Genomic DNA, 57,509 nt, shown 5'->3' on the forward strand with positions numbered 1-57,509 from the left:
TACGCAAATGAGGAGACTATTCAAAAATATATAAATGAACAAGGCCAAGAAAAGACTGCTTATAAGAAGTTTCATAGGGCACAATTACGGTTATTCGAATAACGCGATACCTCGAAGCTCTGCTTCGGGGTCATTCATTTCAAACAATGCCTAAGGGCTTTTTTATTTATACGGATGGCTCATTCTTGAAAAGAATGAAAGGATCATTCAAACAAAATTTAATACTAAAATGAAATTAATCAGATGGGGGAAACCCGGACAGGAAAAAACAGGAGTAATTATCAATGATGTAAAATACGATACCTCGGCATTTGCTGAAGATTACGATGAGGCATTTTTTGAAAACGACGGACTAAATCGTCTGGCTGCATTTTTGAAAGCAAATGAGGGTAAACTGAATACAATTGGTGATGCTGAGCGTTTAGGTTCTCCGGTTGCCCGCCCTTCCAAAATCCTTTGTATTGGTCTGAACTATGTGAAACATGCAGAGGAGTCGGGTATGGCTATTCCTGCTGAACCAATTCTGTTCATGAAGTCAACTACCTCATTGGTAGGGCCTTTTGATGACATTACCATACCTAAGAATTCAGTAAAATCAGACTGGGAAGTGGAACTTGCCTTTGTGATAGGTAAAAAAGCAAGCTACGTTTCTGAAGCAGAAGCCATGGATTATGTAGCCGGATATTGCCTTCATAATGACGTTTCTGAGCGTGAATGGCAGTTAGAGCGTGGTGGTACCTGGGATAAAGGTAAAGGCTGCGATACTTTTGCTCCGGTTGGTCCGTTTTTGGCAACCAAGGATGAGATCCCTGATCCGCATAAATTGAGATTATGGTTAAAACTGAATGGTAAGATCATGCAGGACAGTAATACAGACGATCTGATCTTCAATATTCCTTTCCTGGTATCTTACCTGAGCAATTTCATGACCCTTCTTCCGGGTGATATCATTTCAACAGGAACACCAGCGGGTGTGGGATTAGGTTTTAAGCCGCCAATCTTCCTGAAGGATGGGGATGTAATTGAGTTGGGTATCGACGGACTTGGCGAATCAAGACAGGTTGCTAAAGCCTATGCTAAAGCTTGATTCACATCAGCACTATTGGAAATTTGACCCAATAAGAGATAACTGGATCACAGAGGAAATGGAAGTCATACGTCATGACTTCCTTCCTCCTGATCTTAAACCATTGCTTGACGCCAATGGGATTCAGGGTTGCATCGCGGTGCAGGCCGATCAGTCGGAGGCCGAAACAGATTTTTTGCTTTCTCTGGCAGAAGAACATCATTTTATTAAAGGAGTCGTCGGTTGGGTTGATCTTTGTTCTCCCAACATTCATACCCGGCTTGAACATTATTCCCAATTCTCAAAACTCAAAGGATTCAGGCATATTCTACAGGCCGAACCTATTGAGTTTATGCTCAAAGCCGAATTTCAAAGAGGAATTGCGGCTTTAAATAATTACGGATTTACTTATGACATTCTTATCTACCCTCAGCACCTCAGTGTCACCCCGGACTTGATCCGGGGCGGGGCCATGGGGCTGGGCCACAATAATCAAGCTTTCGTCATCGATCACCTCGCCAAACCCGATATAAAAAATGGCCTTTTCAGCAATTGGGAAGCCGAAATGAAGCAGATTGCTTCATTTGAGAATGTTTACTGCAAACTTTCGGGCATGATCACCGAAGCTGATTTGAAAAACTGGAAAAGGGATGAGATATTTCCATACATGGATAAAGTTTTCGACTTTTTTGGGGCGGAACGGCTAATGTTTGGTAGCGACTGGCCGGTATGTAAACTGGCAGGGGAGTATGATGTGGTTTGCGGATTGGTGGAGGAATATTTAAGTAAATTGAGTATCAGGGAGCAGGGACTGGTTTGGGGGAAGAATGCTGAACAATTCTATAAACTTTAGTACATTCAGGGTGTTAATGGTAGCGCTTTGTCATTGCGATCAGCCTTGGGCTGAGAAGCAATCCCCTAATGTAATGGGATTGCTTCGTCGTGCCTGCCCTTCCGGTCAGGCGGGCCTCCTCGCAATGACATCCCATATTGATGCTAATAAATCAGATTTGATAAATCGAATAAATAATGGATTTAAATTTAAAGGATAAAGTAATTCTGGTTAGTGGCGGTGCCAAGGGCATTGGCGAGGCAATTGTGAAAGTTTTGGCTTCTGAAGGAGCCATTCCGGTGATAATTGGCCGTAATGAGGCCGATAATCTGAAAGTACTTGCGGAAATTGAATCTGCAGGATCTCAGGTTTTTCAGATCAGGGCCGAGTTAACCATGCCCGAAGAATGTGAAAAAGTGATAAAATTGACTCTGGAAAAGTTCGGAAGGATTGATTCATTGGTGAACAATGCCGGGGTAAACGATAGTGTCGGTTTGGAGAACGGTTCTTACGAAGGTTTCGTAGCTAGTCTGCACAAGAATGTGATTCATTATTATTTACTTGCCCATCATGCCTTGCCTGCACTCAAAAAATCTAATGGAGCTGCCATTGTCAATATCAGCTCTAAAACCGCTGAGACCGGACAGGGAAGCACTTCTGCCTATGCTGCAGCAAATGGGGCCCGCAATGCCTTAACCCGCGAGTGGGCAGTTGAATTATTGCCGCACAGCATCCGTGTGAATTCGGTAATTGTTGCAGAATGCTGGACCCCACTGTACGAAAGCTGGATCAAAACCCTTCCAAACCCCGAAGAAAAACTGAAAGACATTGTCAGTAAAATTCCCCTCGAAAACCGCATGACCACCGCGAAGGAAATTGCCGATACAGTTGCCTTTTTACTTTCAGAGCGATCTTCGCATACCACGGGGCAATTGATTCATGTGGATGGAGGCTATGTTCATCTTGACCGGGCCATTGGGTAGAGTTTGAAGCTGAAAGCTTAAAGTTGAAAGGGAAAAGCTAAAGTTCCATTTTGACCGTCATCCAGAATGCAATGAGGGATCTGTTAAAAGGGGGTAATAAATGACTATTTCTCTATTTCCCCTTCCCAGGGCGTTGATTATCTATTTTCAGTTCAAAACTTTATTTAATCAAAGCATTTATTTTTTGCCAAAGCTCATTGTCAAATCCGGAAAGAGCAAAACTTGGATTTGCCGGGTCAGAGGCTTCCCCCATTCTGATAATTACCATATTTTTACTGGGAATGACATAAATGCGTTGATCTTCTGCGCCCATTGCTGCATACATATCGGCAGGAGCATTCGGTACTAAATTACCTGTATATACTTTTTGTCCGCCGGGTACCATATAATTGGATTTGCCATTTAGCCACCATAAATAACCGTAAGATGGATTTATGGTTTGGGAAGTATTAATACTTTCAAGAAAGAAAGATTCGTTCATAATTGTTTCGTTTTTCCATTTCCCCTTGTTCAGAGCCAATAATCCAAAACGAGCCATACTACGTGTATTACTATGATAAATTTTGAATATTAAGCCATTATTCCAGAAACCGTCTATTCCTATTTTGTTTTTTAGTTTAGTGTTAAAATAGGTTTCAAAACTTTGATTACCCGCTTTTGCAACAACATCCATCAGTTTTTGGAAAACATTATGATACGACCATCTTGTACCGGCATCTGCCAGGTAGGTTAAATTCGATTTAATTACGAATTCATTTGCATCATTTATTCCTGAAGCCATGGTAAGCAGATGCCTTGAGGTGATCAGATTTTCTTTTTCTATTGGTTCACTTGTCCAGCCTTCACCTAAATATTGGGACACTTTGTTGTTAATATTGAGCAGTCCTTCCTGTTGGGCAATTCCTGTAGTAAATGCTACCAGGGTTTTGCCGGCACTATTCCATTGCCAGGTGGCAGTTGAGCTATGACCATTAAAATATTCTTCCATTACAATTCTTCCATTAACAAGAATCATAAATGATTTGGTGTTCTTCTGAATAAGATAATCCTTTAAGGCTTGAACAGCACTTGCGTTCCAGCCCAAACTAGAAAGCGTTTTTGCTTCCCAGTTATTATCAGTATTTGAAGGGAAATACATTGATTCAACCAGGTTGGGCTGTTGTACATCTTTACTTACTTTTTTACAAGCTATGAATGGAATTATAAGCAATAAAAGCAATTTTAATTTTTTCATAGATGAGGTAAATAAGTTAATAATTCTCTACAGTCCTAAACTTTAGACAGTACTATTTTAAAAGGGTTTAATATTGATTTTTGAATTCCAGATGAATGTATGTTGCGTCCCTTTCAAAGAGTGCAGCTTATTTACTAAGGGCTTAACCCTTTATTCCCCACCCGATAGCTATGAGGTACCCATTCCCCAAAAAATTACCATTAGCTCTACATTTCAAATGAATTACTAAATTCACCTGACAACAGACAACACATCATAATATGAAAAACATACTCTTAATCCTCTTCTTATCATTTCAAACCAGCACCATCGCAGATCCGGCCAGCTATTTAAACGATCTGAAAGCTGAAATGAAAAAGGAATGGCCTAAAAACAGAACCATCAATTTGGTGTTTCACGGGCATTCTGTTCCAGCAGGATATTTCAAAACCCCGGTGGTGAATACTTTGGAAGCCTATCCATACCAGGTTCTGAGAGCAATGAAAGCAGAATATCCCTTTGCAGTAATTAATATCATCAATACCTCCATTGGTGGTGAAAACTCTGAAAGTGGCGACAAACGATTTGAAACCGAAGTTTTAAATCATAAGCCTGATGTCCTTTTTATAGACTACGCTTTAAACGATCAGGGCATTGGACTTGAAAGAGCTAAAATCGCCTGGGAAAAGATGATCAGTATTGCCCTGAAAAAAGAAATTAAAGTCATTCTGATTAGTCCTTCTCCAGATCAACGAGTGAATATTCTGGAGGTCAAAAATGTGTTGGAGCAACATACAGCCCAAATTAGGAGCATTTCTGAAAAGTACGGCATTGGATTTGTAGATAGTTATAGGATGTTTAAACAAAAGGTGGTTTCGGGTGAGCCTATCACAAAATATATGTCTCAGGTAAATCATCCGAATGAAAATGGGCATGAGCTCATTGCAAATGGAATAATGAGATACTTTTGATTGAGGGAATCAATTGCAAAATTGAGATGTGTTCAAATTGATGGACATATCCTTATTCTTTGTTCTTTAATCCTTGATCAATCTTTAGCAAGATTTTAATTGGATTGCAGTAAAAATCGCTGACTACAGGGTTTTGGATCGGATCTATTATAATATTGATGATAAAACTGCCGTAATTCTATTGGAATTGCCTGGTTTTTGGTGGATATGTATTTGAACAAAATTTATAAACAATAATGGCAGACACAATAAAATGAATTTTAATGTGCCGACTAAAATAAATTCAATGGAACATAAAAAAGACAATCAAAAGATTCTTAAAAATAGATATATACCAACTACCGAGTTTTACAGTCAAATTATTGACAGCCTACAGGATTATTCAATTTTTACTTTAGATAATGAATACAACATAAATAGTTGGAGTTCAGGCTCTGCAAAGATATTTGGTTACGAAACTGATGAAGTTATTGGAGAACCATTCGATATAATATTTACAGACGAAGATTTAAAAAAGGGCATTCCAAATATTGAAATTAAAACAGCATTATTAGATGGTAGAGCCACGGATAATAGATGGCACATTACGAAAGATAAGAGCCTTTTTTACGCATATGGCTTGGTCTTTCCACTCATCGGTTCAGATGGAGAAAGGTTGGGTTATGTTAAAATTTTAAGGGACTTGACAGACAGAAAAAAATCGGAAGATGCCATAAAAAAGTATATCAGAGAATTGGAAGAACTTAATATGCACAAAGAGAGTGTTCTGGCAATACTTTCGCATGATTTGAGAAGTCCGCTGACAGGTATTATCGGAACGGCTGCTTATTTGAGAGAAGATTTTCATAAAATGAAGTCCGAGGAAGTTCAGGAAATGCTTGACTTGCTTTACCAGTCATCAAAGGATGAATTGGATATGTTAGACTATTTAGTGGAATGGGCAAGAATCAAATACGCATCGGAAGTGTTTTCTCCAACAAAAATAAAATTAACTGATTACATAGATAAAGTCTTTGAAAGTTTAAATGAAACCGCTTCCATCAATGCAATAAATCTCCATCACGAAATTGAAGGCGATACTACGGTGTTCGCGGATGGAAAAATGTTAATTTCTATTATTCAAAATATTGTTTCTAATGCGATAAAACATTCAAAAAAGGGAGGGACAATTACAGTTTCAGCCAATAACAAGGATGATAAAATTATTGTTCAGGTTAAAGACACTGGAACTGGAATGTCCAAAGAAATCATGGAAAAACTTTTTACTCCACAAATGAAAACCCTTTCTGAAGAAAGAAAAGCAAATAAAGGGGCTGGAATCGGCTTGTTATTGGTAAAGGGTTTTTTAGAAAAAAATGGGGGCGAAATATGGGTAGAAAGTGTTGAAGGAGAAGGATCATCTTTTTATTTTACCTTACCAAATGAGGAACCATTGTTTAAGAAAGGCAGTTCAGACGAAGTTATGTTTGATGAAAGCACATAATTTACTGTTAAAAGTCCATTTGATGAACAAATCAACTTGTATTAAAACTGCCATAGTAAACTAACACCAATCAAAAATGGCATTTCGGTGATAGGGCGCGGTTTTTTCTTTCTCAAGAATTACCCCGACAAAAAACTGTTGTTAAAATGGGTATAACCAGCAACATCAATTAACCTTAGTTTGAAGATTCAACACCAGCAAAATAATAATTTTTCCGATCGTTTCTTTTATTGAATATCGAATATAAATACCTTTTGAAGGTGAGAATCTTGCAACTCTTTCCAGAAATTCTATAATACCCATCTTAATATAGAACTGCACTTTTGTATAACATAAAATAAAGGTGGTACCGGTAACAAATATTCCTTTTTGAAAATGCTTGAATGTATTCCGGAAGAAAATATTTAGTTGAAGTTAAAAAAGGAACGCCTGTTCTATTCTGTAAACAAATTATCTGGTGATATTTCATAGAACCTACAATAACAATTAAATAAACAATCAAAATGGAAAATTCAAAGACAATTGATGTGTTAAACACACTAATCACTATCAATAACGATAGAATTGAAGGTTATGAAACGGCCTCAAAAGAAACCGAAGAACAAGATTTAAAAATCTTGTTTGCACAATTAAGTTCAACCAGCCAAAAATGCAATCAAGAATTGAATATCGAAGTCAACAAGCTCGGTGGCACACCAGCAGAAGGCACTATGGTATCAGGTAAATTCTTTCGGGTGTGGATGGATGTAAAAGCAGCACTCACAGGTAAAGACCGCAAAGCCATTCTTAATTCATGCGAGTATGGTGAGGACGTTGCAAAGAATACTTATGAAAATGTATTGAAAAATGATACAGAACATTTAAGCCCAGAACTTCAAACTTTGATTCAAGAACAACACACATTACTTGTTACTGATCACGACAAAGTTAAAGCTTTAAGAGATGCTCTAATAGAAGCATAATTGGTTTTAGAATTGGTTGTGTATGGTGCTAATACATTAATTACTCTACCTAAAAACATAAAACCATATTAGTACAAGCACTAATTGATAAAACAGATAATCTGAATTATCTCTTAGTGCTTAAATATTTTCTAAAAAATAAATTAGAAAGAAATGGCAAAAAGGAACAACAGCCAGGGTGGAAAGCAGCACGGCACTATGTTAGATCAGAAGACTTTTCAGGACTTTAATAATAGGAAGCCTTCTCTGAGCGATCCCAACGAAAGAAAAAGTAAGTTAAACCCAGAAGATTTAGCACAACCAGAACAAGCTGGAGCTCCGGTTTCGGATGAAAAGATTGAAGTGCTGAAAACGGTGCCAGGCGCTCCACGATCAAGCGAAAAGAACAATGAGTAGAAATTAAACTAGCTATCTGGACTGTTGCCGAAACTTTAGAATTACATTCAGATTTTTTCTTTTGTCCGATAGGTCTAAAAACTAGCCTGTTCCTTGAGGTTTGCCTCGCTCATCCAACAAAATCATTCATTATTTATGCAAAATATTTGCAGTGTATTTATTTAATGTTTTACTTTGTAATTAAAAGTACTTTTAAATTAATATAAAATGAAAAACGAAAGGCTAATTATCATTCAATCAAGTTTAGGAATTCTTCTGATTATTCCTCTTATTGCAATGCAGTTCACGAATGAAGTCGACTGGGATATCTTCGACTTTGTAATTATGGGAGTTCTATTGTCGGGCACAGGCTTCTTATGCGAACTTGTGTTGAGAAGAGTAAAAGATACACTGAATAGAATTATAATCTGTGGAGTTGTTTTATTTGTATTCTTCCTGATATGGGCTGAACTTGCAGTTGGAGTATTTGGTTCACCATTTGCAGGTTCCTAATGAGGTAAAACAAATAATTAAAGACAATCAGCCCTACTGGCGCGCGTTCTAAGAACAGATTTACTAAGCCCGTATTTTTTCCTTAAGTTTATAAATGCATCTATAATTCTTAAGCTATGAATAAAGTCATCGGGGGAGTATTAATAATTGTCAGTTTGGCAATTGCTTATGTCGGAATCACTAAGATTTCTCAAAGCACAGAATCTGTTAATTTTTTGGGCATAAAAATCGAAGCTTCAGATAATTCGGGCAAAACAGAGGGCTACCTTTTTCTGGGATTGGGGATAGTTCTTTTTGCTGGTGGGATTTATACGTTGAATAAATCTAAGGCTTAATCTAAATTTTAATCAACTGGTTGAAGCTTATTTGTCTGCTTTTGCTATTGTTGTCAATGGCAAAAGCGATGCGTACCAGTATTTCCCCCTGTCCTTAGAGCGCAGCGTCTCTAAGGATTATTAAATGAAATGGAGTTTTAGACTCTAAAAACCAGGACTCTTCAAATCATTTGAAAAAACCCACACTCGCAGTATCCCTTACTGTTCCATCAGCATCCTGATAAATAAAATAAGCTTCCAGTCCCTTGTGTTTTTTCAAAAAGGCAAAGGCCTTTTTAATGCCCATGCCAATCAGGACATTATCATAACCATCTGCACTCATGGCATTTGCGGTTCTGACGGTCACGCTGATCATTTCATTTTCGATCGGTCTGCCGGTTTTCGGATCCATCAGGTGAGAAAGCTTTTTTGATCCGTTTTGGATGTATTTGCGGTAATTCCCGGAAGTGGTGATTGCACCGCCTTTTAATTCGATGATTTTCTGGATAAAAGCTTCTTCGTCTTTGTCATTAGAAGGCTGTTCAATTCCAATCCGCATGATCTGATTCCCGGGTTGTTTACGTCCTTTGACCCGGATCTCTCCGCCAATTTCGATCAGGTAATTTTGAAGGCCCTTCGATTCGATGTAATCTGCAATCACATCCACACTGTAACCCTGAGCTATGCCGTTCACATCAATCTTCAAGCAGGGAATGTCTTTGACCAATTGCCTGCCCCTGATATGGAGCTTATCTGAACCTGAACATGTGAGTGCCTTGCGGATCGCTTCATCCGATGGCTGATTACTGTGCCGCTTCGCTCCGAATCCCCATGCTTCTACTATGGGTAGTATGCTGATATCAAACACCCCATCACTTTCCTTCCAGATCTTTAAAGAGCGCTGTGCCACCTTGTACAGATGCTCATCCATCTCTATACCTTTTTCAGAGTTATTGAACTGATTGATCAGTGAATAAGGTTTATAGATTGAAAGGGAGCTGTCAAGATCTGCGAATTTTTGATCAATCGATTTTGAGCTGATGATTGCATCTCCGGCATAGTAGGTAATCTGATAGCTGGTACCCTGTGCGAAACCGGAGATTTGGAATTGGGAGTAGGATTGGGATTTCCTGCTGCCGCAACTGGTTAGGATGGGTAGGATTGATAGGATTTGTAGGATTACAATATACCTGATAATCACAATTCTACCCTGATTAAAAATCCTGCTCATCCTAAAATCCTCTAATCCTCTAATCCTAATGCTCCGGTCGTCGTATAATATTTCGCAATCATATTCGGCACTTCCCATGCAGGCATAGTATTGTTTAGGATATACCCGATCGCCACTTCAGCAGAGTTTGTACCTTTAAATGTTCCCGGTTTTACGACCCACTCATTTCCTTTTTGGATCAGGTCGAAGCCGGGGTATCTTTGCTGCATTTTAGCTTTTACATTTTCAATAACCGAAGCGAAGTCAGTAGCCGGAACACCCGAAGCAGCTTTAATGTATAATGTGGCCCGGTATTTCTCTTCTGCACTCTGCCTGAGTTCCAGATTAGCTTTCGTGCCCCGCATTAGCGCATAATGGGTGTCACTAGAACCTGCAGGCTCCCTGTACCTCCAGTTAACAGTCACTTTAGCATGCACTCCTTTGATTGTGTAATTGATCTCCCCATTGGCTAAGACCGATAAAATACTGTCTTTTACATATTTTTTCAGGTAATCAGGATAGTCTACCCGGGTAACCCGCTTAAATTCGGAAGGAGTCAGATCAGTTGGCCATTCTTTTGAATTCAGAATTTTGATATCCTTTTTATACTTGAGAGTGACTCCGGGGAATCCGGCCCATTGCGACATGTCGACAAGGTGAGTACTCACATCAGTAATTCCATGGCCTTGCTGCTCTATGTCAAAGAACCAGGCCGGGCGACGGGCTGGTTCAGTGCCTGAGAATTTCAGGAAATGGTGTAAATTTTCCTGAATTAGGGATGGATCATCCACACTTCCTTTTTTGAGTGTTCCGAACAGTTCAGGTATTTCTGAAAGCTCTTTCTGCAGAATGTTGCTGATATCATAACGCAAATCCATTGGATCGAAGATCAGAACCTTTTTTTTCTCTGCCAGTTTGAACGATTTTTTCAGCATTTCAAAATCTTTTGGAGTTACCGCCAGCGGTTTATCTGCTAAAACATGCATACCCGCTTCTATAGAACGACGCATATATTCACCTTTTTTGCTGTTATTCCCGGAAATGATCACTGCATTGCCCTTTTTCTCAGCCAGCATCTTCTCGAGGTAATCTGTACCGGTATAAACCACCATTTTCCATTTGGTGGGATTGGAGGAACGGGAATTCATTCCATTGATGCTTTTCAGATAGGTCTCTACATCCGGACCTGCAGGAGCATAAACATACACTTCAGGATCTAAGCCTGCATACATTCTGCCCTGCATATAAGTTGCATGTCCATGTCCGGGATCCAGAACGATAAGTTTGATCGGAGCATTTTGTGCAATTCCATTAATCGAAATTAAGCTGAATAAAAGAAGTGTCAGTGAATGAAGGACAAGCCTTGATTTTAATATGGTATTAATAAAATTTCGTTTTGAGAAAATATGGAATGCCATTTTTTATTGGGAGTAAATTATATAATGTCTTTTTTATATCAGAATTGAACTTAAACAAATATAAGAGAATTGATTAATCCTGTATTTTTATATATTTATTCATGCACACATTCATACTGATCAAAATGGGTAATCCACTTTTACTATTCAGAAAATTTATTCCGGCATTTTTCATGCTGATGGTTCTTGTTGTTTCGGTAGTTAATGCCCAGACCCAAAAGCCTAAAAAATATATTGTTAACGGATATGTAGGAGGTTACCGTGGCCTGGTAAAAGTTGAGCAAATCGATGCCGAAAAGTTAACCCATATCAATTATGCTTTCGTCAATGTAAAAGACAGCATGGCATTTCTTACGAATCTGAAGACTGATTCAACAAATTTTCGATTGTTAAACGGACTGAAAAAAATCAATCCCGATCTTAAAATTGTGATTTCTATAGGCGGTTGGTCATGGAGTGAGAATTTTTCGGATGCAGTTTTGACTCCCACATCAAGAAAATTATTTGCAAAGAGCAGTGTGGATATTGTCAGACAGTATAATTTGGATGGAGTGGATATCGACTGGGAGTACCCGGCCATGAGGGGCGAGGAAGGCAATGTGTACCGTCCTGAGGATAAACAGAATTTTACCCTCATGTTCAGGGAGATTCGTGCCGAACTGGATAAACTTGAAGCCGAAAGGGGCCGAAAATATCTTCTGACAGCAGCTGTCGGTGGCTCCAAATCCTTTGTGAACAATACAGAAATGGCAGAAGTTGCCAAAATTCTCGATTATATTCTGATTATGACTTATGATTACGGTGGTAAAACAGTTGCGCATCATACAAATCTTTATCCTTCAAAAGGAATGGAGAATTCCAGTTCAGCACATAAATCGGTGATGGATTTTATAGAGGGGGGAGTTCCTGCCCATAAGATCGGATTAGGGGCTGCATTTTATGGGAAAAGCAGGGAGGCAGAAAACGTAATGAAAAACGGACTTAATCAGCCAGTCGTTCCTGGCTCAAAAGCTACTGCCGGACAGGGTGGGGGTTATACCAAAATGAGAAACGAGTTTATCAATAAGAATGGATACAAACGGCACTGGGACAGGCATGCAAAGGCTCCTTACCTTTTTAATCCGGAGACGAAAGTTTTTATCACCTACGACGATGAGCGCTCCATCAGAATGAAAGCAAAGTATATCAGAAAGCATAAACTGGCAGGTATTTTCTTCTGGGAGTATTTTTCTGATCCGGAGGAATATCTTTTGAAAGAGATTGATAGAGTACTTCCGTGAGTTAAGAATCAAGAACCAAGAGCCAAGAATCAAGACCAACTATATTAAGACATTAATTTTGTGTTTTAGATTTTAAGTGTGAAGTAATCTGGTATATCAACACAGGATGGATATTATCTGTTTTAGACTATGTGTTTCAATAGAGTAATTCATTTAAAATTAGTAATAAATGTCTTGATTCCTGGTTCTTGGCTCATGGCTCAAGAAAACTACTCATGGTTCAAAAAATAGTCATAAACCATCTTGGAGACTTTCGCCATCGATTTTACCGCCGCCTTATCATTCTCCAATTCTTTCGATAATAATACCAGAACATATTTCCTTCCATCCGGAAATATTACGATTCCGGCATCATGATTCACTCCGGTAATCCAGCCGGTTTTGTGAGCTACTTTTACTTTTTTTGGCAGTTTTGCAGGGATTTTGTCGTTAAATTTTTGATCGAGCAGGATATTTATCATCGCATCTGAAGAAGATTTGTCAACAGCAAGACCTTCGGCCATTTTTGAAAAGATCATCATCTGATCGTATGCTGTAGTGGTATTGTTCAGTCCCGCACGGTGGGCTTTTGTATCTTCCACACCACGCAAAACCTGTATATCACTGGCTCCCATCTCCCGCATGGTTTTGTTGGTATTTTGTGCTCCCACCAGATCGATAATAATATTAGTAGCCAGGTTACTGCTTTGAATGATCATAAGATAAAGCAGATCATAAATCTTTACTTTCTTGCCTGCTTTGGTATACAATTCAGTTTCACTATCGTCTTTTGGGTCTAGAGAATAAGCGCTTCCATCAACTATGCTTTTGAATTCATTTTTAACAATCAATGAGTCATTAATAGAAAATTTTCGGGCATTAGCCTGTTTATAAGCCTCAATCAATACCGGGGTTTTCATCGTACTGGCGGCATGAAAATTCATCTTTTCGTTGATCAGAATTTCTTCCCCGCTAGCCAGGTTTCTAAAAGCCATGGCAAATACTCCTTTATTTTTAGTGAGTTCTGCATTGATCTTATTTCTGAGTTCTCCCGGATCTTTTGTCCCTGATGGCAGCATGAAAAGTAAAATTGACAGGATTAATGAATACATTATAATACTCCGGAATAATATAGAAGCAATGGCGAATATAGCAATAGTATAATTTGTATTTTTAGTTACCATAAATATTATGAAAACATGATCAGATCAAACAGTTTATTGTTGTGTGCCTTGCTATTAACGATGTTTCAGGCGGCCATGTGCCAGGTAAATCTGAAAAGTGTCGATCAGATATGGGATCATTATGAGCGATACAAGGAACCTGTGATTACAAACCGGTTTTTTAAGTATACAGATGTCGTTTTCCTGATAAATAAACATACGACATCCGGGCTGCTTACTTCTAAAGAGATCGGTCAATCGGTTAAAGGAAGGAGTATTAATCATTTGACACTTGGAACGGGTAAAACAAAGGTTTTATTATGGTCACAAATGCATGGTGATGAGTCAACTGCAACCATGGCCCTGTTCGATCTGTTCAATTTTCTGGCAGCGGATGATGAGCACAAGGATTTAAGAAAGTTGATTCTCAGCAGCCTGGAGCTCCATATCGTTCCGATGCTCAATCCCGATGGTGCCCAGCAATGGAAAAGAAGAAATGATCTTGAGATTGACGTAAACAGGGATGCCCGTATGCTTGTGACACCAGAGGGCAGGGCATTGATGAATCTTGCGAAGAAAATAAAGCCCGAAATAGGCTTTAATCTTCATGATCAAAGCACACTATATGCTGCCGGTCGTAATGAAAATACTGCAACTATATCTTTTCTGGCTCCGGCCTATGATTACCCGAAGAGTATGAATGAGGTTAGAAAAAGAGCCACGCAGCTGATATTAACAATGAATAAAGCCTTGCAGACCAAAGTTCCGGGCAAGATCGCTAAATATGATGATGCATTTGATCCGCGTTGTTTTGGGGATACCTTTCAGGGGATGGGCATTTCAACAATTCTGATAGAATCAGGCGGATATTATGCCGACCCTGAAAAGCAATACATTAGAAAGCTGAATTTTTATGCCCTTCTTAATGCTTTTGTGTCGATCGCTGAAAAAACTTATGTAAGTCAAAAACTTGCTGATTATCAGCAAATTCCGGAAAACAGCAGGTCTTTGTATGATGTATTGGTCAGAAATGTAAGTATAAATAAGGAAGGTATCCAGTTCCAGACCAACCTGGGGATTGTCCGTTCTCAAATCAAGGGTTCTGATTACGGTAGTATGTCATACAACGGCCGTATCGAGGAGCTGGGAGATGTGGAACTGACTCATGGTTATGATGAAATTGAAGCCTCAAGCCTGACTTTTACTCCTGGCAATATCAAACTGATGCGCAAAAGTGAATGGGAAGTATTAAGTCCGCAGCAAGAGCTTGATCTGATCAGAGAAGGTTTTCTTTTTGTGAAATGGACGGATGCTGCATCACCTGCCGGCCCATTGAGCGCCAGACTCCTGAACCTGACCAATAAAGCTACTAACACCATACAATCTGCTTCCATAGGCCAGCAAGCACAATTTTTACTAAGCAGGGATGGAAAGCCTGTTTACGCACTGCTTAATGGATATGTTTTGGATTTGACTAAAGATGTTACAACAGTGCCAAATGTGTTTGGTTATTGAGAGGTATTTTTCATCCTGTCCGGAGAGTTTAACGCAGCGTCTCTCCGGATATTAAATGAGAAAGAGTCTCCAGACTCGTACAATTGTTATTTTTGATTAAAAGACTTCATGTTATTACATATCCTTAGAGATGTAGCGCTTAACTTTTAGTAAAGAGTAGTTTCAAAAGAAAATATGTTTTTATCCTTTACCAACCTTAAATCCGATCTCAGGAAACTTATTCTGGTCTGAATGCTTGCCCATAAGCTCATCCAGATATTTAAATACTATTTCCAGGTTTTTGTCATGATTGTTAAGTTTCTTCTTGATCTTTTCAATCTCAAGATTTAGTTCTGAATGATTGTTCAGAATATGTTTTATTCGCGTGAAAATTCTCATTATCCGGATGTTTACCTGAATAGCTCTTTCACTATGCAATATCCCTGATAACATAGCTACACCCTGTTCAGTAAATGCATAGGGTAATTTTCTTGTACCTCCCCAACTTGATATTCCATTCTGGAATATCAAGTTCTTAAACTCTTCTTCATAAAGCTGAAACATGAAATCTTCCGGGAATCTTGATTTATTCCGGGAAACGGCTTTGTTTAAATTCCCTGTTGACACATCATATAGCTCAGCAAGATCTTTATCGAGCATTATCTTGGTATTTCTGATAATATAGATCTTACTGATAACGACTTCGTCAGTGATAATTGCGGTATTCGAATCCATTGTAAGTATTGATTTTTCCAATACAATTTAAGATTCACCGGAATTAATTTCATGAATATCTAATTATCGGTAGGAATTAATGAGTAAAAGGGAGATTATTGGAAATTTTTCTCTGGTCGGTGTTGTCACAGTACCAGTACTAACGCTCAACCTTTTTCCTGAAATCTTACTTTGAATAAGCAATTCTATTAATCAGGCTGAGTAAAGAGCGATCACCTGCCGCATCTCCTAAAATTTGCCAGATCATTATTCCGGAAGCATTTTCTTTTGCAAGCAGTGTTTTTTTACGGATCGTATCTTCTCCATTGTAATACATGATCATACCGTCGGGCATCGTTATCTGATCGGTTTTTTCAGCACCAGGGAAGGTTTTAACAATCTGTCCGTAATTCATGCTGGAGGCCTTAGAAGTCAGTTCAGGCCCGAATCCATAACCATAAAAACCGACGCCCAATACAATTTTCTCTTTGGGGATATTCCTTACTGTTCTAAAGTAGTCCAGATCTGCATGGGCATGCTCATAAGTTGAATGTGGTCCGGGTTTGGAAGGTCTCCATGGACCGGTATGATCATAACTCATCAGGGTCATGAAGTCGTATTGGGCCAGAGCCCGGTCACTTAACTGATCTTTATAAAAGATAGCGATTGCTGAGGTGATCATTTTTTTATGCGGCTTCAGCACATTGGCAAGTCCGACTACGAAGTTTTCGTAATTCTCATCAATGTCACTTCCTTCTATGTCAACATCAATACCATCAAAATTGTATTTTAAGCTAATCAGCAGGAGGTCGTTAATGAATCTTGCCCGATTTTCATCCCTCAGGAGTTTATGGTAATATTCGTGTCTTCCGCCACCTGCAATTGATGGAAGGACCTTAACTCCATATTTATGCGCCGCCTTGATGAAGGGCTCCAGTGCAGAAAGATCCTGATTGAAATTGCCCAGAGTATCCGGATTCAGAAATGAAAGGTTGATATGTGTTAGCTTATCAAAGGGCACAGTCTTTAAATCTGCGGTCATTGCCGCTCTCAAAGAATAGTAGCCGACAACTTTGAAATCTGATTTTTTCTTTGACTGACCCTGTGCCTGTGAATGCAGAAGTGTTAAACTAATGAACAGTAGTATTTGTTTTTTCATTTTTTGAATCTATGGACTGTGATTATTAATTCGGATAGAATTCCTTTACCCTTATTTCTTCTTTTATTGCTTCCTCAGTTTTGCCCTGCTTTCTCAAAATTGCAGCTCTGTACTTATGGCATTTTGCGGCTACATAAGAATCAGGAAATGAACGGGCAGATTGAGTAAACAAATCATAAGCCTTTTGCTGTGACTCTGCATCTTTTTTCTTCATCAGTTCCTTCCCATCAATATAATCCTGATGCCAGCGCCGCGCAATGGCACTCATTCGGTCGGCTTCCTGTAAAGTGGCAAACTGCGGAGGGAATTTGGAAGGTGTTTTTGGGCTGATATTTAGATTGCCTTTTTTAAAGAATTTCTCAATTGCTTTAGCGATGGCATGAGCTTCATTATAATTGTGTTCCCTTGTTTTTAAACGGGCTTCTTCCTCTGGGTTAGTGAATAGTGATGCTTCTGCAAGAACACCGGGAATGCCATAGGTTCCTCTCAATACCGAAGATCCTGCACCAGAAAAAATGGTAAAATCAGAGACCACACTGACCGGTGTTTTTGTTTTGTACATGTATTTTTTCAAATTCTTTGCCAGCAGTTTTCCAAAAGTCACACCGGCCTGGTTTTCTGAAGCAAGGCCATGATAATAAATGATTGGGAAATTAACTGAGGGATCGGCAGTAGCATTATGGTGGATGGAAATAAAGAAATCAGCTTTATTTTCAATGGCCATTTTAGAGCGTTCTGCAAGAGGGAATGGAACATCGCTGCTTCGGGTCATGAGGACTTTTGCTCCTTTCTGCTCCAAAATCTCTTTTAATAGCAATCCTACACGAAGGTCTATCCATTCTTCGCGCTCGCCTGTAGGCCCCTGTCGGTAGCTGTCAGTAGCTGCAGAGCCACCATGACCGGGGTCGATACAGATTATTTTACCATTTAAAGTACCATCCCCTGGTGAATTCTGCTGTGCAAAGCTGCTTTGGATGAATCCAATAAGGATGAGCAATAAAAAAGATCTTATTTTAATGATTTTTTTGTGATTTAGTCTTTGCATGAGAATTTGGCATTAAAAAACAGTCCAGAATTAATAATTTTCATGAAAATAGGTGATTATTCGGCCCATTTCATTGCGGATATCTGCTGTTGGAATCATAAAGTTATTATTCATGAATGAATACATGTATTTTTTGCCTTTCCGTGTAATGAAAAATCCTCCCTGTAGATGCACATTCTGAAGGGTGCCTGTTTTTGCCCACACAAATGGTTGACCATTTTCTGTTTTATAAGCATTTCGCAGTGTGCCACTTACTCCGCCAGCAGGCAGTAAATTATGCAACCTTTCTTCGGTTCCAAGCTTCTCCCTTATTTTGGTCAGAATCTTAATGATCGAACGCGGACTGAATAAATTATATCTCGACAATCCTGAACCATCCCTCCACTGGAATTTATCAGGCAGGTCATTCAGGAAGTTCATTGAGCTGTAAGAGATCGCCGAATCAACACTGAGCTTTCCCGGAAGAAGGGAAGAACAGAGATACAGAATCTGCTCTGCAAGGTAATTATCACTCGGAAGCATCATTCTTCTGTAGAGGCTATCTGAGGGTATGCTGTATATAGTTTTAGCATTTTGAGGCAAATTCATGCGGATGATGCTGACAGGTAGTTTGAGTGTATCACTAAGTGTTGCGGCGGTCAGCTCTGCTTCCGGTACGAGATAAAGTGTCTGCCTGTAATTTAGAGGCATGGTCATTTGCGGATACGAGAAGGTATTGGTCTTATCATCTCTGCGAACACTGAATGTTCTGGGATGGTATGAAGTATCCGCTTTTAAGTATTGATTCAGAAAGACGGGTTTGATCGCTAAATTCCCGTTCTTGTCTGCATAAGCCAGAGCTCTGTTTTCGCCTACCGGCAATGAAACCATTGCAATCTGGTAAATGGAGGAACCATTGAATTCGGTACCTCCATTACTATGAGAGTAAAACAGTTTTTTACCTGAATTTTTAAGGAAGTCATATACCCGGCTTGATTTCAGATCGGGATGAAGAAATGAAGGATCACCTGTCCCCCAGAAGATCAGGGAATCACCTTTGGTAACATAACGAAGTCCGGGGATAGAATCGCCCAGCATACGGAGTGCGGTGTATAAAGTAAAAAGCTTAGTATTTGATGCCGGGATTGCAGGTTTGTTGGCATCCAGTTCATACACTGGCTTCATGGTTTTTAGATCATAAAGTGAAAATCCGGTATAATGGTTTTGAAGAATCTCTGAGCCGGCAAAGACTTTTGCTACTTTACGTTTATTTAATTTTTGTGCTTCAGTCTTCGTACTGAATAAAAACAAAATGAACAAACATAATAAGCCGTTTATCAGGTTTTTATTTAAGTTTAACTTTTCTGGGATCATCTTTTTCAGATTTTTTTGTTTAATTCTTATCGCTATAATTGGCCGTTCTGATCGCTTAAGAGCAGGAGTAATTTTATGCAAGATAAGTTTCCCCTATGAAAGATAAAAGAACAAATAAAAGGCTGAAAGGATTCAAAACCGTGTCAGCCTTAATCCTTTTTAATTAAGATTATTGTTTAATATTGTGTCTATGCAAAAAATCTTCTGTATTGTGCTTTTTAGCATTTTTCCGGCTCTTTTGTTGGCTCAGATTCCCTTGCGACCAAGGGAAATGGGCTTGAAGATAGGAGTTCTGCCGGCCGGCGCATTGAATGCAATTACAGATGTTCCCGGAGTTAAAGTAGGGCATAAAACACTAATTAGCGGAGAGTCAGTTCGAACTGGAGTTACAGCCATTCTCCCACATGATGGCAATTTGTTTCAGTCCAAAGTCCCTGCTGCTGTTTTTGCAGGAAATGGTTTCGGAAAACTTAGTGGCACTACCCAAATTGATGAACTCGGAACATTGGAAAGCCCGATTGTTTTAACCAATACGCTCAATGTAGCCGAAGGTATTCAGGCTGTGATTGAACATACACTTGCACAGAAAGGCAATGAATTGGTACAATCGGTAAATGCCGTGGTTGGAGAAACCAATGACGGTAATTTAAATGATATACGTGGCCGTCATGTAAAAAAGGAAGATATTCTCTACGCCATTCGATCTGCTTCAGGCGGCCCTGTTACTGAGGGAAATGTTGGCGCAGGAACTGGCACGGTTTGTTTCGGATATAAAGGTGGAATAGGTACATCTTCAAGAAAATTACCTCAGAGTCTTGGCGGATATACAATAGGTGTACTTGTTCAGACTAATTTCGGTGGAGTCTTGCAGATTGATGGAGTGCCTGTGGGTGAGGAATTGGGCAAGTTCTCATTCAGTGATAAATTGCTTAATAATGTGGATGGTTCCTGTATGATCGTTGTAGCAACTGATGCACCATTGGATGCAAGAAACCTGGAACGTTTAGCTAAACGGGCTTTCATGGGAATGGCTAAGTCGGGTGGTATTGCATCTAACGGAAGTGGCGATTATGTGATCGCTTTTTCTACTGCCGAAGCTCTGCGTGTTCCTCATCAGCCTGCTCAGCCTGTAATCCAGGCAGGATATCTGCATAATGATTTCACCTCACAGCTATTTATGGCAGCAATTGAAGCTACTGAAGAAGCGGTAATAAATTCCCTTTTTGCTGCAAAGACCACAATAGGAAATAATGGGCGTAAGATCGAAGCTCTTCCTCTCGATAAAGTAATTCCGATACTAAAAAAATACAATAGACTATAAAATGAGTAAATTATTCGTTTGGGTAAATGATTCTTTGATTCCTTCTGATGAGGCGAATTTGAACATTGCCGACCTCGCTGTACAGAGAGGCTATGGAATTTTTGATTTTTTTAAAACAATAGGTGGTAAACCTGTATTTCTTGAAGACCATCTTGATCGTTTATTTAGATCTGCTGTGCTGATGCGGCTTGAACTTAAGCAAAGCCGGGATGAAATAAGAGACAAGATCATAAGGCTCATTGAAAGTAATAATCTGAAAGATTCGGGTATAAAAGGTATTCTTACCGGTGGTTTTTCTTCTGATGGATTCAATATCGCAGAACCAAACCTGATTATTAGCCAGCAGGCTTTTCAAATTCCCAGAACTATATCAGAGAAAGGCATTAGTATCCTGACACATGAATACCAGCGTCAGTTTTCCAATGCTAAAACACTGGATTATCTTCAGGCCATCTGGCTGCAGCCAATACTGAAAGAGAAAAAGGCAGACGATGTGTTGTATTATTCAAACGGACTGCTTCGTGAGTGTCCCAGGGCAAACATTTTTATCGTTACTAAAGATCATAAGGTACTTACTCCGGAATCAGGTATGCTGAAAGGAGTAACCAGAAAACATGTACTGGAAATATCGGAAGCCAGGTATGTAACAGAAGCCCGGGATGTTAGTTTGGAAGAGCTTAGAAATGCGGGAGAAGTTTTTATTACCAGTACAACTAAAAATATTCTGCCGGTGGTTCAGGTAGATGGATATGTTATTGGTGATGGAAATCCGGGAGAAGTAAGCAGGGCTTTGGCGAAGGAGTACAACAGAATCATTTACGGATCCTGAGATAGAATTTATTAGGAAAGGGATAAATCCCTTTCCTGAATATTACAATCTTACTTTTACAATCAGCTTCTTGATTACACCATCAGCAATCATTGGTGCATGCACATCTTCGGGAAAGAAGATTGCAAATTGACCGTCAGTCAATTCAAAATACATGTCAGGAGCGTCATTATAAAAGGCAACATCTTTCTCAGCATTGTATTCACCTTTCATCGATTTGCAGGCATTTCGTGGCTTCCATCCCAGTTTTTCTTTGCCGCTGATGCAAAGCTGAATGTCAATGTTCTTATTATGGCATTCAAATTTAGCGATAGACTCTTCTTCTGTCATTCCCTCTTTTTCAACTACCGCATAATTTAAACCTTCGCTGATCTCGTATTTTCCAGCTTCAACATTTTTCAGGTCAATAGAATTTAAAAATTCAAATGCTTTTGCAAAAAGTGGATGAACGGAAGTGTATTTTCCTGCGTTTTCCAGAGTGTCTATAATCATGGTCTTTCTATTTTATGATTTCTGTATATTAAAAATCCGCCTGGAGTGCAGGCGGATTTCTTAATTAATATTGTTATTTAGCGTTGTACACGTCCTGAACCATCACCACCTACCAGATCTTTAACTTCTGATAAAGTTGCATGATTTAAGTCGCCAGGAATGGTATGCTTAATTGCAGAAGCAGCAACACCAAACTCAGCTGCATCGCTTAATTTCATGTCTGTAACCAAGCCATAGATAAATCCACTCGCAAATGAGTCTCCGCTACCTACGCGATCCACGATACGAACTTCATATGATTTGGTATGGTAAAACTCAGTGCCATCGTAAACCAGCGCCGACCAGCCGTTATCTGAAGCACTGTGACTTTCCCTCAAAGTTGAGGCAATATATTTAAAGCCGAATTTGGCTTTCATTTGCTGGAATACATCTTTGTAACCATCCAGATTAAGCTCGCCTTTTGTGACGTCTGTGCCCTTACTTGTAAAGCCAAGAGTCGTATCAGCATCTTCCTCGTTACCGATACAAACATCAACGTACTGGCAAAGTCTGGTCATTACCTCCCTTGCTTTTTCTTTAGACCACAATTTTTTACGATAGTTCAGATCGATACTGGTAGTGATACCTCTTGCTTTTGCAGCTTTTAAAGCAGCTTCAGTTAAAGCAGCAGCTTTATCACTCAATGCAGGGGTAATACCGGTTGTATGGAACCAATCGGCACCTTCAAAGATTTTATCAAAATCGAATTCAGATATTTCAACTTCAGAAATTGATGCATCAGCACGGTCATATACTACTTGTGAAGCACGCATAGAAGCTCCGGTTTCAAGAAAATAGATTCCCAAACGCTTTCCGCCTCTTGCAACAAATTGAGTATCAACACCATAACGACGTAAATGGTTGATTGCAGACTGCCCTAAAGGGTTGTTAGGAACTTTAGATACAAAGGTTCCGTTTAATCCGTAATTGCATAATGCAGCAGCTACGTTCGCTTCTCCGCCACCATAGGTAACATCAAAACTATCACTTTGTACAAATCTCTTGAAATCGGGAGTCGATAGACGCATCATTATCTCTCCAAGTGTTACGACTTTTTTAGCCATGGCTTAATTCTGTATTTAATTGAAAGAACTTGTTAAAATCCAAATTTAGGATAAGCAAAAATACATTAATGGCTGATAATTAAAAGTTTTACTATGCTTTATTGATTAATGATATACAAAATGTTACGTAACCAGATAAATACCTCCATTTTCGTTTCAGTTTAGCTAATTATTTATTAATTAGCTAATTTAGAGCCTTAGTTTTACTTAAATATTATTACAGATGAGCAAGAAAGCAGAACTCTTGAAATTAATACCTGAGCAGGGTATATTACCTTTATATTTCAACAAAGATAAAGAGACCAGTATTGGACTTTTAAAGGCCTTATATAGTGCAGGTATCCGCGCAGTAGAATATACTAACAGGGGAGAGGCAGCCCTGGAAAACTTCAAAGAAATGAGAAAGGTGGTTGATTCCGAGCTTCAGGGTATGTACCTGGGTATTGGAACAATCAAAGACGGATCAATGGCTCAGACTTTTATCGATGCTGGTGCAGATTATATCATCTGTCCGGGTCTGGTAGAGAGTGTGGCACAAGTTGCCGATAAGCATGATATGTTATGGGCACCGGGTTGTATGACCCCAAGTGAAATAATCAGGGCTGAGACTTTGGGCGCTAAAATGATCAAGCTTTTCCCTGGAAATGTTTTGGGGCCGGGCTTTATGTCTGCGATAAAGGAATTGTTTCCTAATCTTAAGTTTATGCCTACAGGTGGAGTAGATCTTGACCGGGCGAATATTGAAGGATGGTTTAAGGCAGGGGTTTGTGCGGTTGGAATGGGCAGTAAGCTGGTGAGTAAGGATGTTATGGAAAACAAGAAATACGATGAGCTGATTGCCTCAACTAAGTCAGTTTTGGAGATAATCAAATCAATAAGAGCTTAATTCATTAATAGATATTGAAAGCCGGCAGAGTATTTCTGACGGCTTTTTTTTGTAGCTGAACTATAGCCGGTTTAACCCGGTTCAAAAAATTTAATCTTTGATAGCTATTCAGGTTTATCACTATTGTATCATTTTTCTTTCATAGGATTTTGAAAGGCTGTTATTTTCTATTTTTATAACTCCTGTAGCTTGTCTGAACGTATCTTACCTTAAAGTTCAGCTGCTTTGTGAAACGGGTAAGAATCTAAGAGGAATGTTCAGATCTTTATATTTACTTTATTTACTTTTTTCTTTCTGGATGCTTTCAGGTACGAATGCAATTGCCCAGGGTACATCAAATGAAGGGACTGATTTCTGGGCTGTTTTTCCTACACATGTTCCCGCCAATCTCAATGGAATCAGGCCATTAGCCAGGTATTCCATATTCATAACGGGTAAGCAGGCTTCATCCGGAACAGTTACGGTAGGAAGTTCAAGCCAGCGTTTTGATCTGACGGCAGGAAATACAGTTATTGAAGTACCAATAAATCGTGGTGATGCCTATATTGATGAGCTTGAAGCAGGTAGGGTACTTACAAACAGGGCGATAAGGGTCCAGGTGGATCCGGGAAAACCCAAAGTAGTAGTTTACGGGCATATTTTTGCCGGAGCCCGTTCAGCTGCTTCCCTGATATTGCCAAAGGAGGCTTTGGGGCAACAATATTTCAGTCTGAACTATGAGAGCGGCAATACCCCGGATCCCGGTCAAAATCATATTATACTGATTGCAAGTGAGCCTAATACAAAGATTTTTATCAGACTCAACGGGAATGATCTTATTCCGGGTGGGGTTACCCTTGCCAATCCAGGGGATGTATATGAATACCTTTCAAATGTCGATCTGACAGGAGCAAATGTGTTTGTCGATCCCGAAACTTCAGGTTGTAAGCAGTTTGCCATGTTCTCAGGAACCACAAATTCAGCAATTACAGCTCCTTCCGGATGTATTGGTCGTACTTCATCAGATCCTTTGTATCAGCAGAATTATCCCGTTGACAGTTGGGGTAAGACCTACGGATTTATCCCTTTCAGTTCAAGGAATCCGGGAGGTAATTTAGCAAGGGGCAGAGGGAATTATGTTCGTATTCTGGCTAAAGAGAATGGTACAAGGGTTACTTATAACGGTACCCAGGTTGCAAACCTCAATGCCGGGCAATATTACCAAACCCCGGCACCTGTTAATGAGCCTGCTTATATTTCAGCGAATAATGCAATTGCAGTTGCCCAATATTCTCTCACTCAGGCCTGTGCAGGTGGTGGATTCAGTGATCCGGATATGGTTATTCTGAATCCCATTGAATATAATATTAAGAACATCACGGTATATTCCTCAAGTAGAGAAAATATCAGTGAAAATTACGTTAACATTCTTATCAAAACCTCTGCAGCGGCCTCTTTCAGGATCAATGGGCGTGCACCCGGCGGAATCTTCACAGCCCTAAGGAATAATCCTGATTACTCTTATCTGCAACTTAACCTGAATCAATATCCCACGCAAATTTTCAATTTATCGGCTTCCGATGGTTTTAATGCGATTGCCTATGGATTTGGTGATGTAGAGTCCTATGCTTATTCAGCAGGTACAAACCTGGCATCCAGTCAGTTTATCAGGGCAATTAATAAAATTACACTCGAGGAAATAAACAATGCCTGCACCAGACAGGATCTTGACTTTAAGCTTACCCTGACAGCACCTGCATCAAGCATAATCTGGCAGCTTGATGTAAATGATCCTCCGGTTACACAGACTAATCCGCAAGCAGTACAGGTTGTAAGGAATGGCATCACATTTTATGAATATTTATTCCCAAAGAACCTTGGATATAGTCAACCCGGTCAGAAGTCAATCAAGATCATAGCAAAATACGCTTCACTTGCCGGATGTAATCTTGATGAACAGGAAATTGATTATCAGTTCGATGTATTTGATCCGCCTGAAGCATTGTTTACAAACACAAACAACTTCTGTTCGAGTAGTGAAATAAGCTTTACGGATATGAGTAAGGATAATGGCAATCCTTTAACTTCATGGGAATGGGATTTCGGAGACGGCAACACTTCAATTGACCAGAATCCAAAGCATATTTTCGTGAATCCGGGTTCTTATAATGTTGTTTTGAGAGTAAGGAATTCAACAAGTTGTGATGCAAAGGAATATACCCGGAATATACTGATTCAGGCAAGTCCGGTTGCCGATTTTTCAAATACAAGTCCGGGCTGTGATAATGCCGCCATTATATTTACCGATCTATCCAGGGCTGTTCAGGGGAATATTGTAAAAAGGGAGTGGGATTTTGGAGATGGGACAAAAGTAGAAAACCCCACATCTGCACCAATCAGTCATCAATACACTTCAGGAGGGAAGTTCATGGTTAGTTTGAAGGTTACCAATCAATTTGGATGTGAGAATGTGCTTACCCGTGAACTGAATATTACTACCCCATTTCTGGAAGCCGGAAAAGATACGATCGTTTTACGCGGGGGGGCAGTACGATTCAATATTCAGGCTACCGGTACTAATTTAAGGTATAAATGGACTCCCTCTACCGGACTCGATCGCGATGATGTAAGAAATCCAATTGCATCTCCGACAAGTGATACGCGTTATTATGTAACTATAAGCTCCGACGAAGGTTGTATGCTTCAGGATGATGTTCTGGTAAAAGTACTCGAAATGCCTTTCATCCCAAATACATTTACACCAAATGGAGATGGAATCAATGAGGTTTGGAAGATTGAATACCTGGATAGTTATCCGGGGGTAAGTGTAAATATTTATAATCGCTTTGGAATTAAAGTGTTTGGTTCTATTGGATACCTTAAGGCCTGGGATGGTAATTTAAATGGACAATTACTCCCTGTGGGGACCTACTATTATGTCATAGATCCTAAGATCGGGTTACCTGTGTTTAAGGGATGGGTTACGGTGATTCGATAGGGCCGGAAATTGAGGCGGTTTGTTTTTGAACCAATTTAGTATAATGTTAAAGTAAATAATTATACGATTGAAGTTCGACAATGAAAATGATTTTTTAACTTGTTCAAATTATCTTTATGAGTTTTTTGCAGGAGATTAGGTTTTGGAATTATCATAATGATAAGGTTAACGCTCAAAATAAAGTATTAATGAAAAGAATTGCGGCTTTTTTATTTTCTTTTCTGATTTGCCAGTTTGTGCTTGCTCAGCAAAAGCCTCAGTATACTCAGTATGTCATGAATAATTTTATTTTGAATCCTGCAATTGCGGGAATTGAGAATTATGTTGATGTAAAAGCTGGCTATCGTGCACAATGGCAGGGACTTGATGGTGCACCTGTAACTTCCTATATATCAATTCATGCACCCTTAGGCAAAAACTTTCTATATGGGACATCTACCTCTATGCCACAGGGTGGCGGAAGTAATCCTAATAGCCGTAGTTATTTGCAGAATTATATGGCTTCTGAACCCCATCATGGTGTAGGTTTTACTGCTGTTTCTGATAAAGCAGGCCCTATTTCCAGAACAGATGTTAACCTGAATTATGCCTATCATATTGGAATTACAGAACAGGTGAATGTCTCCGTCGGATTAGCAGCCGGAATTTCAAAGATCTATCTTGATCGCTCTGGTCTGGTACTTGAAAACCCAAATGATCAGGCAATCGGAAATGGTAATTATGATAATTTCAAGCCTGATATGAGTGCCGGAATCTGGCTTTACGGACCCCGTTTTTTTGCCGGAGCCTCAGCACAGCAACTATTAAAAAGTCCAATAGGTTTCAGCGACGATCCGGTGACTTATGATCAGGGAAGAAAGGTGCCTCATATTTTCGTAACTGCAGGATACAAAGTTTACCTCGGGGATGATTTTGCTGCAATCCCATCTGCCTTATTAAAAATTGTGACGCCGGTTCCTGCTTCAGTGGATGTAAACTTAAAGCTAGCCTACAAGGATCGCTTTTGGGTTGGTGGCAGTTACCGCAAGGATGATGCATTCGCAGGCATGGCCGGTTTTAATGTAGGCTCGTTTATGAACATTGGTTATTCTTACGACCTTACTACATCTGGCCTGAACACTGTAAGCAATGGCTCCCATGAAATTGTGCTTGGAATATTTCTAAATAACCGGTATAAAGTGAGTTGCCCGCAGAAAAGCTGGTAACGGTTAATTGAGAGTTGAGAGTGGAGAATGGAGAATGTCCCTTGTCTCAATACTCAATACTCAATACTCATATCTCAATACTATTAAAGTTCTTTCCTTAACCTTGCAACCGGAATATTCATTGCTTCGCGGTATTTTGCAACAGTTCGTCTGGCGATGTTGTAGCCCTTTTCTTTGAGAATTTCAGTTAGTTTTTCATCTGCAAGTGGTCGGCGTTTATCTTCTTTTCCAATACACTCTTCAAGTATCTTTTTTACTTCCTTGTTGGATACTTCTTCACCACTATCCATTTGAATGGCCTCAGAAAAGAATGATTTTAATAGAAAGGTTCCGAATTCGGTCTGCACATATTTTGAATTAGCCACCCTTGAAACCGTTGAAATATCCATACCAATACGGTCGGCAATATCTTTTAGGATCATTGGCTTTAAATTCTTGTCATCACCGGTAAGAAAATACTCGTACTGATAATCCATGATGGCCTTCATTGTTTTTAGCAATGTTTGCTGTCTTTGCTTGATCGCGTCAATAAACCATTTTGCTGAATCCAGTTTTTGTTTTACAAATTGAACTGCTTCCTTAAGTTTTTTGTCTTTCTCAGCTGTTTTATCATAATGTTCAAACATATCCTGATAAGAGCGGCTTACCCTTAGTTCGGGTGCATTTTTTGAGTTTAGTGTCAGGAATAATATCCCGTCATTATTACTGATATGAAAATCTGGTATAATCTGCAGCTGCTTTGTAGTTACTGCATTAGAGTCGCCTGGTTTTGGATTAAGTTTAAGAATTTCATTCACTACTTCTTTTAGCTCTTCAGAGTCCATATTTAATGAACGTTCCAGCTTATCATAGTGTTTTTTTGTAAACTCATCCAGATAATCCTCCACAACCATTATTGCTTTCTGAATGATAGGATTAGGTTCTTTTTTCTTTAACTGGATAAGTAAACACTCCTGTAAGTCTCTTGCACCAACTCCTGCCGGATCAAAGGATTGTATCACTTTGAGCATTTCATTAACCTCTTCATCTTCTGCAAATACATTTTGAGAAAATGCGAGATCATCCACCAGTGAAGTAACCGGCCTGCGGAGATATCCATCATCATCCAGACTGCCGATTAATTGTTGCCCAATCCTGAAATCCTTATCAGATAGAGGTAAGAGGTCTAACTGTGCTTGTAAACTTTCGAAAAAGGAGCTCTGAACGGCTATAGGTATCTCTTTGCGATCATCATCATCATCCCCATTCTGCTCATATTTTGAACCATAATCATTAATGTTATCGTCCTGGAGATAATCATCAACATTAAATTCATCCAAACTTTCCTGCGAATCTTCCTGATTAAAATTATCATCCTCCGGGTCCCGGTCAGGGTATTCTTCAACAGGCTCATTCATGTTCGCCAGACTTAAATCTTCAAGAGCGGGATTATCTTCCAGTTCTTCTTTAATGCGGGTATCAAGGGAAACTGTAGGTACCTGCAGTAATTTGATGAACTGAATCTGCTGTGGAGATAGTTTTTGAAGAAGTTTTTGTTGAAGGTTTTGTCTTAACATAAGGTGAATTCTCTGGTAAATTTACATAATTAATGACGGATGAAATAGTCATCCTTAAAATATGTTTGTAACAGAAAGATATACGAGCATAATTTGTATTTGTTTTTTTAAAAAAATATATAAATTTAAGAAAGGACAAAATCATAAAATTATGGCTATTGTAAAGGAATTTAAGGAGTTCATCTCAAAAGGAAATGTGGTAGATCTCGCCGTGGGTGTTATTATCGGAGCTGCATTTGGAAAAATTATCACCTCATTGGTTGATGATGTTTTGATGCCTCCAATAGGTTATCTGTTGGGTGGGGTTGATTTTGCGGACAAAAAGCTGGTGCTTGTTACTGCAGATGCTGTTAATAAAATAGAAGAAGTTGCAATTCGTTACGGAAATTTCATAAATACTGTTATTCAATTTCTGATCGTGTCACTGTGTATATTCGCAGTTATCAAGGCCATTAATACCCTGAAGCGTAAAGAGGAGGCAGTCCCGGCGGCTCCTGCTCCTCCTGGTGCTGAGGAAGTTCTGTTAGCTGAAATCAGGGATTTGCTGAAAAGTCAGAATAAATAATCAATAGGTTCTTTTAAGCCCTGGGTTGGTTATGATGATATAATCACCCAGGTGCGTAAATTTTTGCCAGTCGGGATTGTTGAAGGTACTATCTGAGAAGGATGAAATGTTTGCTATTTTTAGCGAAGGCTTGAGTTTTATCACTCTGGCAACAGTGCCAAGTTTTTCATCACTGTGAAAGCGACCTGCAACGTGGAATATTTTATCATTCTTGTGCTTTTTAAGGTATTTGATGATTGACCATGCCATACCACTGTCCCATAAGTTCTGAGCTTGGTATATTTCCATATCCGGGACTTTGTGCCCTCCCATGGTCTTTAAGAAATTATCATAGTATTTTCCTGCAGCAGTATCAATTGGCAAGGATGGCAACCATTTTCTGGCTGTTTTATTCAAAGAATCAAGCCCGGTAAGTCCTTTTCGCGTAACGATATTCACGTAGCGGTTTGGAGTATTGGCTGCAATAACCTGTATGCCCTGCTCGCGGGAATACTCGATCATAGGTTTATAGTCTGTATAGTTATTCCATGATCTTGCTTCTTTTATGAAATTCTTCTCACGGATCAGGTTCTGAAGATATTCATTCAAAACCAGCTGCACGTCAGTTTCGAACATTTCCATTGAAAGAGTCTGCTTTTCTCCATTTTTAAGATGAAGCATCCTTAGAATTTCTATTTCAAGCTGATGCCCTGTTGGATCGTTATGCTCCTCTCCAAAAAAAACGGCATCCTTTTCTGAAAGAGCACTGATCATCTCTACAAGTGTACAGGTCTTGTTAGCTTTACTGTCATAGATTTTGTAATTCTCAGATTTCAACTGTGATAATGCAGGAAAAGTGAATAATACAAAGAAAATAAAGACGTAAAATTTCATATTTTTGAGCTGTTTCGGGGGATTAATTAAGGGAAGGTAAGGATATTTTAATTCAGTTGTTTGAATTGTGAAAAATCAACCTTATATTTGCACTCCTGTTTTTTAGAGCAAAATATAGATAAATAAGTCATGAAAAGAACATTCCAGCCTTCTCAAAGAAAAAGAAGAAATAAGCACGGGTTTAGAGAGCGCATGAGCAGTGCAAACGGAAGAAGAGTATTAGCCTCAAGAAGAGCTAAAGGTAGAAAAAGACTATCTGTCTCTGACGAGCGTCGCCATAAAGCATAATTTTGATTGTGTTTTCGTAGCCTTACGAATTGCGCAGATCAAAATCTGCTTGTAAATCAGGCTAAATAACAGTCAAAATGTACAGTTTTAAAAAAGAAGAACGGTTATGTAATGTTAAGCTTATAGAAAGGCTTTTTACTGACGGTTCTTCTTTTTTAGTTTATCCCTTTCGCATTGTTTGGCTTATTAATGTTGCCGATTCTGTACATCCGGTGCAGGTTTTGATCAGTGTCCCGAAAAAGAGATTTAAGCGTGCAGTTGACCGAAACCTGATTAAGCGTAGAATTCGCGAAGTATATCGCCTTAATAAATCCGAATATCTTTTTCCTTTCCTAAATGAACATTCAACCGGATTGATCTTGGGAATTACCTATATCGGTAATGAAATTGGAGAATACCCATTCCTGGAGAAGAAGTTTAAAGATGCTTTGAACCGTTTTAAGAAATTATACCTGAACAGCCATGTTGAAAAGGATAGTTAAATCGGTGTTTTCTACATTTTTTCTGTTTTTGATCTGGATTTACCAGAATCTTATTTCACCAATACTTGGAAAGTCATGCCGTTTTACCCCGACCTGTTCGCATTATGGGATTGAGGCAATACAGAAACATGGGCCTTTTAAGGGTGGTTGGTTAACAATTAAGCGGATCGGCAGATGCCATCCCTGGGGCGGGCATGGTCACGATCCGGTCCCATGAGTTTTTTCTTTATCGATAATTTCGCTCCTTTGCATCTATGAATGATCAACTAATTTTACTTCTTGAAACTGCTACAAGCAGTTGTTCAGTGGCCTTGAGTGAAAATGGGAAAATCATTTCTGTCAAAGAAGCTAATGAACGTAATATCCATGCCAGCCACATCACGCTATTCATAGAAGAGTTGATGGTCAATACAGGTAAAAAATATTCTGATCTGAAAGCCGTTGCAGTGAGTAAGGGGCCGGGATCATACACAGGTCTTAGGATAGGGGTCTCAACAGCAAAAGGGCTTTGTTATGCCCTCGATATTCCTTTATTGGGAATAAATACTCTCGAAGCCATGGCATCCGGTCTGTTGTCCCAAAACGATATTCTTGATTCAGATTTACTAATCCCGATGATCGATGCCAGAAGAATGGAGGTCTATACAGGTATTTTTCAGAAGGATCTTCAATTAATTGAACCGGTGAGCGCAAAGATTGTGGATATATCTTCTTTGGATCAGTTTAAAAGCAAAAAGCTTGTATTGTTTGGGGATGGTGCCAGTAAGTTTAAGGAATTATTTTCGGATCAAAATAATATCAGATTCATTGATTTTACAAATTCAGCAAAAGATCTCAACTTTTTAGCCTGCAGAAAGTTCAGTAATGGTGAAACTGAGAATGTAGCTTATTTTGAGCCTTTTTATTTAAAGGACTTTCTGCTTACGAAATCTACAAAGAGTAACGATTAATCCTTTTTCCCAACCAGTCCTTTTATGAATTTTCCGATAGGATTTTTCCTGAATCCTGAAATTTTAGTCGCATTAGCCTGATGCTCCAAAACACTTCCGAATTTTAAGCCGAATCCCATATAAAATGAAACACCGGTATACCCGCTGGAGTAAGGTGAAGCACTTTTGGTATAATTTCTTAACATTTCATAGCTTTTTAAAAGTTGATCACTACCGATGTAGAATTCGACATTCGGGGTTTTTATCATATACTGCCCACCTATCTGTAATATCCCGGTCGTATTGTAGGCAGCTGATGCGGTAAGGACATGGTTTTTTAAATGGTAATTATTGACAAGCACCAGATCCCCACCATCATAGTAAATAGTTTTGGAAAGAATCAGGTTTGGTTTATAATTCCCAAATTCCTTGCTCAGCATTAATTCAGCCTTACCATTAATCATACTTACATAGGATTTATTAATTGACGCTCTACTTATCCTAGTATCCAGACTGTCGGCGAGCCTGTCGTCCGCACTTGAGTTTGAGGCATTCTGAATAATGATTTGTCCGGTATCAAAATCATATTCATAGGCTTCTTTGTTCCATTTTATAAAACCGATATCCTTCATGTTTCCTAGTATAGACCATCCGTCCCGAAGGCGATATGACGCTCCGGCTGTAATTGAGAGTCCCGGATTTTTAAAGTTGGGATTAACCATTTTTCGTTGAAAATTATCAAATTTAAAGCTCGACCTGAGTTGTCCCTTTACTGAAACATCGAACTCATCGTTTGCTTCGTCCATGTTTATTTCAGATTTATCAACTTTTAACGAAGTATAACTTATTCCACTCAGTAAGCTGAACTTTGCTCCTATCGAAAAGCGCTTTGTATAATTCTGCCTGTATACAAAACTGAACTGGTGGTATGACTGATTATATCCGTTCACATTGAAGAGATTACTCAGGTTGCTGGCATTGAATACACGGTAGTCGTCAAAAATCGCAAAAACCTCATTGGTTACACTTGCTCTTCCATCGTTGCGAATCTGCCAGCTAATTCCCATTTCCTTATATTTTTTTACAGCCTTCAATACACGCAGCATAGCGATGTAATTATTCGAACCGAAGCTTAAGGTATTCATCCGGTTCTCGCCCAGAGTGATGTCGCGGCCATTGAATACACCATCATAAATTAGGGATTTGAATGCAGATTCTGCCGGACCTGAGAATGTTGTATTCAGGCTAATCGTTGGAATAAGGAAATTGAATGCAAAACGACGGCTGGTATCAACCTGATAGGCCCTTTGGGATGGGTTTTCGAAACTATCATACAAGGTACGACTGTTATAAAGAGAATATTGCTGAGAATAGCTGGTTCTTATTAGCCCCAGGAGCAAAAACAATACAAGAGATAGTTTTATTAAGGATATTTTGTTCCGGCTTAAAATCATGGTATAATTAGTTGCTTCCAATACTATCTACGGATAAATCAGTATCAGATGCTGTCTTTATATTTTTATAAGTGGTGTAAAAATTAGTAAAAAAATATTCATTGTTACTAGTCAGCTGATACGACATTGCATATAGATCTTTTATTCCATAATTTTTACTTCTAAAGATCTGACTATAATTGCTTTTGAGAGAGTTTCTTAGCAAAATCTCTGCATTGTTTAAATATAATACAAATGAAACATTACTCTGGTCAGCAACCAGTTGATCGAATTGAATATAAGGCTCTGTTTTATGAAGTAATCGCCCGGAATTGTAATCATTTAAAAACCGCTGAATACTTGATGGTGAATTTGAAAGGATAAGCAGGTTATCTGTAATTGTGAAGAAAGGTTTGGAATACCTTTTCATTGGATCTCCAAAATAATAATAGAATAGATTAGTGTAATTCATCCTTCTCACTGTAGGTGAATAAAATGAACTCAGTGGGTCAAGTAAGAACTGAAGTTTGCTGCCATCACTCACTTTTATTATTCCCAGGCTCTCGGAGGTTGAAAGATGAAGGGTACTCATTTCCTTAGCCCATAATTTAATCATATCCCTTTCCGGATTTATACCGGTTTCAGATATTATGGTTTCTATTTGTTTGTTGAGTGTGTCGAGCTCAGCTCTGGCTTCAAATATCACATCCAGGTCTTTCTTGTACCTTGTATAATCCGAGATACCATAAGTGATTGAACTTGCTGTATTATAAGGCATTACCAGTTTAATCGTATTCTTAACGGGTTTCTGATTCAGAAAAATAGGGATGTAACTGTCTTTTGCTGAGGATATTCTGCTTATCCCATTAAACATCATTACATCAGTTTTGTAATTCAACTCCAGACTTGAATAACCGGAAAAGCTTTCGAAAAGCTCCATGTTTTCACTCAATTTTCGTCTGAAATAGGGTTTTAGAAAGCCGGGTTTGTTGTAGTTTATAAAAAGATGTGCTAATGCATTTGTGTCTTTGTTCAGGCCAGTATTGATCTCTCTTATAAATGCCTGACTTATCTTCTTTGAATTCTCGTCAATACTCCGGTTTATAAGTTCAGCTGAAAAGCTTCCTCTAGCAATGCCTTTATCTATGCATAGGTAAAAAGGCCGTTTCAATTCATCAGTATTGATTTCCAAAACTGATCTTTCTCTCATAGAGATCCTGATATCTGAAAGTCCAGACAGCATATTTTTAAGGTCATTAATCGAAATGTTCTGTTTTAACTGGATCGACCACAAAAAATGAACGCTGTCGGTTTTGGATGGATGAAAAGACAAAAAGACCTTTTGCCCATCACTGAGATCAGTCAGTTCCTGTTTATTGATCAGAAGATCTTTTAACCAGGCCAGTTCATTTTTTGCCTGGGTGCCAATGATCGTATCGAAAACAGTATAATCTGAAAAGATTTCATACAAGCTTTTGTCGTTTGGGTATTGAAAAATCAGGGATGCATCAGCAGGTATTTCAGAAAGTACACGGTCATTATTCCGGCTACTAACATTGAGATTTGAAAAGTATAAATATGCAAGAGAAATCACTATGAGGACTAAAGCCGTTGTAATTCCTATTATTTTCTTCATCAATATGTGCTTTTAGCAAATTTATATTTTTATGTCATCGCAGAAGAATTGCAAACATGTTTGTTAAATTAGCAATCTAATCTAACATTATGAACAAACGGGTAATTATTATCGCTTCTGTGTTTGGCATTCTGGCTGTTATTTTAGGTGCTTTCGGTGCTCATGCATTAAAATCTCTGCTTGATCCGGCCGGATTAGAGGTTTGGAAAACTGCCGTAAGTTATCACTTCTATCATACACTTGCCTTGCTTTTTGTTTCATTACTTCCAGCAAGCAATAGTAAGGCGGCGAATATGGCTGCCTGGTTCTTTTCTCTTGGAATTCTGCTTTTTTCAGGTTCCTTATATCTTATTTCTACCAAAGAAATACTGAATATTAGTCAGCTTTCAGTTCTTGGCCCGCTCACACCAATTGGCGGTTTATTTTTTATTCTGGGTTGGTTTAGTTTGATTTTTGTCGCCATAAAGAGTAAATAATGCTTGAGTTTAATGAAACAAATGGCATTGAAAGGAAAACTCTTTTCATAGAGGTAATTCTACCTTTAGCGATACCTAAAACCTATACCTACCGGGTACCTGCAGAAATGACCAGGGCTATTGCAATCGGGAAGCGTGTAGTCGTTCAATTTGGACGGGCCAAGATCTATACCGCAATTGTTTATCAGGTATCTGAAACTCCCCCTGAACTTTATGAGGCTAAATATATCATTGATGTTCTTGATGATGAGCCTATTGTAAATGACTTTCAGTTGAAATTATGGAAGTGGATGTCTGATTATTACCTCTGCCATATCGGTGAGGTGATGCAGGCTGCACTTCCTTCAGCCCTCAAACTGGCGAGTGAAACCCGTATCATTCTGAATCATTCAACAGAGTTCGATAAGTCTGAACTTTCTGATAAGGAGTTTCTGATTATTGATGCCCTCGATATTCAATCAGAACTTAAGGTAAGTGATATCAGTAAATTACTCGGACAAAAAACAGTTTTCCCAATACTCAGAGCCCTTTTTGAGAAGAATATTATCATAATTTCTGAAGAAATTACTGAGAAATTTAAGCCCAAAAAGAAGTCATTTATTAGCCTTCACCCCCAATACAAAGATTCCGAAAACCGAAGGGCTTTATTCGAAATTCTTGAGCGGGCACCCAAGCAACTAGAACTTTTGCTGGCTTATTTTAAGCTCGAAAAGCAGCAAACGGAAATTTCCAAACCCGATCTGCTGGAAGTCAGTGGAAGCGGTCCGGCTGCATTAAAAACGCTGATTGAGAAGGAGATTTTTATCCAGGAAGATAAAGTGGTGAGTCGCCTCAGCGCTGAGGAACTTGAAATCCTGCATGATTTTAAGCTGAATGATGCCCAGGAGATTGCATTGGGAGAGATCAGAGAGCAGTTGGAAGAGAAGGATGTTGTTTTGCTTTATGGCGAAACATCTTCCGGCAAAACACAAATCTATATACGTCTGATTGAGCAAATGTTGCTTGAAGACAAGCAAACATTATATCTTTTGCCTGAGATTGCATTAACCACACAGCTTATTGAACGTTTGCGTGAACATTTTGGAGGGCAGATTGGAGTTTATCATTCCCGCTTTAATGATAATGAGCGCGCAGAAGTCTGGCAAAAAGTATTAAAGGGTGAGTATAAAATGATTCTCGGTGCGAGATCATCTATTTTTCTGCCGTTTAAGGATCTGGGCCTGATCATCGTTGACGAAGAGCACGAATCTTCTTACAAGCAATATGACCCGGCTCCGCGATATCATGCCAGGGATACTGCCATCTATCTTTCATACCTGCATGGGGCGAGAATAGTTTTAGGCTCAGCAACTCCGAGTTTAGAGAGTTTTTATAATGCGAAAATTAAGAAATATGGTTTTGTAACCTTAAAAGGCAGGTACGGTGGAGTAAAATCACCTGTAATTGAAGTGGTGAGTATAGCTGAAGAAACGAAGCGGAAAACCATGCAATCGCATTTTACCACAGCTTTGGTAAATGAAATTAATGCGGCATTATCCCGAAAGGAGCAGGTGATTCTTTTTCAAAACCGTCGTGGATATACACCTGTTTTACTTTGTACTACCTGTGGATTTACACCCAAATGCATTAATTGTGATGTAAGTCTTACTTTTCATAAAAGCAGTGCAAAACTTCATTGCCACTATTGTGGATATAAACAGGATGTGCTGCATGCATGCCCTGCCTGTGGTTCAACCCGGATAGAGCAGAAGGGCTTTGGTACCGAAAAGATAGAGGATGAACTGCAGCGTATCTTCACGGATGCCAAAATAGCCCGTATGGATCTCGACTCCACCCGTACCAGAAATAGTTTTCAGATCCTGCTTAATGATTTTGAAGAGGGTAAGATCGATATCCTTGTAGGTACCCAAATGGTTGCCAAGGGACTTGATTTCGGGAATGTAAGTACAATTGGGATTATCAGCGCCGACAGTATGTTAAATTATCCTGATTTTCGGGCATTTGAACGAAGTTTTCAGATGTTAGCACAGGTTTCTGGACGAGCCGGAAGACGTGCAAAACAAGGAAAGGTTATTATTCAGGCTTATGATACCAGTCATCGTATCATCAGCCAGGTGATCAGGGGCGATTATGAGGAGATGTTTGATACTGAAATTCTGGAGCGGAGAAATTTTCACTACCCACCACTGTACCGTCTTATACAATTGGATGTGAAGCATAAAGATCTTTCTAAACTAGCACTTATTTCAGATTCTTTGGCCAAAGTTTTAAGATCGCAGTTTGGCGACCGGGTACTGGGACCAGAAGCACCTCTGATCAGTCGTATAAGGAACTATTTTATTCAGACTATTTTGATTAAGGTTGAGAAGGAGGGAGTATCGGTACAGAAGATCAAAGAAGCATTGCAACAAATTCTCAGGAACTTCGATTCACAGCCCTCAAATAAGGGTGTTTACATCCATATTGATGTTGATCCGTATTAAAATTATTCCTTTAATTTATTCTCAATTTTATTAAAAAAAACTGCCTTCATAAGACTATTTTTGAAGAGCAATGGCACATAAATTAGTAGATAGCTACCGCGAAAAGGGAGCCCGTAAAAAGTTAGTTGAATTACTCAGAGACAGAGGCATAGCCGATGAAAAAGTATTAAAAGCAATTGGAAAAGTCCCGAGACATTATTTTTTTGACGAAACATTCTGGACTCAAGCATATAAAGACATTGCCTTTCCAATTGGCGACGGACAAACAATTTCCCAACCCTATACTGTAGCCTACCAGACTGAACTTTTGCATATCAAACTTGGTGATAAGGTGCTTGAGATTGGCACCGGTTCTGGGTATCAAACCTGTATTCTTCTGGAACTTGGGGCAAAGGTGTATACCATCGAGCGTCAGGAAAATCTATACAAACGAACCAGTCAGGTTTTGCCGCATATCGGTTATCATGCTGAATTCTTTTTTGGTGATGGATCAAAGGGCATTGCTGAGTTTGCCCCCTACGATAAGATTATTGTTACCGCAGGAGCCCCGCTGGTTCCTGAAATTATGCTAAAGCAATTGAAAATAGGAGGAATTCTTGTTATCCCGGTGGGTGATGAGAATTCTCAGAAAATGATTACTGTACTTAGAGTGAGTGAAAAAGACTACGAACGGATCTCTTTGGATACGTTTAGGTTTGTGCCGCTGGTGGGGGAGAAAGCGTGGTAGTTAGTTGAGAATTGAGAGTTGAGAATTGATAGTCCGTAATTCGTAATTAATAATTCGTAATTCGTAATTAATAATTCGTAATTAATAATTCGTAATTGGTATACAACAGGCAACAGATAACAGACATTACTCTATCGTTTCATTGCTCTGCTCATTTCCAGTTTTGCATCCCGGTCTTTGAGCGTTTCGCGCTTATCGTAGATCTTTTTACCCTGTGCCAGGCCGATCTCAAGTTTGGCAAATCCCCGTTCTGAAGTGAAAATTTTTAAAGGGATAATGGTAAAGCCCTTTTCCTCAATTTTTGTCCTGAGTTTGGCTATTTCCTTTTTGTTCAGAAGCAGCACCCTGTCGCGCTTTGCCTCATGGTTATAAAAGGAGCCATGTGAATACTCAGCGATTTGCATATTCCTCACAAAGAGATTACCGTCAAAAAAAGTACAGAAAGCATCATTAATATCAGCCTTACCCTCACGTATCGATTTTATTTCAGTACCAAGCAATTTTATACCGGCTGTATAGGTCTCAAGTATATGATACTCGAAATACGCTCTCTTGTTCTTAATATTTATTCCACCCGACATGTCTGCAAATATCCGAAAGAAAATCCATAACCGGAATTTTCATATTTTAAGATTATTTAAATATTTTTTTAAGATTGATGAAATAATATTTTTAGATTAATCTAAATTTGTATTTTTGGCAATCTAATATTTAATAAATGAGGTTGTTTATTCTTTCAATTATACTATTCGGGTTTGTTTTAACAGCAAAAGCGCAGACATCGGCTCTGATCGGATTGGTTAAATCTGGCCAGAATCCAGTTGCGTTTGCCTCAATTAAGGTGCTCAATAGCAAAATCGGAACAACAAGCGACTCCCTGGGTAAGTATTCTATTTCAAGGCTTAGCGCAGGTAAATACGTCTTAAGCTTTTCGGCATTGGGTTATAGCCCATACAAGAAGGAGCTTATTATCAGGGAGAACGAAACAGTAAATCTGGATGTTGAATTAGAGGAGTCAGGATCTGCTATCGAAGAATTTGTAGTAACCGGAACTATGAAAGAGGTCAGCCGACTTGCAAGCCCGGTGCCTGTTGAAGTTTACAGCCCTGCATTTTTCAGGAAGAACCCCACTCCCTCTGTTTTTGATGCTTTACAAAATGTAAATGGAGTCAGGCCGCAGTTAAACTGCAATATTTGCAATACCGGTGATATCCATATAAATGGTCTTGAGGGTCCGTATACGATGATCCTGATAGATGGTATGCCTATAGTCAGCGGCCTTTCATCTGTTTACGGTCTTTCAGGGATACCCAACGCTTTAATTGAGCGTGTAGAGATTGTGAAAGGCCCGGCTTCATCATTGTATGGTTCTGAAGCAGTAGGCGGTTTGATTAACATCATTACCAAAAAGCCTCAGAATGCACCTGCATTTTCAGGTGATGTTTTTACAACTTCCTGGGGGGAGTTAAATACTGATCTCGGTTTTAAGTTTGCTGCCGGCAAAAAAGCTGAAGTACTGACAGGGATCAATTATTTTAAATATGGAAACCGGATCGATAATAACAAGGATCTTTTTACGGATGTAACCCTTCAGGACAGGATTTCAGTGTTTCAGAAATGGAATTTTAACAGAAAAGAAAACAGGCAGTTCAGTCTGGCTGCAAGATATAATTATGAAGATCGTTGGGGTGGTGATATCACCTGGGACAAGGCCTATAGGGGAGGCACAGAACGATATGGTGAGAGTATCTATACCAAGAGGTGGGAAATGCTGGGAACTTATCAGCTTCCTTTAAAAGAAGCGGTTATGTTTTCATGGTCTCTGAATGACCATGCCCAAAATTCTGTTTATGGTAGCACCATTTACAATGCCAGGCAAAAGATTGCATTCGGACAATTGAGTTGGGATAAAAAAATAAAAGGCCATGACCTATTGCTTGGTACTGCCCTGAGATATACGATGTATGATGATAATACTCCTGCGACAGCATTACTGAACGGATTTAATAAGGCAGATAAGGTATGGCTCCCCGGAATCTTTATCCAGGACGAAATTGCCCTTGCCGAAAAGCATAAACTACTCCTTGGGATGAGATACGATTATAACTCTGTTCATGGAAATATTCTGACTCCAAGATTTGCTTATAAATGGATCCTGAATGAGAATAATATTCTTCGTTTAAATGCAGGTACAGGCTTTAGGGTGGTTAGTCTGTTTACAGAGGAACATGCTGCTCTTACTGGCTCAAGGGAGGTTGTGGTTACAGAACAGCTGAAACCGGAAAGAAGTTATAATGCAAATCTGAACTTTATAAAAAAGATCTATTTCAAAAGCGGAAGTTTTATAGGTATAGATGCTTCTGCCTGGTACACACATTTTAACAACCAGATCATTCCTGATTATTTGAGCAATCCTAATCAGATCATTTACAGTAATTTGCAGGGGTATGCAGTCTCGCGTGGTTTGAGTGCTAATTTTGATATGACATTTACAAACGGACTAAAGGTTATTGCCGGAACTTCCCTGCTGGAAGTGTTTTCTAAAAATGAAGCCTCAGGTAAAAAGATCCGGCCATTTCTCAATGAAAAGTGGACAGGTACCTGGGGGATTTCCTATAAAATCGAGAACCTGAATCTTGGACTTGATTACACAGGGAATATTTACGGACCCATGCTCTTACCCCGTTTAAGCAATTCAGACCCGAGAAGCGGAATATCACCGGTATGGAGTTTGCAAAATATTCAATTTACCTATACAGGATTGAAAAAGATCGAGCTTTACGGTGGTATAAAAAATTTACTGAACTGGACGCCGGGTAAGAATGAGCCATTTTTAATAGCACGCAGTAATGATCCTTTTGATAAGGAAGTCCAGACTGATGCTTCCGGAAATGTAGCTCCCAGTCCGGCGAACCCTTATGCTTTAACATTTGACCCGGGATATGTTTATGCTCCCAACCAGGGGATCAGGGGATTTCTGGGTGTACGTTTAATCATCAAATAAGATGCTTAGAATACTGACCATACTAATTTTTGTCCTGATCCGGGTGTCTGACCTGTCTGCACAAAACCGTATTGTTAAATTTGAAGAGATCAAAACTTTGCAGAACAAGGCACCTAAACCGATTGTAGTGCTGATCATGACAAGCTGGTGCAAATACTGTCATGCGATGAAAAACACGATGACCAAAGAAAATAAGGTTGCTGCACTTTTGAATGAGAAATTTTATACTGTATTTCTTGACGCCGAAGATAAGAATGATATATTTTTTGCAGGCAGAAACTTTAAACATAAAGCCGGACTGCATGAACTTGCCAGAGAACTCGGTACGATCAAGGGTCAGATTTCCTATCCTTCAATCACTGTTCTTAATGTTAAGAATGAGATTATCTACCAGCACGATGGATTCCTAAACCCGCGTTCTATGCTGTATATGCTCGGAAAAGTGGCAAAAAACTAACAGTTTTAATTTATTTCTGGTAATATCTTATTTCTTACATCTCCCATCTCAGACTTCAGACTTCAGACCTCCGACCTCATTCCTCCCATCTCACTTAACAATCATAATCGGAATATTCACATTATGGCGGACCGTATCCACTGTGGTTCCAAAGATCAGATCACTGATACCCTTATGCCCGTGAGCACCCATGACCAGAAGATCCAGATTCTTAGCCTTTACAAGTTCAGATATAGCCTTCGCTGCGGTGCCGTAACCGATTTCAATATGGGCCTGATAGCCCAGATCTTTTAGATTTTGCTGATATTTTTCAAGGTTGTCGGTATCACTTTGCGTTTCATGATCAAGGACTTTTTCACCATGAAATCTGGCTGCTGCGGTTTCAACAATATGGATCAGGTAGTAATCAGCACTTTTTCCACCCTGTATCAAGGCATGGCGAAATGTATTTCTGTCATTCTTTGAAAAATCAACGGTGATTCCAATCTTTTTATACTCCACCTTTTCAAGTTCTCCAATTTCAAGGGCCTCTCCATGCGGTACATTGGATATTTTGCGGTCCTGTTTTCTGAAAAAGGGCATTAGAAATACATAAAGTAATAATATGCCGATAGTTATGGCTATAGGAATTACAAGTAAATAGATCCACCAAACGCTAATAGTTGTGCTACTGAGCCAGCTACCAATCTCCTCAATCACAAGCTGAACATTCAGACTTACAATGATCAGAGCAGATAACCATGCCAAAATTTTAACCCAGGTTTTGATCGTGTATTCCTTCATTTTTTGCCGGTCGGAGTTGAAGTGAATTAATGGAATCACCGCAAAGCCGAGTTGCAAACTCAGAACAACCTGACTTAATATGAGTAAGCTGCCTAAAGCTTCTTCTCCAAAGAACATAATGGTAAAGAATGCCGGAATGATTGCGAGCAATCGTGTCAGCAATCGTCTGATCCAGGGCTGTATCCGTAGATTCAGGTGACCCTCCATCACGATCTGCCCTGCAAGTGTTCCTGTGATTGTAGAGCTCTGTCCGGATGCAATCAGGGCTATGGCAAACAGGGTAGGGGCAACAGAGCCGAAAATATTATCCAGTAGTTTATAAGCATCCTGAATCTCAGCAACCTCAAACAAGCCATTTTTATAAAATGCGGTCGCGGCCAGTATCAGAATTGCAGCATTAACGAAGAATGCAAGATTTAAAGCAATAGTTGTATCGATCAGGTTGTATTTTAAGGAGTCTTTGATTCCCTTGGCAGTACGTTCAATCTTTCGGGTCTGTACCAATGAAGAATGCAGATAGAGATTATGAGGCATTACCGTTGCTCCAATGATTCCAATAGCAATGTAGAGTGCATTTCCTGATAACATAGATGGTGCAAATCCACTTAATACTTCACCTATTAAGGGTTTAACGATGAACATTTCGGTTAAAAAAGAAATCCCGACAATAAATACCATTGATACAATGAAAACCTCCATCATTCGCATCCCCTTATTCATCAGAAAGAGCAGCAGAAAGGTGTCCAGAATGGTTATGGATACTCCCCAAATCAGTGGAAGACCAAAAAGCAGGTTTAATCCGATAGCCATTCCAATAATCTCCGCCAGATCACAGGCAATAATGGCGATTTGTGCCAGTACATAAAGCGGGTAATTGATATAGGATGGATACGTATTTCTCGATGCCTGTGCAAGGTCGAGTCCGCGGACGATCCCCAAGCGGGCGCTGAGCGATTGAAGTAGTAATGCCATCAGGTTCGACATCAGCAAGACCCAGATCAGTTTATAGCCGAACTGACTACCACCGGCAATATCTGTCGCCCAGTTACCCGGATCCATATAACCAACACTGACAAGATAAGCCGGGCCGATAAAAGCCATGAGTTTACGCCATCCTGTTTTACCTGAGGTAATTACCGAACCGTGAACCTCACTCAGCGATTCTGAATTCTTATTGATCATAAAATAACTAATATATTTTTTGCAACCTCACGGCTGATTGTCCGCTCAGTTTTTTGATCAATTGTGAGCATGATCGACCCGTCAAATTCAATCAGTTCTGAGATAATTATTTTTGTTCCTAAGGTTAATCCCAGCTTTTCAAGGAGTTTGAGGAATACCGAGCTATGTTCGTTTACCCCAGAAACAGTGCCGCTTTCGCCAGTCTGCATTTCAGATATCTTAACCAGTTTTTTATGTTTTATCAGGCCTGACCGGTCGGGAATAGGGTCGCCATGGGGGTCGGCTACCGGATTCCCAAGAAAGTCATCCAAACGGTTGATCAGTGTTTCAGAATTGATATGTTCCAACTCTTCAGCAATATCATGAACCTCGTCCCATTTAAATCCAAGTTTTTCAACCAGAAAAACCTCCCATAAACGGTGCTTTCTGATAATATTTACAGCCGCGTTTACTCCGGTGCTGGTTAGCGTAACCCCCTGATATTTAATATAATTGATCAGTTTTTTTTCGGCCAGTTTTTTCAGCATATCGGTAACCGAAGCGGCCTTGGTATTGGTCATTTCAGCAATCTGGTTTGTACTGACTGCCATCGTGTTTCCTTCACTCAGGTGATAGATAGCTTTCAGGTAGTTTTCTTCTGTAAATGAGTGCATAAGCTTAAAAATTAAACAAATCTAATATTTTATTTAGATTAATCTAAAAATATCGTCATAAAATAAATGACTATTTTATGGACATTTTTTAAAATAAAATTTGGCTAATACTTTTTATACTTTACTTTTGAGCTAATTATGGCAATAGAACTGGATAAAATAGATCTGAGAATCCTTAAGATTCTTCAGGAAAATGGTAGGATTACCAATTTGCAACTTTCTCATGAAGTAGGTCTATCACCGGCCCCAACGCTGGAACGTGTCAGAAAACTTGAGCAGGCTCATTATATCAAAAGCTATCATGCACTGGTCGATGAAGAATTACTGGGTTTGGGTATAAAAACCTTTATTCAGATCCAGCTTGATTTTCATAAAAATAATACCATCCAGGTTTTTCTTGAAGAAATTGCTGCGATCAAAGAAATCACCGAGTGTCATCATGTTACCGGTCAATGTGATTTCCTGCTGAAGGCTTATGTTAAGGATATTAAATCATACGAGCGCCTGATTATGGATAAGATCAGCAAGATCAGTGTGGTCAAAACCTTTCAAACCATGATGATCATGTCGACGAATAAGAAAGAGCCGGCGGTGCCTTTGGAGTATTAATTTGTCTATTATTTAATTTGTCCATTATTCAATTTGTCTATTTGTCAATTGGAGCACTATTGTGATTATTAACAATAATTATCATAGACAAATCGACAAATCGACAAATTCCTACCCCAGCCCCCAATCAATCCCCTTCACCCCCTTCGCTACCAAATATTCATTCGTCTTAATGAAGTGATTACATCCGAAAAATCCATTATATGCTGAAAAGGGTGATGGATGCGCTGCCATTAATACCTGGTGCTTATTCTGATCAATCAGTCCGGCTTTAGCCTGGGCATATTTACCCCAGAGTAGAAATACGATCCCGGTCCTTTGCTCCGAAAGGGTTTGAATTACCTGATCAGTAAATTTTTCCCATCCCTGATTTTGATGTGATCCTGCCTTTGAAGCTTCAACGGTTAAAGTTGCGTTCAGTAGTAATACCCCCTGGTCTGCCCATGAACTCAGGTCGCCATGTTTTGGAAATTGAAAGTCACTATATTCTGCCTGTAGTTCCTTGAAAATGTTTTGAAGGGAGGGTGGGATAGGAACTCCTTTCTGAACCGAAAAAGACAAGCCATGTGCCTGATTAGCACCGTGATAAGGATCCTGACCAATTATAACAACCTTTACCTTATCAAAAGGGGTATGCGCAAATGCATTGAAAATCAAACTATTTGTGGGGTAGATTATTCTTTTTTGTTCCTGTTGAGATTGAAGAAAGGAACGTAGTTTTTTCATGTACTCTTTCTCAAATTCTGCTTCCAGAACTTCCTTCCAGCTTTCCTCCAGTTTTAAAGGCATAATTTCTCAGATAGATATTGGTTAAACGCTCAAATAAACGGATATTTGCAACAAATTTAAGAGATAACAAGACAATGCCTAATTTCATCAGATTGATAATTGCAGCCATAATATTGGGTGCATCGGTAACATTAATGGTTTTTGGTTTTTGGGGATGGGGAATTCCTTTGGTTTTCGTTTCTATTCTTGTAGCAGTAACGTTCTTTTATCATGAGAAGATGTTGATTGCTCAGTACTTTCTGCGTAAAGATGATATGGATAAGGCGGGCGACTGGCTAAAAGGAATTAAGAATTACGAAACAGAGTTGTTTAAAGGCCAGCATGGCTATTATAACCTCCTGATTGGCCTGATCGAATCACGTAAGGCACCACTTCAGTCAGAGAAATATTTCAAGAGAGCGATCAGTTTAGGAATGACCATGGACCATAACATTGCACTTGCCAAATTAAGTTTGGCTGGTATTGCAATGGCAAAGAGAAATAAACGGGAAGCAACTATTTATCTGCAGGAGGCCAAGAAGGCTGATAAGAATAAATTGCTTGCTGAACAGATAAAAATGATGAAGGATCAGATGGGGCAAATGGATCGTACAGTGCAGCAACGCAATTTCCGTCAACCCTTTTAATTTTCTTACTTATCCCTCAAACTGTCAAAACGGATTGAGAAGTCACTGCAGCAAAGCGGACTACCTACAAATTCAGGTTCATCATAATTCTTCCTGGAATTGAAGAAATATTGTTCTGATTGAATCCGTTTAAGGAGTTGATGGATAAAAGAAAGATCAAAATCTTCTTTGTTCAATTTGATCAGGTATTCCTGCTCCGTGATTTCAAGACTTGAATTTTTCATAATATTCTTATTAATTTTTATTACAAAAATAATAAAGGCCGCTCTGCAAAAAGCAAAGCGGCCTTTATGTTTATGTTATGATTGTGTTAACTAAACCATTCCATCACAGTCTCTTTTGAAGGCATTGTAATTTCCAGCTTCATTTTTTTACGCATTCCTCCAAGGTCGTTGAACACCTTATTCGGGTTGCCTGCCTTCAGTTCTTCAACCGTTTTAAATCCCATTTTATTCAATACCGGAACCCATTCAGCAGGGATACCAATTGCAATAAAATCATCGGCTGTAGCTAACTTTGCTTTTTTCTCGGGTCTCATCTGAGGAAAAAACAAGACCTCCTGAATCGTACTCTGATCGGTCATTAACATAACCAGGCGGTCAATTCCAATTCCAAGTCCGGAGCTAGGTGGCATTCCATATTCCAATGCTCTCAGAAAATCATCATCCATAGCCATTGCTTCTTCATCTCCCCGCCCTGCAAGCAATAGCTGATCTTCAAGGCGCTCACGCTGGTCAATCGGATCATTCAGTTCAGTATAAGCATTGGCAATCTCCTTGCCCATCACAAATAGCTCAAAACGCTCAACCAAGCCTTCCTTACTGCGGTGTTTTTTCGCAAGTGGGGTCATTTCGATCGGGTAATCGGTAATATAGGTCGGCTGAATCAGATGTTCTTCAACCTTTTCGCTGAAGATCTCATCAATCAGTTTACCTCTGCCCATCGTTGCATCAATTTCGATATTCAGTTTCTTACAGGTAAGGCGTAATTCATCCTCAGTCATGTTCGAAACATCGATTTCAGTAAATTTTTCAATAGACTCATACATGGAAAGCTTCTCATAAGGACCTGCAAAGTCAATCTCATGTTCTCCAACCTTTATTGTTGATTTTCCATGTACAGCCAATGCCACCTTTTCAAGACATTCCTCAACCATCGCCATCATCCAGATATAATCCTTGTAGGCAACATAGATTTCCATCGAGGTGAATTCCGGGTTATGGGTGCGATCCATTCCCTCATTCCTGAACATTTTACCGAACTCATAAACTCCATCAAAGCCTGCAACGATCAGTCTCTTAAGATATAATTCATTTGCAATCCGCAGATAAAGCGGCATATCCAATGTATTGTGATGAGTGTTAAAGGGACGAGCAGCGGCACCACCATGTATCGGCTGCAGGATAGGGGTTTCCACTTCCATCCATCCCTGATCATCAAAATAGGATCGCATGGTATTAATCACTTTTGATCTTTTGATGAAGATTTGCTTGAAATCCGGATTAACGGTCAGATCGACATAACGCTGTCTGTAACGCATTTCAGGATCTGTAAATCCATCGTAGATATTCCCATCATCATCCCGCTTCACAATAGGGAGAGGCTTTAAAGATTTGGACAGAATCTTCATCTCACTAACGTGAATTGAGATTTCCCCTGTCTTAGTAGTGAAAACATATCCGCTGACACCGACAAAATCACCAATGTCGAGTAGCTTTTTAAATACGGTATTGTAAAGGGTTTTATCTTCTCCCGGACAAATCTCATCACGGTTGATATAGGCCTGTATCCTGCCTGTAGAATCCTGTAACTCGGCAAAGGCGGCACTACCCATTATTCTGCGACTCATGATCCTGCCTGCAAAACGGATATTCTTATAGGAAGTCTTATCCCGCTCGTAATTATTTTTAATGTCCAGCGCATTGACATTTACTTCAAATGCTTCAGGAGGATAAGGGTCAATACCCAGTTTACGTAGCTCTGCCAGGGCTTCCCGGCGTAAAATCTCCAGTTCAGATAATCCGATGCTCATTTATTTTCAATTTCTGCAAAAGTAGGGTTTTCAGTGCAAAAATGCTAAGGAAGCTTATCACCCGGAAAACAAAGTTAAAAGAGGTACAATTTCCCAATGAATATTGAAATGTCTTTACTCTTTATTCTTTGATCTTTTAGCTTTTGGCTTTTAGCTTTCCTCCGTATCCTGCAAATACATCTCACTGATATCTTCAGAATATTTATTTTCAATTACCTTTCGTTTGGCTTTCATGGTAGGGGTAATTTCACCCTCTTCTATGCTGAATGGATTGCGTTTAACAAGGAAGGATTTCATTCTTTCGAATTTGGCAAGTTCCGTCGAATATTTGCGGATATCTTCATTCAGCCAATCCAGAATTTTCTGATCCCTGATGAAGGAATCTTTTTCCTGGAAAAATTCTTCATTTAAGTGGAAAGTTTCCTGTAGTACTTCCTTTGATGGGATTAAAATAGCAGTAACATACTCCCTTTTATCACCGATCAGGAAGATCTGCTCAATCTTGGAGCTCTTCAGATAGGTGTTTTCAACCGGGGTAGGATAGATGTTTTTACCATAGGCGTTCACCAGCATGTTTTTTATCCGGTCAGTGATCTGAAGGTTTCCTCTGTAATAGCGGCCAATATCCCCGGTGTGGAACCAGCCATCCTGATCAATAACTTCTGCAGTTTCCTGAGGTTTATTCCAGTATCCCTTCATCACACAATGTCCTCTCACAATGATTTCGCCTTCAGGACATTCAAAATTTTCATCAAATGTATCATGTGTCTGTATGGTCAGGATATTCTTGCTTTCCACGTCCTGTATCGCTACTTCAATACCAGGAATGATGCGGCCAACTGTTCCATAAACCTGGCGATGATATTCTGTCACAGCCATAACAGGAGAAGTTTCAGTAAGCCCGAATCCTTCCAGAATCTTGATGCCCAGGTTTCCGAAAAACTCGCCAACATTTTTAGGCAATGCGGCTCCGCCCGAAAGCATGAACTTTAAGCGACCACCTGTTTTTTCCTTGATTTTACTGAAAACGAGCTTTTCTGCGATTGATTTCTTCATGCTCAGGAATAATCCCGGCGTTTTTCCAGCTTCCTGAATTTCCCGGTAGTTTTGCCCTGTTTCAATAGACCAAAGAAATATTTTGGATTTCAAGCCACCGGCAGATGTGCCGCTTTTCATCGCTTTGTCATGAATCCGTTCAAGCAGACGTGGCACACAACTCATAATGGTCGGTTTCACTTCTGCCATATTTTTTGCCAGTAACTCCAGACTTTGAGCAAAAGCGATTTTACTTCCTACGGCACAACAAACATGATAAGTAGCTGTCCGCTCAAATACATGAGATAGGGGCAGGAAGGATAGGAACAGATCATTCTCATTGATCACAGGGATCTGCTCCAGGCAAACCTTGACATTTTGTACAAAGTTGGAATGGGTTAACATGACTCCCTTCGGGATTCCTGTCGTACCTGAGGTATAGATCAGAGAGGTCAGATCACTTGGTAAAATTGCGGCCCTGGCCTCTTCAATTTTTTTTCCTTGCCTATCCAGTGCATTTTTCCCCTCTTCGATCAGATTTTTGAAGCTGATTACTCCGGCATTCAAGCCCCTTTCGGGAAGGTATTTCTCATAATCATCAAATACCGGGATGATGCGCTGTAATTCAGGACAGTTATTGGCAATCTTAATTAGTTTACGGAAAAGAAAAGGATTTCCTGCAAGGATTGTCTTAGCAGAAGAATCATTCAATATATATTCAATTTCTGATTCAGATAGGGTGGGATAGACCGAGACGTTAACAGCACCAATTTGCTGAACTCCCTGATCATATAATACCCAATCAACCGAATTCTCAATAATCAGTGCCAGACGGTCGCCCTTGTTAATCCCCATCTCAAGAAAGTAGGCCGAGATAGCATCAGCAGTATCCAATACCTGTTTATAACTGATCTCTACCCAGCTTTCCTTAACCTTATGCATTAAAAAGGTGGTGCTTTCATCGTGGACGTACCCGACCACGTTCCGCAGCAGGTCAGGTATTGTGGTGGACTCTGTTATTGGATTCATCTTAAGCATTTTGGGAAAATTTTAATTAACAAGTATAACAGATTACCCGTTAAAATGCAAAAGGCTCTATATAGAGCCTTTTGCATTGATATTCAATCTGTTAGATTAAACAGATTCTGAAAAATTAGAATTATACTGAAAAACTTTCCCCGCAACCGCAGGTTCTGGAAGCATTTGGATTATGAAAATTGAATCCTTTACCATTCAGTCCGTCCGAGAAATCAAGTTCAGTACCCGCCAGATATAAAAATGACTTCATATCCAATGCTAAACGGATACCCTGATCCTCAAAAAACTGATCGCCCGGTTTTTCTTCATTATCGAAGTCCATTTTGTACGATAAGCCTGAACATCCACCTCCCTGAACAGAAACACGAAGAAAATAACCCGCATCGAGTCCATTCTCTTTCATGAGTTCTTCAACTTTACTTTTCGCTTTATCTGTAACTGTTACCATTCCGATACCTTTCTTAACCCTTCCGCTAATTAATTAATTAGTGGTGTGATTTAGCAGACTCTAATGCTTCCATCCCGTTTTTAACACGGTAATCATTGATCGCTGCCTTGATAGCATCTTCTGCCAGTACAGAACAATGGATTTTTACCGGTGGAAGAGCAAGTTCTTCTACAATATCCATGTTATCGATCTTCATTGCATCATCAATTGATTTTCCTTTCAACCATTCAGTTGCAAGGGAAGAAGATGCAATTGCCGATCCGCAACCAAAAGTTTTGAATTTCGCATCGGTGATCATATGGTTTTCGTCGACCTCGATCTGCAGACGCATTACGTCGCCGCATTCAGGTGCACCAACCAAACCGGTTCCTACTTTCGTACTGCTTTTATCAAGCGTACCAACATTACGCGGATGGGTGTAGTGATCAATTACTTTTTCTGAATATGCCATAATATTTTAATTTGAAAATTTGAAAATTTGTCAATTTGAAGATGATTGATTTGTATTATTTATGCAGTTTGAAGCCCATTTTCAAATCTTCAATTTGCACATCATGTAATCAGTTTTTTGTGCTATTCTATTAATGTTGTCTGTTACCTGAATTGTTCAATAAAACTTATAACCTACAACTTATAACTTACAACTCCTTAGTGTTCTGCCCACTCAATCTTATCCAAATCAATTCCTTCCTTAAACATTTCCCAAAGTGGTGAAAGGTCGCGAAGGTGATTAACCGCTTTTTTAGTTTGTTCTATTGCAAAATCTACCTCTTCTTCTGTTGTAAAACGGCCCAGACCGAATCGTATCGAAGAATGAGCCAGATCATCAGATAAGCCCAGACTCTTTAATACGTATGAAGGCTCAAGGGAAGCTGAAGTACAGGCCGATCCCGAAGAAACAGCCAGATCTTTCATTGCCATCATCAAACCTTCACCCTCAACATATTTGAAAGAAATATTGGCTACATGAGGTAAACGATGTTCTACATTTCCATTCACATAACTTTCTTCAAGTACAGTAAGTGATGCCTGCAATTTATCACGAAGTTTTGATAAGCGTTTTGCTTCCTCATCCATTTCCAGACGACATAGTTCGCAGGCTTTACCTAATCCAACAATTCCTGGAACATTTAAAGTTCCGGAACGCATTCCTCTTTCATGGCCTCCGCCATCCATTTGTGCGGTTACTTTAACCCTTGGATTTTTACGACGAACGTATAATGCGCCAACACCCTTGGGCCCGTACATTTTATGTGCAGAAAATGCCATCAGGTCTATTCCATCCGCATTTACATCCACCTGGATTTTACCGACAGACTGTGTTGCATCGGTCATGAACAGTGCCCCATGTTTGTGAGCAATAGCAGCAATTTCTTTAACCGGCTGGATTACTCCGATTTCGTTATTACCATACATAATGGCAACCAATATGGTTTTCTCGGTCATAGCTGCTTCAAGCGCTGCCAGATCGATCAAACCATCAGATTTAACAGGAAGATAAGTAACTAAACCTCCCATTTTTTCAACGTGCTTGCAGGCATCCAGAACCGCCTTATGTTCTGTAACACAGGTAATGATATGATTACCCTTTTCTTTGTACATTTCAAAAACACCCTTGATTGCAAGGTTATCTGATTCTGTTGCACCTGAAGTGAAAATAATCTCTTTTTCGTTTGCTCCGATTAGCTTTGCAACCTGCTCACGGGCATAGTCAACACCCTCTTCAGCAGCCCATCCAAAAGCATGATTCCTGCTTGCGGCATTGCCAAATTTAGCATTGAAGTATGGCAGCATCGCTTCAAGAACCCGGGGATCCATTGGAGTTGTTGCGTTATTATCTAAGTATATCGGCAAATTCATTTTTATTCTTTTTAATATAATACAAAGATATGAAAATATTTTCTGCTTAATTTTCAATTTGTCTATGTCAGTATAGATAAAATGGTCATTTTTATGCCATAATACAGATTTATGGATAAAATCGAACATATCGGAATTGCAGTCAGATCATTGAAGGAAGCAGGATCCCTTTATGAGACTTTACTGGGCTGTAAAAGCTATAAAACGGAAGAAGTAGCATCCGAACATGTGATCACAGAATTTTTCAAGGTTGGTGAAAACAAGATTGAGCTGCTTGAAGCCAGTTCTGCGGATAGTGCAATCGCCGGTTTTATAGAGAAACGTGGGGAAGGGATCCATCATATCGCCTTTGCGGTTGAAAATATCGTAGAAGAAATGGCGCGCCTTAAGGCTGAAGGATTCAAATTATTGAATGAAGTTCCAAAAAAAGGAGCAGATAATAAGCTGGTCTGTTTTATTCACCCAAAATCAGCTCAGGGGGTGCTGATTGAACTTTGTCAGGAGATCTAACGATTAAAGGCAAATATTTTTTCATCCCCTGACGGTTTGCCGGTATAAAGATCCCTGATTATCTCGGCTGCAATTACACTGAAGGTTATCCCATTTCCGCCGTAGCCTAAAGCAAAATAGGTGTTGGGATGTTCAGGATGGATACCGATGAAGGGAAGGCCATCCTTCGTTTCACCAAATACCCCGCACCAATGGAAGTCAATTTCGAGATCGATTTCCGGAAATAGCTTTTTGAATTTCCTTAAAATAGTTTTATTCTTTTGCCCCATTTTTCTGTCCCGGCTTTCCGGATTCAGGAATGCTTCATCTTCCCCTCCAACGATAACCCGATTGTCGGTGCTTGTCCGGATATAGAGGTATGGCCTCGCGGTTTCCCAGATCATACAGGTTTCAGGCCATAATTTAGTTAGCACTGGCTTACTTATGAATACATAGGTTGAATTAAGCTTCATGATCTTCTCTTTCAGAAAAAATTCGGACTCATAACCCGGAGAACAAACCATTTTCTTCGCTTTTATCTCATGGCCGCGATCTGTCAGAAAGCGGATTCCATCTTTTTTATGATTAACTTTTACGATTTCGGTATAGCTGTAAACCTCCAGTCCTGAATTCTTTTTATGATGATCCAAAAGAAGCCGGCAAAGCATATAGGCATCAACCTGTGCTGAGGTATCGGTATAAATTGCCGAATCACGGTCTATTCCAAATTGTTCTTTCAGCGCTTTTTTATCCAGAAATCCGATCGGGAGTTTGTATTTCTTACGGAATTCATACTCAAGTTTTAGCTTTTTACTGCCTTGCTTATTGGAAGCAAGTTGGAGACTGGGCTTCATTTCAAATGAACAATCCAGTTTGAGTTTGGAAATGATTTGCTTTAGTGTAGTGATAGATTTCAGGCATAATGAATAGCTTTTCACGGCATTTTCTATCCCAATATGATCAGAGAGCTCATGCAAAAATACGTCTATTTCATACTGTAGCTGGGCAGTACTTGCCGCTGTGCTGCCAGTGCTGCTCATTCGTTTGTCAACCACGATGCATTTTGCACCCGCTTCACAGAGAAAATGAGCTGCCAGAGCTCCGGTTATGCCCGAACCTATAATCACAATTTCAGTTTCGATGTTTTTTTGAAGAATATTGAAATTCGTCATTAATCCATCTTTTATAAGCCACCAGGGAAGACCGGATTTTAGATCCATAAATGCTAAAGCTTGAATTCTCAATAAAAATTTAAATTTACTTTTTAATAAGTGTATTTTTTTCTATATTTGCACCTCTTAAAAAGTATTGAAGATGAAAGCTGAATTACATCCCAAAAATTATAGATTAGTTGTGTTCAAAGACATGTCTAATGAATATTCTTTCTTAACTAAATCATGCATTGATACCAAAGAAAGCATTAAATGGGAAGATGGTAACGATTATCCCCTTGTAAAATTAGAGATATCACATACCTCTCACCCTTTTTACACCGGTAAAATGAAATTGGTTGATACCGCAGGTCGTATCGATAAGTTCCGTTCACGTTACGAGAAAAAATAATAATTTATTTCGATAATATTGAAGGTCCCGACTCATAAGGTCGGGACTTTTTTTATTTTTGTTCGATGAGTGTAATTCTTTTTGACGATCAGTTTCGAAGTAATTTGCTGCCTTTGGTCTATACCAGGCCGGTTTCTGAGCTCAGGGTTGGAATTTTGACTATTGCTGATAAGTGGCGGAAACATCTTAAAACAGATGCAGCTTACTTAACTGAAAGTTACCTTCAGGAGAAATACCCGATCAGATACTTTCCTATTAATCTTTTTATCAATTCGGCCATCTGCCCGGATGATGATCTGATGGAAGTACTGGATACTCTCAAAGAGGGAGAGGCACTCGTTGCAGGTCAATTACTGATTGCAGTTCGCCTGGCTGAGAGCGATGCCCGTGAATTTAGTCCGCTCCATGCCGAAAAATTCAAACTGATTGAATACAGCAAAACCTTTGTTCGGATAGCTTTTCCAGACCATATTTTCACATTCAATGATACTGAGATCAGAAAGGATTTTAAACTGATCACCAAAGGTCGTCAATCATCATCTTTGAGCAGTACCAATACGGTTCTTGGGGATGATATTTTCATTGAAAATGGCGTTGAAGCCGAATGCTCTACCTTCAATACCCGTACAGGGCCAATCTATCTGGGTAAAAGGGCATTGGTGATGGAAGGTTGCCATATCAGGGGTTCATTTTCCCTCGGTGATGATTCTGTCATTAAAATGGGTGCAAAAATCTATGGAATGACCTCTGTGGGGCCACATTCTAAGGTTGGGGGAGAGATCAATAATTCAGTAATCTTTGCTAATTCCGCTAAGGGCCATGAAGGCTATCTGGGAAATTCCGTGATCGGAGAGTGGTGCAATATTGGCGCCGACAGCAATAATTCGAATATGAAAAACAATTATGCTGAAATCAGATTATGGGATTATCCTACGGAGGGTTTCCGCAAAACAGGCTTGCAATTCTGCGGTTTAATCATGGCAGACCATGCAAAATGTGCGATCAATACGATGTTTAATACTGGTACAGTGGTTGGCGTAGGTGCCAATATTTTCGGCTCAGGCTTTCCAAGAAATTTTGTACCCGACTTTTCATGGGGAGGAAATTCAGGCTTTGAAGTATATAGTTTAAAGAAGATGTTTGAAACTGCGGC

At 39.4% G+C, this 57,509-nt stretch carries 56 protein-coding genes (1 of these 56 running past the window's edge); 31 read left to right on the forward strand and 25 right to left on the reverse strand.

Going from position 1 to position 57,509, the window contains the following annotated elements:
• The first annotated feature begins 229 nt into the window (after window positions 1-229).
• From Q8M41_RS05650 to Q8M41_RS05660, 3 genes are all read left to right on the forward strand, one after another.
• The gene (locus Q8M41_RS05650; RefSeq protein WP_305364277.1) at window positions 230-1,087 is read left to right on the forward strand and encodes a fumarylacetoacetate hydrolase family protein; all 858 of its coding nucleotides are present in this window, start codon (window positions 230-232) and stop codon (window positions 1,085-1,087) included.
• Window positions 1,074-1,919 (forward strand): amidohydrolase, encoded by an 846-nt coding sequence (locus tag Q8M41_RS05655; RefSeq protein ID WP_305364278.1) that lies wholly within the window; start codon window positions 1,074-1,076, stop codon window positions 1,917-1,919. The genes Q8M41_RS05650 and Q8M41_RS05655 overlap by 14 nt, the downstream gene beginning before the upstream one ends.
• 176 nt (window positions 1,920-2,095) lie before the next feature.
• Entirely contained in the window at window positions 2,096-2,881 is a 786-nt protein-coding gene (locus Q8M41_RS05660; protein WP_305364279.1) for an SDR family oxidoreductase, read from the forward strand.
• Window positions 2,882-3,041: 160 nt separating this feature from the next.
• Here the strand turns inward: Q8M41_RS05660 and Q8M41_RS05665 are convergent, their stop codons facing one another.
• Window positions 3,042-4,115: a serine hydrolase gene (locus Q8M41_RS05665; RefSeq protein ID WP_305364280.1), complete on the reverse strand. Its 1,074-nt coding sequence runs from the start codon at window positions 4,113-4,115 to the stop codon at window positions 3,042-3,044.
• Window positions 4,116-4,375: 260 nt separating this feature from the next.
• Between Q8M41_RS05665 and Q8M41_RS05670 the strand changes: the two genes are divergently transcribed.
• The 6 genes from Q8M41_RS05670 to Q8M41_RS05695 all read left to right on the forward strand — a co-directional run bounded on the left by Q8M41_RS05670 (window position 4,376) and on the right by Q8M41_RS05695 (window position 8,733).
• Window positions 4,376-5,065, forward strand: coding sequence for a GDSL-type esterase/lipase family protein (locus Q8M41_RS05670; protein ID WP_305364281.1), 690 nt, complete (start codon window positions 4,376-4,378; stop codon window positions 5,063-5,065).
• A 286-nt stretch (window positions 5,066-5,351) separates the two neighbouring features.
• Complete coding sequence (locus Q8M41_RS05675) at window positions 5,352-6,548, forward strand: PAS domain-containing sensor histidine kinase (RefSeq protein WP_305364282.1); 1,197 nt, start codon at window positions 5,352-5,354, stop codon at window positions 6,546-6,548.
• A gap of 503 nt (window positions 6,549-7,051) precedes the next feature.
• On the forward strand, window positions 7,052-7,510 hold the full coding sequence (locus tag Q8M41_RS05680; protein WP_305364283.1) for a PA2169 family four-helix-bundle protein: 459 nt from the start codon (window positions 7,052-7,054) through the stop codon (window positions 7,508-7,510).
• Between the two features lie 153 nt (window positions 7,511-7,663).
• Window positions 7,664-7,906 (forward strand): hypothetical protein, encoded by a 243-nt coding sequence (locus Q8M41_RS05685; RefSeq protein WP_305364284.1) that lies wholly within the window; start codon window positions 7,664-7,666, stop codon window positions 7,904-7,906.
• Between the two features lie 207 nt (window positions 7,907-8,113).
• Window positions 8,114-8,398, forward strand: a complete 285-nt coding sequence (locus Q8M41_RS05690; protein ID WP_305364285.1) for a hypothetical protein — start codon at window positions 8,114-8,116, stop codon at window positions 8,396-8,398.
• Window positions 8,399-8,514: 116 nt separating this feature from the next.
• Window positions 8,515-8,733, forward strand: coding sequence for a hypothetical protein (locus Q8M41_RS05695; protein ID WP_305364286.1), 219 nt, complete (start codon window positions 8,515-8,517; stop codon window positions 8,731-8,733).
• A 166-nt stretch (window positions 8,734-8,899) separates the two neighbouring features.
• Here Q8M41_RS05695 and Q8M41_RS05700 read toward each other — a convergent pair whose 3' ends face one another.
• Window positions 8,900-9,943, reverse strand: coding sequence for an FAD:protein FMN transferase (locus Q8M41_RS05700; RefSeq protein WP_305364287.1), 1,044 nt, complete (start codon window positions 9,941-9,943; stop codon window positions 8,900-8,902).
• A gap of 11 nt (window positions 9,944-9,954) precedes the next feature.
• Window positions 9,955-11,340: a putative oxidoreductase C-terminal domain-containing protein gene (locus tag Q8M41_RS05705; protein ID WP_305364288.1), complete on the reverse strand. Its 1,386-nt coding sequence runs from the start codon at window positions 11,338-11,340 to the stop codon at window positions 9,955-9,957.
• A 101-nt stretch (window positions 11,341-11,441) separates the two neighbouring features.
• Here Q8M41_RS05705 and Q8M41_RS05710 point away from each other — a divergent pair, with 101 nt between their 5' ends.
• The gene (locus Q8M41_RS05710) at window positions 11,442-12,620 is read left to right on the forward strand and encodes a glycoside hydrolase family 18 protein (RefSeq protein WP_305364289.1); all 1,179 of its coding nucleotides are present in this window, start codon (window positions 11,442-11,444) and stop codon (window positions 12,618-12,620) included.
• Between the two features lie 209 nt (window positions 12,621-12,829).
• Here the strand turns inward: Q8M41_RS05710 and Q8M41_RS05715 are convergent, their stop codons facing one another.
• Entirely contained in the window at window positions 12,830-13,678 is an 849-nt protein-coding gene (locus Q8M41_RS05715) for a serine hydrolase (protein WP_305364290.1), read from the reverse strand.
• Window positions 13,679-13,798: 120 nt separating this feature from the next.
• On the opposite strand from Q8M41_RS05715, the gene Q8M41_RS05720 reads away from it, so the two are divergent.
• On the forward strand, window positions 13,799-15,277 hold the full coding sequence (locus Q8M41_RS05720; protein ID WP_305364291.1) for a M14 family zinc carboxypeptidase: 1,479 nt from the start codon (window positions 13,799-13,801) through the stop codon (window positions 15,275-15,277).
• A gap of 180 nt (window positions 15,278-15,457) precedes the next feature.
• Here Q8M41_RS05720 and Q8M41_RS05725 read toward each other — a convergent pair whose 3' ends face one another.
• The 4 genes from Q8M41_RS05725 to Q8M41_RS05740 all read right to left on the reverse strand — a co-directional run bounded on the left by Q8M41_RS05725 (window position 15,458) and on the right by Q8M41_RS05740 (window position 19,527).
• Window positions 15,458-15,991, reverse strand: a complete 534-nt coding sequence (locus Q8M41_RS05725; RefSeq protein ID WP_305364292.1) for an ORF6N domain-containing protein — start codon at window positions 15,989-15,991, stop codon at window positions 15,458-15,460.
• A gap of 166 nt (window positions 15,992-16,157) precedes the next feature.
• Window positions 16,158-17,129 (reverse strand): glycosyl hydrolase family 18 protein, encoded by a 972-nt coding sequence (locus Q8M41_RS05730; protein WP_305364293.1) that lies wholly within the window; start codon window positions 17,127-17,129, stop codon window positions 16,158-16,160.
• 25 nt (window positions 17,130-17,154) lie between these two features.
• Window positions 17,155-18,174, reverse strand: coding sequence for an N-acetylmuramoyl-L-alanine amidase (locus tag Q8M41_RS05735; RefSeq protein WP_305364294.1), 1,020 nt, complete (start codon window positions 18,172-18,174; stop codon window positions 17,155-17,157).
• Between the two features lie 30 nt (window positions 18,175-18,204).
• A complete protein-coding gene (locus Q8M41_RS05740; protein WP_305364295.1) occupies window positions 18,205-19,527 on the reverse strand; it encodes a D-alanyl-D-alanine carboxypeptidase in 1,323 nt (440 codons plus the stop codon).
• 190 nt (window positions 19,528-19,717) lie between these two features.
• Between Q8M41_RS05740 and Q8M41_RS05745 the strand changes: the two genes are divergently transcribed.
• On the forward strand, window positions 19,718-20,848 hold the full coding sequence (locus Q8M41_RS05745) for a P1 family peptidase (RefSeq protein WP_305364296.1): 1,131 nt from the start codon (window positions 19,718-19,720) through the stop codon (window positions 20,846-20,848).
• Window position 20,849: 1 nt separating this feature from the next.
• Window positions 20,850-21,677, forward strand: a complete 828-nt coding sequence (locus Q8M41_RS05750; protein WP_305364297.1) for an aminotransferase class IV — start codon at window positions 20,850-20,852, stop codon at window positions 21,675-21,677.
• 42 nt (window positions 21,678-21,719) lie between these two features.
• Here the strand turns inward: Q8M41_RS05750 and Q8M41_RS05755 are convergent, their stop codons facing one another.
• Window positions 21,720-22,169: a YhcH/YjgK/YiaL family protein gene (locus Q8M41_RS05755; RefSeq protein ID WP_305364298.1), complete on the reverse strand. Its 450-nt coding sequence runs from the start codon at window positions 22,167-22,169 to the stop codon at window positions 21,720-21,722.
• 77 nt (window positions 22,170-22,246) lie between these two features.
• Window positions 22,247-23,272 carry a sugar kinase gene (locus Q8M41_RS05760; protein WP_305364299.1) on the reverse strand — a complete coding sequence of 342 codons (1,026 nt, stop codon included), beginning with the start codon at window positions 23,270-23,272 and terminating at the stop codon, window positions 22,247-22,249.
• Between the two features lie 223 nt (window positions 23,273-23,495).
• Between Q8M41_RS05760 and Q8M41_RS05765 the strand changes: the two genes are divergently transcribed.
• From Q8M41_RS05765 to Q8M41_RS05775, 3 genes are all read left to right on the forward strand, one after another.
• Entirely contained in the window at window positions 23,496-24,158 is a 663-nt protein-coding gene (locus Q8M41_RS05765) for a bifunctional 4-hydroxy-2-oxoglutarate aldolase/2-dehydro-3-deoxy-phosphogluconate aldolase (RefSeq protein WP_305364300.1), read from the forward strand.
• Between the two features lie 253 nt (window positions 24,159-24,411).
• Entirely contained in the window at window positions 24,412-27,135 is a 2,724-nt protein-coding gene (locus Q8M41_RS05770) for a PKD domain-containing protein (protein WP_305364301.1), read from the forward strand.
• Window positions 27,136-27,323: 188 nt separating this feature from the next.
• Window positions 27,324-28,340 carry a type IX secretion system membrane protein PorP/SprF gene (locus Q8M41_RS05775; RefSeq protein ID WP_305364302.1) on the forward strand — a complete coding sequence of 339 codons (1,017 nt, stop codon included), beginning with the start codon at window positions 27,324-27,326 and terminating at the stop codon, window positions 28,338-28,340.
• Window positions 28,341-28,423: 83 nt separating this feature from the next.
• Here Q8M41_RS05775 and rpoN read toward each other — a convergent pair whose 3' ends face one another.
• Window positions 28,424-29,896, reverse strand: coding sequence for an RNA polymerase factor sigma-54 (gene rpoN, locus Q8M41_RS05780; RefSeq protein WP_305364303.1), 1,473 nt, complete (start codon window positions 29,894-29,896; stop codon window positions 28,424-28,426).
• A gap of 151 nt (window positions 29,897-30,047) precedes the next feature.
• Between rpoN and mscL the strand changes: the two genes are divergently transcribed.
• Window positions 30,048-30,461, forward strand: a complete 414-nt coding sequence (mscL, locus tag Q8M41_RS05785) for a large-conductance mechanosensitive channel protein MscL (protein WP_305364304.1) — start codon at window positions 30,048-30,050, stop codon at window positions 30,459-30,461.
• Here the strand turns inward: mscL and Q8M41_RS05790 are convergent, their stop codons facing one another.
• The gene (locus Q8M41_RS05790) at window positions 30,462-31,334 is read right to left on the reverse strand and encodes a ChaN family lipoprotein (protein ID WP_305364305.1); all 873 of its coding nucleotides are present in this window, start codon (window positions 31,332-31,334) and stop codon (window positions 30,462-30,464) included.
• A gap of 129 nt (window positions 31,335-31,463) precedes the next feature.
• On the opposite strand from Q8M41_RS05790, the gene rpmH reads away from it, so the two are divergent.
• The 4 genes from rpmH to tsaB all read left to right on the forward strand — a co-directional run bounded on the left by rpmH (window position 31,464) and on the right by tsaB (window position 33,054).
• Window positions 31,464-31,622 carry a 50S ribosomal protein L34 gene (gene rpmH / locus Q8M41_RS05795; RefSeq protein WP_079701901.1) on the forward strand — a complete coding sequence of 53 codons (159 nt, stop codon included), beginning with the start codon at window positions 31,464-31,466 and terminating at the stop codon, window positions 31,620-31,622.
• A gap of 77 nt (window positions 31,623-31,699) precedes the next feature.
• A complete protein-coding gene (locus Q8M41_RS05800; RefSeq protein ID WP_305364306.1) occupies window positions 31,700-32,104 on the forward strand; it encodes a ribonuclease P protein component in 405 nt (134 codons plus the stop codon).
• Window positions 32,085-32,321 carry a membrane protein insertion efficiency factor YidD gene (gene yidD / locus Q8M41_RS05805; protein WP_305364307.1) on the forward strand — a complete coding sequence of 79 codons (237 nt, stop codon included), beginning with the start codon at window positions 32,085-32,087 and terminating at the stop codon, window positions 32,319-32,321. Before Q8M41_RS05800 ends, yidD begins: the two co-directional genes overlap by 20 nt.
• 37 nt (window positions 32,322-32,358) lie before the next feature.
• On the forward strand, window positions 32,359-33,054 hold the full coding sequence (gene tsaB, locus Q8M41_RS05810; protein ID WP_305364308.1) for a tRNA (adenosine(37)-N6)-threonylcarbamoyltransferase complex dimerization subunit type 1 TsaB: 696 nt from the start codon (window positions 32,359-32,361) through the stop codon (window positions 33,052-33,054).
• Here tsaB and Q8M41_RS05815 read toward each other — a convergent pair.
• Both Q8M41_RS05815 and Q8M41_RS05820 read right to left on the reverse strand, forming a co-directional pair.
• Entirely contained in the window at window positions 33,051-34,508 is a 1,458-nt protein-coding gene (locus tag Q8M41_RS05815) for a DUF5723 family protein (protein WP_305364309.1), read from the reverse strand. The two genes, tsaB and Q8M41_RS05815, sit on opposite strands and share 4 nt — an antisense overlap.
• Window positions 34,495-36,102 (reverse strand): hypothetical protein, encoded by a 1,608-nt coding sequence (locus Q8M41_RS05820; RefSeq protein ID WP_305364310.1) that lies wholly within the window; start codon window positions 36,100-36,102, stop codon window positions 34,495-34,497. Before Q8M41_RS05820 ends, Q8M41_RS05815 begins: the two co-directional genes overlap by 14 nt.
• A gap of 89 nt (window positions 36,103-36,191) precedes the next feature.
• Between Q8M41_RS05820 and Q8M41_RS05825 the strand changes: the two genes are divergently transcribed.
• The 3 genes from Q8M41_RS05825 (at window position 36,192) to Q8M41_RS05835 (ending at window position 39,788) form a co-directional block, all read left to right on the forward strand.
• Window positions 36,192-36,578, forward strand: a complete 387-nt coding sequence (locus Q8M41_RS05825) for a DUF423 domain-containing protein (protein ID WP_305364311.1) — start codon at window positions 36,192-36,194, stop codon at window positions 36,576-36,578.
• Window positions 36,578-39,061 carry a primosomal protein N' gene (gene priA / locus Q8M41_RS05830; RefSeq protein ID WP_305364312.1) on the forward strand — a complete coding sequence of 828 codons (2,484 nt, stop codon included), beginning with the start codon at window positions 36,578-36,580 and terminating at the stop codon, window positions 39,059-39,061. Before Q8M41_RS05825 ends, priA begins: the two co-directional genes overlap by 1 nt.
• Window positions 39,062-39,131: 70 nt before the next feature.
• Complete coding sequence (locus Q8M41_RS05835) at window positions 39,132-39,788, forward strand: protein-L-isoaspartate(D-aspartate) O-methyltransferase (RefSeq protein ID WP_305364313.1); 657 nt, start codon at window positions 39,132-39,134, stop codon at window positions 39,786-39,788.
• Window positions 39,789-39,919: 131 nt separating this feature from the next.
• Here the strand turns inward: Q8M41_RS05835 and smpB are convergent, their stop codons facing one another.
• Window positions 39,920-40,369 (reverse strand): SsrA-binding protein SmpB, encoded by a 450-nt coding sequence (gene smpB, locus Q8M41_RS05840; protein WP_305364314.1) that lies wholly within the window; start codon window positions 40,367-40,369, stop codon window positions 39,920-39,922.
• Window positions 40,370-40,506: 137 nt separating this feature from the next.
• On the opposite strand from smpB, the gene Q8M41_RS05845 reads away from it, so the two are divergent.
• Complete coding sequence (locus Q8M41_RS05845; RefSeq protein ID WP_305364315.1) at window positions 40,507-42,792, forward strand: TonB-dependent receptor; 2,286 nt, start codon at window positions 40,507-40,509, stop codon at window positions 42,790-42,792.
• Between the two features lies 1 nt (window position 42,793).
• Window positions 42,794-43,249 carry a DUF255 domain-containing protein gene (locus Q8M41_RS05850; RefSeq protein ID WP_305364316.1) on the forward strand — a complete coding sequence of 152 codons (456 nt, stop codon included), beginning with the start codon at window positions 42,794-42,796 and terminating at the stop codon, window positions 43,247-43,249.
• 90 nt (window positions 43,250-43,339) lie between these two features.
• Here Q8M41_RS05850 and Q8M41_RS05855 read toward each other — a convergent pair whose 3' ends face one another.
• Both Q8M41_RS05855 and Q8M41_RS05860 read right to left on the reverse strand, forming a co-directional pair.
• Window positions 43,340-45,214, reverse strand: coding sequence for an Nramp family divalent metal transporter (locus tag Q8M41_RS05855; RefSeq protein ID WP_305364317.1), 1,875 nt, complete (start codon window positions 45,212-45,214; stop codon window positions 43,340-43,342).
• Window positions 45,211-45,867: a metal-dependent transcriptional regulator gene (locus Q8M41_RS05860; protein WP_305364318.1), complete on the reverse strand. Its 657-nt coding sequence runs from the start codon at window positions 45,865-45,867 to the stop codon at window positions 45,211-45,213. Before Q8M41_RS05860 ends, Q8M41_RS05855 begins: the two co-directional genes overlap by 4 nt.
• Before the next feature lie 138 nt (window positions 45,868-46,005).
• On the opposite strand from Q8M41_RS05860, the gene Q8M41_RS05865 reads away from it, so the two are divergent.
• Window positions 46,006-46,476, forward strand: coding sequence for an Lrp/AsnC family transcriptional regulator (locus Q8M41_RS05865; RefSeq protein ID WP_305364319.1), 471 nt, complete (start codon window positions 46,006-46,008; stop codon window positions 46,474-46,476).
• Window positions 46,477-46,587: 111 nt separating this feature from the next.
• Here the strand turns inward: Q8M41_RS05865 and ung are convergent, their stop codons facing one another.
• Window positions 46,588-47,265 carry a uracil-DNA glycosylase gene (gene ung, locus Q8M41_RS05870; protein WP_305364320.1) on the reverse strand — a complete coding sequence of 226 codons (678 nt, stop codon included), beginning with the start codon at window positions 47,263-47,265 and terminating at the stop codon, window positions 46,588-46,590.
• A gap of 74 nt (window positions 47,266-47,339) precedes the next feature.
• Between ung and Q8M41_RS05875 the strand changes: the two genes are divergently transcribed.
• A complete protein-coding gene (locus Q8M41_RS05875; protein WP_305364321.1) occupies window positions 47,340-47,891 on the forward strand; it encodes a DUF2892 domain-containing protein in 552 nt (183 codons plus the stop codon).
• A gap of 5 nt (window positions 47,892-47,896) precedes the next feature.
• Here the strand turns inward: Q8M41_RS05875 and Q8M41_RS05880 are convergent, their stop codons facing one another.
• The 6 genes from Q8M41_RS05880 to Q8M41_RS05905 form a co-directional block, all read right to left on the reverse strand.
• Window positions 47,897-48,115 carry a hypothetical protein gene (locus tag Q8M41_RS05880; protein WP_305364322.1) on the reverse strand — a complete coding sequence of 73 codons (219 nt, stop codon included), beginning with the start codon at window positions 48,113-48,115 and terminating at the stop codon, window positions 47,897-47,899.
• A gap of 86 nt (window positions 48,116-48,201) precedes the next feature.
• Window positions 48,202-49,923, reverse strand: a complete 1,722-nt coding sequence (lysS, locus tag Q8M41_RS05885) for a lysine--tRNA ligase (RefSeq protein ID WP_305364323.1) — start codon at window positions 49,921-49,923, stop codon at window positions 48,202-48,204.
• A 150-nt stretch (window positions 49,924-50,073) separates the two neighbouring features.
• The gene (locus Q8M41_RS05890; protein WP_305364324.1) at window positions 50,074-51,987 is read right to left on the reverse strand and encodes a long-chain fatty acid--CoA ligase; all 1,914 of its coding nucleotides are present in this window, start codon (window positions 51,985-51,987) and stop codon (window positions 50,074-50,076) included.
• Window positions 51,988-52,117: 130 nt separating this feature from the next.
• Window positions 52,118-52,444 carry an iron-sulfur cluster assembly accessory protein gene (locus tag Q8M41_RS05895; RefSeq protein ID WP_305364325.1) on the reverse strand — a complete coding sequence of 109 codons (327 nt, stop codon included), beginning with the start codon at window positions 52,442-52,444 and terminating at the stop codon, window positions 52,118-52,120.
• 37 nt (window positions 52,445-52,481) lie between these two features.
• Complete coding sequence (iscU, locus tag Q8M41_RS05900) at window positions 52,482-52,895, reverse strand: Fe-S cluster assembly scaffold IscU (RefSeq protein ID WP_305364326.1); 414 nt, start codon at window positions 52,893-52,895, stop codon at window positions 52,482-52,484.
• Between the two features lie 197 nt (window positions 52,896-53,092).
• Entirely contained in the window at window positions 53,093-54,304 is a 1,212-nt protein-coding gene (locus Q8M41_RS05905; RefSeq protein WP_305364327.1) for an IscS subfamily cysteine desulfurase, read from the reverse strand.
• Window positions 54,305-54,415: 111 nt separating this feature from the next.
• On the opposite strand from Q8M41_RS05905, the gene mce reads away from it, so the two are divergent.
• Entirely contained in the window at window positions 54,416-54,814 is a 399-nt protein-coding gene (gene mce / locus Q8M41_RS05910; protein ID WP_305364328.1) for a methylmalonyl-CoA epimerase, read from the forward strand.
• On the opposite strand, the gene Q8M41_RS05915 is transcribed toward mce, so the two are convergent.
• Window positions 54,811-56,013: an FAD-binding oxidoreductase gene (locus Q8M41_RS05915; protein ID WP_305364329.1), complete on the reverse strand. Its 1,203-nt coding sequence runs from the start codon at window positions 56,011-56,013 to the stop codon at window positions 54,811-54,813. The genes mce and Q8M41_RS05915 overlap by 4 nt on opposite strands.
• Before the next feature lie 94 nt (window positions 56,014-56,107).
• Here Q8M41_RS05915 and Q8M41_RS05920 point away from each other — a divergent pair, with 94 nt between their 5' ends.
• Both Q8M41_RS05920 and Q8M41_RS05925 read left to right on the forward strand, forming a co-directional pair.
• Window positions 56,108-56,356 (forward strand): type B 50S ribosomal protein L31, encoded by a 249-nt coding sequence (locus tag Q8M41_RS05920; RefSeq protein WP_305364330.1) that lies wholly within the window; start codon window positions 56,108-56,110, stop codon window positions 56,354-56,356.
• A 65-nt stretch (window positions 56,357-56,421) separates the two neighbouring features.
• Window positions 56,422-57,509, forward strand: the 5' portion of a protein-coding gene (locus tag Q8M41_RS05925; RefSeq protein ID WP_305364331.1) for a putative sugar nucleotidyl transferase. 97 nt of this gene lie beyond the right edge of the window; the window shows 1,088 of its 1,185 coding nt (coding positions 1-1,088); it begins with the start codon at window positions 56,422-56,424; its stop codon lies off the right edge, out of view.

The sequence above is a fragment of the Daejeonella sp. genome (assembly GCF_030684675.1).
Classification (GTDB): Bacteria; Bacteroidota; Bacteroidia; order Sphingobacteriales; family Sphingobacteriaceae; genus Daejeonella.

Coding starts and splice junctions, on each gene's coding strand:
- smpB (WP_305364314.1), bottom strand. CDS start 40,369: ATGTCGGGTGGAATAAATATTAAGAACAAGAGAGCGTATTTCGAGTAT.
- mscL (WP_305364304.1), top strand. CDS start 30,048: ATGGCTATTGTAAAGGAATTTAAGGAGTTCATCTCAAAAGGAAATGTG.
- Q8M41_RS05690 (WP_305364285.1), top strand. CDS start 8,114: ATGAAAAACGAAAGGCTAATTATCATTCAATCAAGTTTAGGAATTCTT.
- yidD (WP_305364307.1), top strand. CDS start 32,085: ATGTTGAAAAGGATAGTTAAATCGGTGTTTTCTACATTTTTTCTGTTT.
- Q8M41_RS05865 (WP_305364319.1), top strand. CDS start 46,006: ATGGCAATAGAACTGGATAAAATAGATCTGAGAATCCTTAAGATTCTT.
- Q8M41_RS05760 (WP_305364299.1), bottom strand. CDS start 23,272: ATGGCTAAAAAAGTCGTAACACTTGGAGAGATAATGATGCGTCTATCG.
- Q8M41_RS05770 (WP_305364301.1), top strand. CDS start 24,412: ATGTTCAGATCTTTATATTTACTTTATTTACTTTTTTCTTTCTGGATG.
- Q8M41_RS05725 (WP_305364292.1), bottom strand. CDS start 15,991: ATGGATTCGAATACCGCAATTATCACTGACGAAGTCGTTATCAGTAAG.
- Q8M41_RS05855 (WP_305364317.1), bottom strand. CDS start 45,214: ATGATCAATAAGAATTCAGAATCGCTGAGTGAGGTTCACGGTTCGGTA.
- iscU (WP_305364326.1), bottom strand. CDS start 52,895: ATGGCATATTCAGAAAAAGTAATTGATCACTACACCCATCCGCGTAAT.
- Q8M41_RS05695 (WP_305364286.1), top strand. CDS start 8,515: ATGAATAAAGTCATCGGGGGAGTATTAATAATTGTCAGTTTGGCAATT.
- Q8M41_RS05790 (WP_305364305.1), bottom strand. CDS start 31,334: ATGAAATTTTACGTCTTTATTTTCTTTGTATTATTCACTTTTCCTGCA.
- Q8M41_RS05845 (WP_305364315.1), top strand. CDS start 40,507: ATGAGGTTGTTTATTCTTTCAATTATACTATTCGGGTTTGTTTTAACA.
- Q8M41_RS05875 (WP_305364321.1), top strand. CDS start 47,340: ATGCCTAATTTCATCAGATTGATAATTGCAGCCATAATATTGGGTGCA.
- Q8M41_RS05895 (WP_305364325.1), bottom strand. CDS start 52,444: ATGGTAACAGTTACAGATAAAGCGAAAAGTAAAGTTGAAGAACTCATG.
- Q8M41_RS05775 (WP_305364302.1), top strand. CDS start 27,324: ATGAAAAGAATTGCGGCTTTTTTATTTTCTTTTCTGATTTGCCAGTTT.
- Q8M41_RS05915 (WP_305364329.1), bottom strand. CDS start 56,013: ATGGATCTAAAATCCGGTCTTCCCTGGTGGCTTATAAAAGATGGATTA.
- Q8M41_RS05660 (WP_305364279.1), top strand. CDS start 2,096: ATGGATTTAAATTTAAAGGATAAAGTAATTCTGGTTAGTGGCGGTGCC.
- Q8M41_RS05740 (WP_305364295.1), bottom strand. CDS start 19,527: ATGATCCCAGAAAAGTTAAACTTAAATAAAAACCTGATAAACGGCTTA.
- Q8M41_RS05650 (WP_305364277.1), top strand. CDS start 230: ATGAAATTAATCAGATGGGGGAAACCCGGACAGGAAAAAACAGGAGTA.
- rpoN (WP_305364303.1), bottom strand. CDS start 29,896: ATGTTAAGACAAAACCTTCAACAAAAACTTCTTCAAAAACTATCTCCA.
- Q8M41_RS05880 (WP_305364322.1), bottom strand. CDS start 48,115: ATGAAAAATTCAAGTCTTGAAATCACGGAGCAGGAATACCTGATCAAA.
- mce (WP_305364328.1), top strand. CDS start 54,416: ATGGATAAAATCGAACATATCGGAATTGCAGTCAGATCATTGAAGGAA.
- lysS (WP_305364323.1), bottom strand. CDS start 49,923: ATGAGCATCGGATTATCTGAACTGGAGATTTTACGCCGGGAAGCCCTG.
- Q8M41_RS05705 (WP_305364288.1), bottom strand. CDS start 11,340: ATGGCATTCCATATTTTCTCAAAACGAAATTTTATTAATACCATATTA.
- Q8M41_RS05700 (WP_305364287.1), bottom strand. CDS start 9,943: ATGAGCAGGATTTTTAATCAGGGTAGAATTGTGATTATCAGGTATATT.
- Q8M41_RS05905 (WP_305364327.1), bottom strand. CDS start 54,304: ATGAATTTGCCGATATACTTAGATAATAACGCAACAACTCCAATGGAT.
- tsaB (WP_305364308.1), top strand. CDS start 32,359: ATGAATGATCAACTAATTTTACTTCTTGAAACTGCTACAAGCAGTTGT.
- Q8M41_RS05755 (WP_305364298.1), bottom strand. CDS start 22,169: ATGATTATAGACACTCTGGAAAACGCAGGAAAATACACTTCCGTTCAT.
- priA (WP_305364312.1), top strand. CDS start 36,578: ATGCTTGAGTTTAATGAAACAAATGGCATTGAAAGGAAAACTCTTTTC.
- Q8M41_RS05680 (WP_305364283.1), top strand. CDS start 7,052: ATGGAAAATTCAAAGACAATTGATGTGTTAAACACACTAATCACTATC.
- Q8M41_RS05665 (WP_305364280.1), bottom strand. CDS start 4,115: ATGAAAAAATTAAAATTGCTTTTATTGCTTATAATTCCATTCATAGCT.
- rpmH (WP_079701901.1), top strand. CDS start 31,464: ATGAAAAGAACATTCCAGCCTTCTCAAAGAAAAAGAAGAAATAAGCAC.
- Q8M41_RS05920 (WP_305364330.1), top strand. CDS start 56,108: ATGAAAGCTGAATTACATCCCAAAAATTATAGATTAGTTGTGTTCAAA.
- Q8M41_RS05850 (WP_305364316.1), top strand. CDS start 42,794: ATGCTTAGAATACTGACCATACTAATTTTTGTCCTGATCCGGGTGTCT.
- Q8M41_RS05715 (WP_305364290.1), bottom strand. CDS start 13,678: ATGCTGCCATCAGGGACAAAAGATCCGGGAGAACTCAGAAATAAGATC.
- ung (WP_305364320.1), bottom strand. CDS start 47,265: ATGCCTTTAAAACTGGAGGAAAGCTGGAAGGAAGTTCTGGAAGCAGAA.
- Q8M41_RS05720 (WP_305364291.1), top strand. CDS start 13,799: ATGATCAGATCAAACAGTTTATTGTTGTGTGCCTTGCTATTAACGATG.
- Q8M41_RS05730 (WP_305364293.1), bottom strand. CDS start 17,129: ATGAAAAAACAAATACTACTGTTCATTAGTTTAACACTTCTGCATTCA.
- Q8M41_RS05835 (WP_305364313.1), top strand. CDS start 39,132: ATGGCACATAAATTAGTAGATAGCTACCGCGAAAAGGGAGCCCGTAAA.
- Q8M41_RS05820 (WP_305364310.1), bottom strand. CDS start 36,102: ATGAAGAAAATAATAGGAATTACAACGGCTTTAGTCCTCATAGTGATT.
- Q8M41_RS05890 (WP_305364324.1), bottom strand. CDS start 51,987: ATGAATCCAATAACAGAGTCCACCACAATACCTGACCTGCTGCGGAAC.
- Q8M41_RS05825 (WP_305364311.1), top strand. CDS start 36,192: ATGAACAAACGGGTAATTATTATCGCTTCTGTGTTTGGCATTCTGGCT.
- Q8M41_RS05745 (WP_305364296.1), top strand. CDS start 19,718: ATGCAAAAAATCTTCTGTATTGTGCTTTTTAGCATTTTTCCGGCTCTT.
- Q8M41_RS05655 (WP_305364278.1), top strand. CDS start 1,074: ATGCTAAAGCTTGATTCACATCAGCACTATTGGAAATTTGACCCAATA.
- Q8M41_RS05765 (WP_305364300.1), top strand. CDS start 23,496: ATGAGCAAGAAAGCAGAACTCTTGAAATTAATACCTGAGCAGGGTATA.
- Q8M41_RS05685 (WP_305364284.1), top strand. CDS start 7,664: ATGGCAAAAAGGAACAACAGCCAGGGTGGAAAGCAGCACGGCACTATG.
- Q8M41_RS05675 (WP_305364282.1), top strand. CDS start 5,352: ATGGAACATAAAAAAGACAATCAAAAGATTCTTAAAAATAGATATATA.
- Q8M41_RS05860 (WP_305364318.1), bottom strand. CDS start 45,867: ATGCACTCATTTACAGAAGAAAACTACCTGAAAGCTATCTATCACCTG.
- Q8M41_RS05710 (WP_305364289.1), top strand. CDS start 11,442: ATGCACACATTCATACTGATCAAAATGGGTAATCCACTTTTACTATTC.
- Q8M41_RS05735 (WP_305364294.1), bottom strand. CDS start 18,174: ATGCAAAGACTAAATCACAAAAAAATCATTAAAATAAGATCTTTTTTA.
- Q8M41_RS05800 (WP_305364306.1), top strand. CDS start 31,700: ATGTACAGTTTTAAAAAAGAAGAACGGTTATGTAATGTTAAGCTTATA.
- Q8M41_RS05670 (WP_305364281.1), top strand. CDS start 4,376: ATGAAAAACATACTCTTAATCCTCTTCTTATCATTTCAAACCAGCACC.
- Q8M41_RS05750 (WP_305364297.1), top strand. CDS start 20,850: ATGAGTAAATTATTCGTTTGGGTAAATGATTCTTTGATTCCTTCTGAT.